Raw genomic sequence first — 56414 nt, 5'->3', positions numbered from 1 at the left:
GGGAGGAGACGTGGGGGCGTGTTCATCCTAGCGGCTCACGAAGCGGGCAGGATCGGGAAAAGCGATGCCGCCGTGCTGCTGCAGCACCGGCATAGGTGTGGATTGAAGGGCAGCCTCCAGCGCACCGGCATAGCGAGACAGCGTGGTGCCGTCGGACGTGCCGCCCAGGACGTTGCGACAGATCGCATCTCTGAGCGCGGGCTCATCCTGCTTTTGCAAGGCATCCTCATAGGCGGCCGTGCGGCCCTTGAACGCTTCGGCCAAGCGCTTCATGCGTTTTGGCACGCCGATATCGCTCACGCCAAGTTCGCGGAGGGCCACGTCGAATCTGGTGAACATCAGGTCGACCAGCGCTTGCGCCAGCGACTGTCCGTCCGGGCCCAGGTCGCGCAACCGTCGCAGCACCAGGGCGGCATGAAGAACCAGCAGGTCGAAACGGCCCTCGAACGTGTCGGGCACATGGAGGTCCGTGTAGAAGAATGGCGTGCGGATCTGGTGGACCAGCGCATCGTGCATACGATCTGCGGCGGCCTGCAGCGGTGTCGCGCTTGCACGCGCGAAAAGAAAACGCATTCGGTGTCCGTCAGGAGCCGCCGGTGGCATAGGCTCGGCGCAAGCTTGATTTTCCACACTCCGGGGGTTAGGCATCGCCTCGCTCGGATGCAAGAAAAATCGGCAGGCGCTCTGGACAGGCCGCACCGGCGTCCTGGCCCGGCAATCGGGGTGAAGCCCGCAGTCAACTTATCGGCCGGACCTCGCCGGTCCTTCGCCAGGAGACACGACGGTGAGTGCGATCTTTGGTGATGCGGGCCACGTGCGGCGCGCCAAGACGAAAATGCTGCAAGTCGGCCGCTGGGTCGGGATGGCCGGGCTTGTCGCTGGCCTGGGCGGATGTCTCGGCTACGACGGCGAGGTGCAGCGTGGCTATGTGGTCGACGCCTACGCGCTCGGACAGCTGAAGCCAGGAACGCCGGCCCAGACCGTGTTGACCGATCTTGGCACGCCGTCGACGACCTCGACCGTTGGCGGTGACGCCTGGTATTACATCAGTCAAAAGATCGACCGGCCTCTTGCATTTTCACCGCCCGAAGTGACGGACCAACACATCGTTGCGATCTACTTCGATAAGAAGAAAACCGTCACGCGCGTGGCCAACTACGGCATCGAGGACGGCCGCGTCATCGATATCGTCAGCCGCACGACGCCGACCGGTGGCGCCGAACAGGGCTTCCTCAAGAACCTCTTCCGCTCGCTGCTGCGCTTCAGTTCGTAAGTCTGTCCAAAGGAGCAACAAAAAAGGCCGGATCGAGTCCGGCCCTTTTTTGTTGCTCCGGGCCTCGTGTCAGTGCGCCAGGATCGCCAGCAGCAGGAGGGCCACGATGTTGGTGATCTTGATGGCAGGATTGACGGCGGGACCCGCCGTGTCCTTGTAGGGGTCGCCGACAGTATCACCAGTGACCGATGCCTTGTGGGCGTCTGAGCCTTTCAGATGACGAACCCCGTCCTTGTCGACAAAGCCGTCCTCGAAACTTTTTTTGGCATTGTCCCAGGCACCCCCGCCGGAGGTCATGGAAATGGCGACGAACAACCCGTTGACGATGACGCCGAGAAGTGAGGCCCCAAGGGCCGCGAACCCGCTCGCCTTCGATCCTGACAGAAGCAGAACGCCGTAATAGACCACGAACGGCGCCAGCACCGGCAGGAGCGACGGAAGGATCATCTCGCGGATTGCCGCCTTGGTCAGCATGTCGACGGCGCGCCCATAATCCGGCCGGTCGGTGCCGGCCATGATGCCGGGTTTCTCGCGAAACTGCCGCCGCACCTCTTCGACCACCGCGCCGGCCGCGCGCCCGACGGCCGTCATCGCGATGCCGCCGAACAGATAGGGGATCATTCCCCCGAAGATCAGGCCAGCGACGACGTAGGGGTTCGACAGGTCGAACGTGACAGTCCCGACATCGGCGAAATAGTGGAACGTGTCGCCGTGTTGGGTGAAGTAGGTGAGATCGTTCGAATAGGCGGCGAACAGCACGAGCGCGCCGAGGCCCGCCGAGCCGATCGCATAGCCTTTCGTGACGGCCTTCGTGGTGTTGCCGACCGCATCGAGGGCGTCGGTCGCGTGCCGCACCTCCTTGGGGAGGCCCGCCATTTCCGCGATGCCGCCGGCGTTGTCGGTCACGGGTCCGAAGGCATCGAGCGCCACAATCATGCCGGCGAGACCCAGCATGGTGGTGACTGCGATCGCGGTGCCGAACAGGCCCGCCAGCTGTGAGGTGCCGATAATCCCGCCGACGATCACGAGCGCCGGCAATGCGGTCGATTCGAGTGAGATCGCAAGACCCTGGATGACGTTGGTGCCGTGACCCGCGACTGAGGCCTGCGCGATCGAGACGACCGGTCGCTTTCCAGTGCCGGTGTAATATTCCGTGATCACCACGATGAGACCGGTGACCAAGAGCCCGATCAACCCGCAGTAGAAGAGGTTGAGGCCGGTGATGCTGCGACCTGCGACCTGCCCAATCTCGCCCCAGCCGATCATGAGGTGCGTGGAGACAGCCAGGCCGACGATCGACAGGGCTCCGGTCACGATGAGCCCTTTGTAGAGGGCGCCCATGATGGAACCGTTCCGCCCGAGCTTCACGAAATAGGTGCCGATGATCGACGTCACGATGCAGGTGCCGCAGATTGCGAGCGGATAAACCAGCGCCGAGCCCAACACGGCTTGGCCGGCGAAGAAAATCGAGGCCAAGACCATCGTGGCCACGACCGTCACCGCATAGGTCTCGAACAGGTCGGCCGCCATGCCGGCGCAGTCGCCGACATTGTCGCCCACATTGTCGGCGATCGTGGCCGGATTGCGCGGATCATCCTCCGGGATGTTCGCCTCGACCTTGCCGACGAGGTCGGCACCCACATCGGCGCCCTTGGTGAAGATCCCGCCGCCGAGGCGGGCAAAAATGGAGATGAGCGAGGCTCCGAAACCGAGCGCCACCAGCGAGTCGATCACTTCGCGACTACCGGGCGGCACGCCCATCGGGCCGGTCAGAACCGCGAAATAGCCGGCGACGCCGAGGAGCGCCAATCCTGCCACCAGCATCCCGGTGACAGCGCCGGCCTTGAAGGCGATTTCGAGCCCGCCCGCGAGCGAGCGTGTCGCAGCCTGAGCCGTACGTACATTCGCCCGGACCGAGACGTTCATGCCGATGAAGCCGGCGGCGCCCGACAGGACGGCGCCGATCAGAAAGCCGATGGCCACTGGCCAGGACAGAAGCAGACCGAGGATGACGAAGATGACGACGCCGACGATGCCGATCGTCGCGTATTGCCGCCGGAGGTAGGCTTGCGCACCCTCGGCGATGGCGCCTGCAATCTCTCGCATCCGGGCCGTGCCGGCATCGGCGGCGAGGACTTGTTGAACCGTTATGCCGCCGTAGACGACGGCAAGAAGCCCGGCAATGATGATGAGCCAAAGTGACACTATGATGCTCGCCTCGGTTGGGGTTTCCTCGCGCGAGACCTTATCTTTATGAACGTTTGTGGGTCCCGCCACGAAAGATGTGGCAGAAAGCCGGCGCATCCGCAACGCAGCATCTCGCGGGGCGACGTCCGCGCCGAACCCACCGGTTAAGCCGCCGCCTGCGACGTCTGGAATGCCCCATTGGGTGATCTCGGGGGGAGGGGCCGTATCGTGGAAACTCAGGATCCTTTTCTTGATCGGGCTGATCGGGACCCGCAAGGCCAGCCTGCGCCGCGAATCGAGTCCACGTTTCGCAACGGCTCGCTCACGGCCTTTAGCGTCGTCATCGGCTTTTCTCTGAGCTTTCTCACGCGCTGGGCCGAATTGCCCGGCGCTTGGCACCGTTTCGACATCGTCGCTCTGTCTGCGATCGTTCTCGGGAGCTCCTGTCAGATCGTGGCCTTGGCGCGGCTGCTGTCGATCCAGTCGCTGTTGCTCGCGCGCTATAACGGAGCGGTCCGGCTCTTCCTGACCGGACTTGGTCTCACGGCTCTGGGGGTTCTTGTCGTCGTCGGTGGGGACGTGTTCGACTATGGCGAGAAGCGCTTCGGCGGTTGACGCGCTTCACCCTTTGACGGCAACCCGGGTGGGCGTCATGCTGCCGCGATCCACGGCGCCACGGGCCTTCATGCAGGGCGGGAGACTGCCATGATCCAAACGACCATCACGCCCCTCGACAGTGTCGAGCCGCGCCGGGGCGCGGCCGTGATGCTGGAGGTGCTGCGCAGCGAGGGTGTGCGCTACATCTTCGGCAACCCTGGCACGACCGAGCTTGCGCTGATGGATGCCCTAACGGAGGCACCGGACATCGGTTATATCTGGGGACTGCAGGAGGCGAGTGTCGTCGCCATGGCGGATGGTTATGCCAATGCGTCCGGCCGCCCCGGTTTCGTCAATCTGCACACGGCAGGGGGCCTCGGCCACGCCATGGGGGCGTTGATCAACGCTCAGGTGTCGAACACGCCGCTGGTCGTCACGGCAGGTCAGCAGGACATGCGGCACAATCTGACCGATCCATTGCTCTTCGGCGATCTTGTGAGGATCGCCAGCCCGGCCATGAAATGGGCGACCGAAATCATCACGCCCGACCAGATCCCCGTTCTCATCCGCCGCGCTTTCCATGATTGCACGGCCGCGCCCTCCGGCCCGGTGTTCCTGTCGCTGCCCATGAACGTCATGGAGCAGATGAGCACGGTCGAGATCGCCGAGGTGTCGACCATCGACCGCGCGGCGGTCGCGGGCTCGCTCGATGTGCTTTCCGACAGGCTGTCGGCCATCAAACCCGGCCGCATCGCCATCATCGCGGGCGACGAGATCTCACCTTCGGGGGCCAGCGCCGAGGCGGTCGCGCTCGCCGAAGTCTTCGGGGCGCCGGTCTTCGGATCGTCCTGGCCCGCTCATATCCCGTTCCCGACTGCGCATCCGCTATGGTGCGGCAACCTGCCCACCAAGGCCTCCGAGATCCGCGCGATCCTTGAGCCCTATGACGCGGTCTTCGCTCTTGGGGGCAAATCGCTGATCACCATCCTGTATTCCGACGGGCCCGCGGTGCCGCAGTCCTGCCAGGTGTTCCAGCTCTCCTCCGACGTGCGCGATCTCGGTCGCACCTACGCGACGGCGCTCTCCTGCATGGGGGACATCAAGGCGTCCCTGAAAGTTCTCCTGCCGATGCTCGACCGCAAGCTGGCCCGCCACCGCGGTGCCATTGCGACGCTTAGGGATGAGGCGGGGCGGGCCCGTGAAGCGCGCCGGTCGGCGCTTCGCGACAGAGCCCGAGCCGAGTTCGACGCGCCTGTAACGACGCCTTTCGTGGCGGCTTCAGAAGTCGTGCGGGCGATCGGACCGCAGGTGGCGATCATCGATGAGGCGCCGGCCACGATGATCAATGTCCGCTCGCTGCTCGAATCCTCCTCGGCCCGGCAATATTCCGCCTGCCGTGGAGGAGGTCTCGGTTGGGGCATGCCGGCCGCGGTCGGCTGGTCGCTCGGGCTCGACCGCCAGCCCGTTGTCTCGCTCGTGGGCGACGGGGCCTCGCTCTACTCGCCCCAGGCTTTGTGGACGGCGGCCTATGAGAAACTGCCGGTGACCTTCGTGGTCATGAACAATCGTGAATACAACATCCTCAAGAATTTCTCGAAATCGCAGCCGCACTATCTCAGCCCGCGCAAGAACCGCTTCATCGCCATGGACATCACCGACCCTCCGATCGATTTCCTGGCGCTTGCGACCTCAATGGGTGTGGCGGGCCGCCGCGTCGTTCGCGCCTCCGATATCGCAGGGGCGGTCGAAGAAGGTATCGCGTCAGGGGTACCGAATGTGATCGAAGTCCCGATCAGCGTGAACTGATCCCGTTTGAAAAGCGCTCGATCAGCCTCGGCTAAGGCTCACGCCACGGAGGCCAGTGCCGTCGCGGTGGGGCGATGATCGGGTTCATCTTCAGCAATCGAGAAGTCATTGCGGCTACGCCGCTTGGTGCGATACAGCGCGCTATCGGCCTGAGCCAACAGAGCGTGGGGGATGGCGGCCGGCGTAGACGCGAGCGCGATGCCGATGCTGACCCCAAGCGAGATTTGTTGGCCTTGGATGTCAAACGGCTCTGTTATGAGCCCGATGATGCGTTGGGCCAACTGAGCCGCCTCCAGTTCCTGCCGAAGGCCGCATTGCACGATGACGAACTCATCCCCGCCCACGCGGGCAAGCATATCGCCAAGTCGCAAGCTCATTCGGACGCGTGTCGCAAAGGCCTCCAGAAGTCCATCGCCGACTGCGTGCCCGTAACGATCATTGGCTTCCTTGAACCAATCCAGATCCAGGCAATGCACGGCGACCGAACGTTCCGGCTCCAGGCGCGCGAGCGTCTGCTCCAGAAATCGGTTCAGGGACAGTCGGTTGGGGAGGCGGGTCAGAGGATCGGCGTTGGCCTGCAAGGCGAACGATCGAGCATCGCCCATCAACTGGGTCCGAACTCGGGCATTCGACACCACGATCCGCACAGCGATCGAGATGTTGGTCGCCAAAATGCCTGCAAAGGTCAGATGAACGAGGTCGTTCCGGATCAGGAGTACGAAGAGAGGCGGAGCGGCCGCACATGCTAACGGGTAGAGAGCTGGCCCCACGCGGCCCGAGACCCGAGCGACTGAGTCCACCAGGACGCTGAACAGGGCCAAGAACCACATGAGCTCGGAGGTCGGGTCTTGGCTCATGGCGATTCGCATGCCGGCGGCACCAAGCACGGCCGCTCCTGCCGCGCTGGCCACCACATACCGCGTCTCCCACGCGCTCAAGGTCTTGCGATCCGGGTCGGTGGGACAAGCGGATTTGTAGAACAGAATGACACCGACACGGGCTGCCAATGCGAGAAGCCCCAGAAACACAAGCTCGACCAGGATGACGTCCGCCAGACGTCCGGCCGCAATGGCGCAAGCCACCACCTGGAGAAGACCCAAGACCAATACGGACGCGAGATTGCTGTAGAGGGAAGCAATCATGTCTTCGTACACAGAAGTCGGAACCGGACCCTGATCGAACAACTTGACGAGCATCGTCGACATCCTTTTGGAGCAGCCGATGTTCCGATTGGCCCTTCGTCCACAGGACTTTCGGGGCCGACGGAAGCTCATTGGTGGCAGGTTCGCGCTGCAGCAACCTTAATGAGCCGGAGAAAATGATCCTTAGCCTTGCCGGACAATGAACGAACTATTGGGCTTTCGACCTTTGCCGAAGCCCTTGGCGCATCGGGCAGTCTATCGTTTGACTTGCCGAACCATTCTGAGGATCAGACATGCCTGGCGCTTGCAAAAGAACCGCAGCGCGTTCCGCTCAGGAGCATAACGCAGTTTCGATGTCAGAAATGTTGGAATGAGCCTCGGTCGAAGGTGAGTGAAGAGCCGCTCAGGTCATGAAACAGGACCTCATCCGAACCAGCAAGAACTTGGCCGATCCGTGTGACCCGTTCTCCTGCCTCTGCGGCCGCCCGCTCGAAAAGCAAAGCATGATCCGGTGCGACAGTGGCGAGGATCTCGTAGTCGTCACCGCCCGTGACCGCCGTCTCAAAGGCTCGCCGATCGATGGCAACAGCGTGCTGTGCCGCAGCAGACAGAGGAATGCGCGCGGTATCGATGCTGCCGCCCACGCGGGCCACCCGCAGCATCTTGCGAAGGTCGCCCACAAGACCGTCGGAGACGTCCATCCCCGCATGCGCATGATCTCGAAGCGCGCCCCGGAGCGCGAGGCGGGGCCGCGGTCGCAGGTAACGGTCGCCGAGGTGGGCGAGGTCTTCCGCCTGCATCCCCGCGCGGAGAATGCTTCCAAGGGCAGGCGGGTCGTCGTTCAAGCGCAGCGTGAGGCCGAGGGCGGCATCACCGATCGTCCCCGACACATAGATGAGATCGCCAGGCTGGGCCCCCGTTCGGGGCAGCATACGGCCACGAGGCACTGTCCCGAAGGCGGTGATGGAGAGAGTGAGCGGCCCGGGGGTCCGTACGGTGTCGCCGCCGAGAAGCGGACAGCCGTGCATTTCGGCCGCGGCCCGCAGCCCCTCTGCGAAACGTGCCAGCCACTCCGCAGGGTGGCGGTCATGCAGTGCCAGGGCGAGAAGAAAGCCGGTGGGCTCGGCCGCTTTGGCGGCCAGATCCGACAGGTTCACGCCGAGGGCCTTCACGGCGATTGCCTCGGGCGGATCGTCGGGAAAAAAATGCACGCCCTCCACCAACGCGTCGACCGTCACCACCAGATCCTCGTCCGGCCGGAGCGAGACCACGGCCGCATCATCGCGCAATCCAAATCCTCCCGGTCCCGCCATCGGGGCGAACAGGGTGGCGATGATATCGTCCTCGGAGAGGCTCACAGGCTGTCCACGGCCAGGATCCCGACGGTGGCCTTCAATTGGCTCGCCATATCGGGTGTAACCTGAAAACGGTCGCGAAGTTTCACCTCGACGCGACGGCGGCCCTCGAGGTCGACGACGATCGAGATTTCGCGATCGCCCTTGGTGGTGAGACAACGCGCGATGACCGGAAGAGCCTCCTCGTCGCTCACATGGATGCGAAGTCCCTTTTGCACACGCGCCGCGGCTTCATCGAGGCGTTCCACCGCCGTGATGCGAGCCCGAACCTCATCCCCGTCGGCGCTGGCCTGAATCGTCACGAGCACGGCGGCGCCCTTCTCAAGCAGGTCGCGATAGTCGTTCAGGGCTTCTGAGAACAGGATCGCCTCGAATTGCCCGGTCGGATCGGACAGCTCGACGATGCCGATCTTATTGCCGGATTTCGTCCGCCGCTCCTGCCGGTCGAGCACCGTGACCGCGATACGATCGCTCGCGGCGCCGCCCGCTCTAACGCTGCGGGCAAATTGCGCCCAGGGCTTGGCGCGCATCCGCACCAGCACGTCCTTGTATTCATCGAGCGGGTGACCCGACAGGAAAAACCCGACCGCCTCGAATTCCTTGCGCAGGCGCTGTGCGGCCGACCAGGGAGCGACCTTGGGAAGTTTCAGCGAATTGCCGCCGTCGTGGCCGAAGAGGGCGCTTTGCCCGGCCGACATATCGTCCGCCGTGCGGTTGGCGAGCGCCAGCATCGGTTCGACGGCCGCCGCCGCCTTGGCGCGGTCGGGTTCGAGATCGTCGAAGGCGCCGGCCGCCACCAGCGTTTCGAGCGCCTTCTTGTTGACCTCGCGGGGGTTCACCCGCCGCGCGAAATCGTCGAGCGAGGTGAAAGGCTTCGTGCCGCGCGCCGCGACGATCGCCCTCATCTGCCCTTCGCCGGCCCCCTTGATGGCCGAAAGCGCATAGCGCATCGCCGGAGGCCCGTCCCGCGGCACTTCGAAATCCACGCCGGACTTGTTGACCGACGGCGGCTCCACCTTGATGCCGAGACGCTGTGCCTCGTTGCGGAATTCCGCCAGCTTGTCGGTGTTGCTCTTGTCGAGGGTCATCGACGCGGCCAGGAACTCGACCGGGAAGTTCGCTTTGAGATAGGCGGTCTGGTACGAAATGAGCGCATAGGCGGCGGCATGGCTTTTATTGAAGCCATAGTCTGCGAATTTGGCCAACATATCAAAGATCTCGTCGGCCTTGTTCTTCGGAATGCCTCCCGCGACGCAACCGTCCACGAACCGGGCGCGCTGGGCGTCCATCTCGGCCTTGATCTTCTTGCCCATGGCGCGGCGCAGCATGTCGGCCTCTCCGAGCGAGTAGCCTGAGAGCACCTGGGCCGCCTGCATCACCTGTTCCTGGTAGATGATCACCCCGAAGGTCTCGCGCAGCACGGGCTCGAGTTTCTCGTGAATGTATTCGGGCTGCTCCTCTCCGAGCTTGCGGGCGCAATAGACCGGGATATTCGCCATCGGGCCCGGCCGGTAGAGCGCCACGAGCGCAATGATGTCCTCCAAGCGGTCTGCCCGCATCTCGACAAGGGCCTTGCGCATGCCCGCGCTTTCCACCTGGAACACGCCGACCGTCTCACCACGCCCGAGCATCTGATAGGTTTTCTTGTCGTCGAGCGGAATCGCCGAGAGGTCCAAGGCGACCCCGCGCTGCGCAATGAGTTTCACGCAAACCTTGAGCACCGTGAGGGTCTTGAGGCCCAGGAAGTCGAATTTGACCAGTCCCGCCGGTTCGACCCATTTCATGTTGAATTGGGTCGCCGGCATGTCGGATTTCGGATCGCGGTAGAGCGGCACCAGTTCGTGCAGCGGCCGGTCGCCGATCACGATGCCCGCTGCGTGGGTCGAGGCGTTGGAATAGAGGCCTTCCAGCGTGCCGGCGATCCTCAGGAGGTTCGCCACCTTCTGGTCCTCCTCGGCGGCCTCCCGCAGCTTCGGCTCGCCCTCGATGGCCTGAGCCAGAGTCACCGGATTGGCCGGGTTCTGCGGCACGAGCTTGGCAAGGCGGTCGACCTGCCCGAGCGACATCTCCAGCACGCGGCCGACATTGCGCAGGACGCCGCGCGCCAAGAACGACCCGAAGGTGATGATCTGCGCCACGCGGTCCCGCCCGTAACGATCGCGCACATAGGCGATCACCTCATCGCGTCGGTCCTGGCAAAAGTCGATGTCGAAATCCGGCATCGACACGCGTTCGGGATTGAGGAAGCGCTCGAACAGCAGATCGAAGCGGATCGGGTCAAGGTCGGTGATGGTGAGCGCATAGGCCACAAGAGAGCCGGCGCCCGAGCCACGGCCCGGCCCCACGGGGATCTCCTGGGCCTTGGCCCATTTGATGAAGTCCGACACGATCAGGAAGTAGCCGGGGAACTGCATCTTGACGATCGTGTCGAGCTCGAAGGCGAGCCGCTTCTGGTAATCGTCCGCCGTGAAGCCGGGGGCGAGGCCATGCGCGCCGAGGCGGGCCGTGAGCCCCGCTTCGGCCTGCTCGCGCAATGACAGCGCCGCATCGAGCGGCGTGCCGTCGAGCGTCGTGTAGAGGGGCAGGATCGGTTTGCGGGTGCGCGGCCGATGATGACAGCGCCGGGCGATCTCGACCGAATTGGCGGTCGCCTCAGGCAGATCCTTGAAGAGCGCCACCATCTCGGCGCGCGTCTTGAACCGATGTTCCGGCGACAGACGACGCCGGTCCGGCGTGCCCACCGCGGCTCCTTCGGCGATGCAGATCAGGGCGTCATGCGCTTCGTGATCGCTGAGGCTCGCAAAGAAGGGTTCGTTGGTGGCCACAAGCCGGATGTCGTTCCGGTAGGCGAGATCGATCAGTTGCGGCTCGACCTGTCGTTCGGCGTCGATCCCGTGCCGCTGCAATTCGATGTAGAGACGCTCAGGACCGAAAATGTCGACGAGGCGTTTGAGCCTCGCGCTCGCGGCCTCGGCGCGATCGAGTCTGAGAGCTGTGTCGACCGGGCCGCTCGGCCCTCCGGTGAGAGCGATCAGTCCCCCACATTCGTGAGCCAGCCGATCGATCGACAGGCCTGCGGGTTCACCCGGCTCCGGATCCAGGAAGGCCTGGGTCGCGAGGCGCATCAGATTCGTGTATCCGGCCTCGCTCTGCGAAAGCAGCACGACCGAAGCGCGCCCCGCTTTGCCCAAATCGAAGCGGCCGCCGAGCGCCGCCCCATCCCCGAAGTCGACGGACACCTGCAATCCGACGATCGGCTGGATGCCTTCTTTGGCCAGCTTCTCTGAAAACTCCAGCGCGCCGAAAAGGTTGTTGGTGTCCGTGATGGCCAGGGCCGGCATCCGGTCGGCTGCGGCGAGTTTCGTCAGCTTGGCGATCGTCAGGGCGCCTTCGCGCAGCGAGAACGACGTGTGTACGTGCAGGTGGACGAAACCGGGATCGTTAGCCGCAGTCATGATGGATAGGACACCTCAGAGGCCGTTGGATTGTACCTTGCGGCTCGGCAGGGCCCTGCGTCGAGTCCGCGCCGCCGGCAATCAACATCTATCACGCACCGGACCAGGCGCGGGCTATGCACGCGATGGCGCCGAGAAAGGACGCCAGAAGCGACAGCTCGACGATGTCCTCGATGATACCTCGGAAAACAACCATATCCGCCTCCTGTGTTCATGATATGTTCTAATGCGGTAAGGCCGGTTCCGCAATTCATGTTTTGTTCTTTCGCGCGTCGAGGACCCTTCCGCGATCGACAGCGTCAATGGTTCGTAAAGATCACGCAGGAAAGCCGAATTTTCCTGAGACCCTGCGGGACCGACCGGCCGAGTTGCATGTTGAAGCCAAGGCTGCGATGTGAGCGGGCCGCTAATCGCTGTTCCAGGCGGTTGGTATGACGAGAGTAGGAACCGAATGACCCTGGGCCTTTGCGCGGCGATCTTTGCCTTGGTTATGACGGGCGTCCAGCTTGTCAGTACGTTGATCGCTCGATTCCGCTGCCCGGCGCGACGAACCCATCTCGCGCCGCCCCCCGAAGCGCCGGCCATCAGCCTCGTTCGACCTGTGTGCGGCGTCGACAATTTCGCCGAGGAAACGCTTCGTTCGGCGTACCGTCTCGACTATCCCACTTATGAGATGATTTTTTGCGTGGCGGATCCCGACGATCCGGTCGTCCCGCTCATCAACCGCCTCATTGCCGCCTATCCCCATGTGCCGAGCCGCCTGCTGTTCGGCGACGACCGGATCAGCGCCAACCCGAAGCTCAACAACTGCGTCAAGGGCTGGAATGCGGCGCGCCATCCCTGGATCGTGATGGCGGATTCGAACGTACTGATGCCGCGGGACTATCTCCAACGCTGCCTCGCAGCATGGAAACCGAATACCGGGCTTGTGTGCTCCACGCCGATCGGCTCCCAGCCCGGCAATTTCTGGGCCGAGATGGAGTGCGGGTTCCTCAACACCCTGCAGGCGCGGTGGCAATATGTCGGTGAGGCCGTTGGGCTCGGCTTCGCGCAGGGCAAGACGATGTTGTGGCAGCGTGACTTTCTCAACAGCAATGGCGGGATCGAGGCGCTTGGGGCCGAAATCGCCGAGGACGCTGCTTCGACCAAGCTGGTGCGCCGCCAGGGGCGGCACGTTCATCTTGTCGATTCCCCGTTCGAACAACCGCTCGGCATCCGCACCGCCGCCGAGGTCTGGGCACGCCAAGTGCGTTGGGCGCGGTTGCGGCGCAAAACGTTTCCTCCCTTCTTCGCGTTGGAAATCCTCACCGGATGCGTGCTGCCGGTGCTCGCGACCGCCTATGCGGCGTGGTCCTATGATTACGACGGCCTTCTGGCCGGTCTGCTCGTTGCCGCGATCTGGATGGCCGCCGAGGTGCAACTGGCGCTTGCGGCTGGCTGGCGCGTGACGTGGGCCTCACCGTTCATCTGGCTGCTGCGCGATCTCTCGCTGCCGGTGCTGCATGCGGTGGGATGGGGCGCCGACGATTTCGTCTGGCGCGGCAACGCGATGGATGTGGGGGAAAGCAAGCCGAGCCTGGGGGTCGAATAGGCGCCCAGGCATGACGCGTGAAGGCACACGCATCTTCGGCCACGTGTTCACGCCGCGTCATGATCCACGTCCTGATTAGGACGGTCGAACATCGAACGCTGATTCAAGAATCCAATCGTGCCGGGGGTGCGGAAGACAAATGGTCGGAGTGGCGGGATTCGAACCCACGACCCCTAGTCCCCCAGACTAGTGCGCTAACCGGGCTGCGCTACACTCCGACGACCTTCCGGTTCGGGCCGTATAGGGTGTTTCCCGGCGGCCTGCAATGCTCGATTTGAGGGAGGGTCGCTGCCTTGGGGAAAACAAGCGAGGGTTGAGTCGCCGAGAGCCCGCTCTGCGGTCGGGAGGACGCGGTCGAAAGCCGTCATGGCGTGGTCTGGACAGGCCTCACCCATCCGCAGGCTGATCCCCCGCCGCCCGAGAGCACGAGGGTGCTGCCGGTCACGCCGCCAAGAATGGCGACGACCACGACGAGGCTTGCGACAAAAGTCTGTCGCCATGTCAGAATCGATCTCTGCTGCATCACCATGGGCCTGCCAGCCCAGTACAGCGTGCCATCGTGACCAATGCCGAGGTTTTCCAGGTCTTCGAGAGAGATCGGTCGGACGTTGATCGGCCATCCCGCTTCGGCATTCATCGGCGTTCCTCTCGAGCATGGGCGCGCTCAGATCGGCGCCTCTTGTCTGCTCATTTAAGACGAACATAAACGCCGGCAAATGGCCGCGCCGCCAGTGCTTTAGAGATTTGCCAAGGATTGTGCCCGCATCGGATCGCGAGCTTTACAGCGGCGGGTCGCAGTGAGCCACGAAGGCGGCGATCCGACCGATCGTCGGCGCGTCGAGGAGAAGAGGCGCGTGGCCCTGTCCCAGCACGGTGAAGAGCGTGGCCTGTGGATGACGTGCCAGCATGGCCTCGGCTGTCGGCGCCGTAAGCAGGTCCGAATTCTCGCCGCGAATGATCAGGAGAGGAATGTGGTTCAGTCCTTCGAACTGTGGCCAGAGTTCGGGAATGGCGTCGAGATCCATCGCGGCGAGGTTGTGGATCAATCCTGGATCGTAGCGGGACATGAGGACACCGTCCTGCTCGCGAAAGGTCAGGCGCGCATAGGCAAGCCAGTCCTCATCGGACAGGCTGGTAAAATGGAGACCCGCAATGCGTTTGATGGCGTCGACCGCCTCGGCCCAGTCCTTGGGCTGCGGCAGCTTGCCGATGTAGCCTTTGATCCGGCGGAGGCCGTCAGGAGCGATCACCGGACCGATGTCGTTGATGACGGCGGCGGCCAGGAAGGCCGGACGCAGGGCCCCAAGCAGCATGATGTGCAGGCCGCCCCGGGACGTGCCGACGAAGACCGCGCGTGGGACATCGCGCGCCGTCAGCACATCGGCGATATCGTTCGACTCGACCATCAGATCGTAGTTCTTCGGCTCGCGATCCCAATCCGATAGACCTCGGCCCCGATAGTCGAGCGCGAGAACCCGCCGACCCGGTTCGGCGAGGGATCGCGCGAGAGCGTCGAAATCTTCTGCCGTGCGCGACAAGCCGGGCAAGCAAACGACCGGGAGTTGCGTCGAGGCGTTCTCACCATACTCACGCACATGCAGGCGCAAACCGTCCCGCGATGTCACGAAGTGGCTCGTGCCCGCTTGCTCTTTCTGTAAGGTGCCTTGCATCAGGTTCCCTTGCGCTGACCGAGATCGGCATCGACAAGGAGCTTGTCGGTCTCGTTGAATCTGTGGCGGTAGACCTGCAGGTTCTCGAAAACGCGCTGCACATAGTTGCGCGTCTCCGTGAACGGGATGCGCTCGATCCAGTCGACCGGATCGACTCCCGGCTTGCGTGGATCGCCATAGGCATCGATCCATTCCTTCACGCGGCCGGAGCCCGCATTATAGGCCGCGAATGTGAGGATATAGGAGCCACGCTGCTCGGCGAGCAATTGCCCCAGATGCGCCGCGCCGATCTGTGCGTTGAAGGCGGCGTCGTTCACGAGGCGCGCGTCGTCGTAGCTGACGCCGAGCTTGTTCGCGGTGATGCGGGCCGTCGCGTTGATGAGCTGCATCAAACCCTTGGCGCCAGCGGCCGAAGTCGAGCGCGGATCGAACTCGCTCTCTTGCCTCGCGATGGCATAGACCACGGCCCGGTCGGCTGAATTTTGAAGCGGCTGATAGCCGGGAATGCCGAAGATCGGGAAGGCGGTTTCATCGAGAGCAAGGCCGCGTTGCGTCGCGTATTTGCCGACCAGCAGCGTGCCGCGAGCGTCGGCCGCTCTCGACAGGATCGCGGCCAGGGCCGCCACCTGCGCATCGGACGTGTTCGTGCGCGCGATCTCCAAGGCCAACGGCAGGGCGATGTCCCGTTCGCCGATCATATAGAGTTGCTCGACAACCCGGATGGCCTCGTTGCGCTCATCGCCGGTTGCGATCGAAACCGGTTGACGCAACGCGATTGTGTCGCGTCCGAGGCGACTGCCAGCCAACTGCCCGTAAAACGAAATCGGCTGTGCGGCGGCCTCGTTGTAAAAGCTTGCCGCACCCACAGTGTTGCCCGCCGACTCGGCGGCCCGGCCTTGCCAGTAGGCGACGCGTGCCCGTGAGATCGGCGTCTCGGCCAGGGCTGCCGCCTTTGCGAAATGGGTGGCCGCCGTGGCTGGTTCGTTGAGGAACCGGAGAGCGATCCAGCCGGCATGGAATTCGGCCTCGATAACCGTCGCGTCGGAGGCTGCCGTGTGTCCGGCACACAACCGGTAAGCGCCACGAGGATCGCCCATGTCGAGCAGCTTGCGAGCGAGGAGACGACGCTCCACCCACCAATCATCGCCGCTGATGAGGCGCTGAGGGTCGGTGTCCGCCCGATCCATGAGCTCGACCGCCTCCTGCGAGTTGCCGGCGCGTCGTGCCTTCTGGATGCGGGAAAAGATGAGGCCCGGATCATCCGCGAGGGGCTTTGGAACCGCCGCCAGCGCGGCGTTCATGGCCGCAACGGCGCCTTGGCCGATAACACTTGCGCGAGCCTGGGCGAGTAGCTTGATTTCCGGGCCCGCGAGCGCGGCTGCCCGCAGCGCCGGGCCGACCTGCTCCTTGTAGAGCAATCGGTCGGCACGGTATTTGTGATCGGCCGATCCGAGCAGGGGCCCGAATTCCTTGAGTATATCGGTTTCCTCGGTAGTGCTGAAATCCTCCTGGCGCCAGATGTGCCGCACCCGGGCGACGCCATCGATCATCTCGCCTTGGGCGATTTCGGCGCGTGCGAGGGCGAGCCGGCCAACCAGCGTCTGCGGTTCGGCCGAACCGAACCAGGCCTCGACGCCTACGGGATCGCGGAGGTTGGAGATCGAAATTTCCTCGATCCGGCGTTTCAGCCAGGGCAGGGTGGGCCAATCCGCATGGACCGCCGTGAAGGCTTTCAGCCGTATCAAACCGGCCTCGCGGGGGGCGAAGCGCAGCGCGACCCACTCGACCGCCGTGCGGAGCAGGGGATCGGCGATCGTCTTGGCGAATTCGTCACCCGGCGCGACGCTGCCTTTTCTGTAGAGCGCGATGGCTTGGTGGGCGGTCCCGAAATCCGCCGCGGTCACGGTTGGAGCGACGGTGTCGCCCCCCGCGGGCAATGTAAGGCTCGCGCGTTCCATCTCGTCGGAACGCAAGCCGGCGTCGCGGCTCTGTGGCTGTGCGGGCATAGCGATGAAACCGCTGCCGCTGGCGAGAACTTGGCCGAGCGGAGCAGCCGTCTGGGCCGCCGGCCACTGAGCGAAGCGTCCGTCATCCTGCATGACCAAGCCGGGCGCCAGGGGATGCGGGACAGCCGCGACGGCAATCGTGCCGTCCGGCGCGGGCGGCGGATGCAACCCGGCGACACGGGCGACCGAGGTCGCCAGTGTCACGATCTCGTGCCTGACGGTCGCCGAACGCACAGCCACGTAGGCGGCAACCGACGCGCCGGCCAGAAGTACGACGCCTGCAACGCTCAGGAAACCGCGAGAGGGATGTTTCAAACGAGAACCCCTGACCTCATCCAACCGAAGGTGGCGCATCTCTCTATACGAAGTCTTAACCAGCCCGGATGGTAGCGAAACCGTCGCGGCCCTTTTCAGCGCTTCGTACAGAGGTTAAGTCTCGGCGCATGGGTGACAAGCCAAAACAATGCGGCGTCGATACGGCGTCACTGGCTTCAGCCCGCCTGAACCAAGATGAGAGTTGAAGTGGCCATATCGACTGCGACCTTCCGGGGCTCGATCACCGCGCTCGTCACGCCGTTCAAGGATGGCGCCTTCGACGAGGAGGCTTTCCGTGCACACGTCGATTGGCAGATCACCAGCGGCACACATGGGCTCGTGCCGGTCGGCACCACCGGTGAGAGCCCCACGCTCACGCATGCCGAACACAGGTCCATCGTCGAAATCTGTGTCGATGAGGCGCGTGGCCGGGTTCCCGTGATCGCCGGTGCGGGTTCCAACAACACGCACGAAGCGATCGACCTTGCGGTCCATGCGGAACGCAGCGGCGCCGCGGCCGTGCTGGTCGTGACGCCCTACTACAACAGGCCCAGCCAGGAAGGGCTGTACCAGCACTTCAAGGCCGTCAACGATGCGATCGGTATTCCCATTTTCATCTACAACATCCCGCCGCGCTCGGTGGTCGATATGTCGATCGACACGATGCAGCGCCTGTTCGAGCTGAAGAACATCGTCGGCGTGAAGGATGCCACGAGTCATCTGGGCCGCGTGTCGACTCAGCGCCAGCTCCTCGGCCCGGACTTCATTCAATTGTCGGGCGAGGACATGACGGCACTTGCGGCGATGGCTGCGGGATCGCATGGCTGTATTTCAGTCAGTTCAAACGTGGCCCCGCGACTTTGCGCCGACATGCAGGAGGCCTGCTTGCGCGGCGACTATGCGACCGCGCTCGAGATCCAGGACCGGCTTGTGCCGCTGCACGTCGCCTTGTTCCTTGAACCTAACCCCGTAGGGCCCAAATACGCACTCTCGGTTCTTGGGCGAATGGCCGCGGAGGCACGATTGCCGATGGTGCCGGTCGGCGGAACGACACAAGACGCCATTCACTCGGCCTTGCGTCATGCCGGCCTCCTGAACCGTTGAACCTGAAGGGTTTGGGAACTCGTGGCGTCACCAGAACTGAAGCGCAAAGTTGTCGCTGACAATCGCAGCGCACGTTATCATTATGAAATCGGTGAGGTCTTCGAGGCCGGCATCATGTTGACCGGCACGGAGGTGAAATCTCTGCGAACCGGCAAGGCCACGATTGCGGAAAGCTATGCGTCGGCCGAGAAGGGTGAGATTTTCCTGATCAACGCCACGATCCCAGAATTCGCACAGGGCAATCGGTTCAACCACGAGCCAAGACGGCCGCGCAAACTGCTCCTCAAGGCGCGCGAAATTGCCAAGCTCGCGCAAGGTGTCGCGCGCGAAGGCATGTCCATCGTTCCGCTCCGGCTCTATTTCAACGAGCGCGGTTTCGCGAAGTTGGAAGTTGCGATGGCCCGCGGCAAGAAGCTCCATGACAAGCGTGAAACCGAGAAGGTCCGCGACTGGAACCGCGAAAAATCACGCCTGATGCGTGACAAGGGCTGAGTCGACGACCTCGCTATCGAGGAGCAGCCTGACGCGGGCAAAGACCGCTTGGAACATCTCTGTGGTCAAAACGCCGGTATTCGTGTTGTAGCGTGAGCAGTGGTAGCTGTCGATCAGCGTGAGCCGACGCGCGCCCCCGACCGGGATCCGATGCTCGTTGCCGTGACCAAAAGGAACGGTGACAAGCCGCATCCCGAGCGAGCGCGCGACGGATTCGTGCGCGATCCTTCCCAGTGCCACGATGATTTGAAGTTCCGGGCGCGCCGCAATGGCGGTCGCGAGGAAGCTTCGGCAGGTCGCGATCTCGCCGCCTGTTGGCTTGTTGGCAGGCGGAACACACCGCACTGCGTTCGTAATCGCGGTGTCGATCAACACAAGTCCGTCGTCCGGGCGCTCAGCATAAGTCCCCGATGAGAAGCCGAAACGGTCCAGCGTCTCATAGAGAAGATCGCCAGCCCAGTCCCCTGTGAAGGGTCGGCCCGTCCTATTCGCGCCCTGCAGGCCCGGCGCGAGACCTACCACCAAAAGGCGGGCCTCTCGTCCGAAGGTTGGTACGGGCGCGTTGTGCCAATCAGGGTGGAGAACTCGCTGCGCGGTTCGGAATTCCACCAGTCGCGGGCAAAGGGGGCAGTCTCGTCCAGGATCTTCCTGGGCGAGACAGTCGCCAGCTTTCAATTGGTATAATCGTCTGCGCTGGTCGGCGTATGGCTGGCATGCAACGTACGTCGCTCGATCGTCCGTGGGCGAGGCTCCGGGCGCTCTCCGTCGCGACCAATCTTTGCGGCCAGATGTGCGATGTCGACGAATTCATCGGCTTGCCGGCGCAGTTCATCCGCCACCATCGGGGGCTGGGTCGTGATGGTCGAGATGACCGAAACCCGAACACCCTTGCGCTGAATCGCCTCGACGAGCGAGCGAAAATCACCATCACCCGAGAAGAGAATCATGTGGTCGATCTTGTCGGCCATCTCCATGGCGTCGATCGCCAACTCGATGTCCATGTTGCCTTTGATCTTCCGCCGACCAAGCGCATCGACGAATTCCTTGGCCGGCTTCGTAACAACAGCAAATCCGTTGTAATCAAGCCAATCGATCAGAGGTCTAATCGAGGAATATTCTTGATCTTCCACAAGCGCGGTGTAATAGAACGCGCGGATCAAACGCCCCCGGCTTTGATACTCCTTGAGAAGTTTTCTGTAGTCGATGTCGAATCCCACCGACTTTGCGGTCGCGTAAAGATTAGCGCCATCTATAAAAAGAGCTATACGTTCTTTGTCGGACATTACTTCTGAGCCTAAACTTGTCATTACGTTGCCGGATTGCGTGCCTTGTCACACTTCCAGCCTAAAGAAACCGGTCATGCATATTCACCAGATGAACATCCATGACCATGATCGCCAGTGGGGATAATAAGTTCTTTTGTTCGCACGTGCGACCAGCGTATGCGACAGGACCCAAACTGAACTCACTGCGAACATGATGACCGGAAGCAAACCAGATAAGCCAGTCGCTAACCGAACCCTATATTTCGACCATAGGAGTTTTCATACGCCGAACAACATAAATTTCGTCACAGTTGACGCAGCCTTGAAGGCACGCGTCTCATTATGTGGGAATTTATCCCACAGATAGCGAATGTTGCAAGTTCTTATTGAGAGGTGCTATCGGGGAGCCAGTATCCACACCTATTGTCAATCAAGGAGCGCGTCGAATGGCCCGCGTCACCGTCGAAGACTGCGTCGACAAAGTCGAAAGTCGGTTTGAACTCATTCTCTTGGCCAGCCATCGCGCCAGGATGCTCTCGTCCGGCGCCCCTATGACGGTGGATCGAGACAATGACAAGAATCCGGTCGTTGCGCTGCGTGAGATCGCTGACAGCAAGCTCACTCCTGAAGATATGCGCGAAGATCTGATCCATTCCCTGCAGAAGCACGTGGAAGTGGACGAGCCGGAAGCCGAACCGGCACCACCCCTCCAGCCGACCGGTTTTGGCGGCAGCGACATGGCCGGCGACGTTCAGTTCGATCGCATGACCGAGGAAGAGCTTCTGCGCGGCCTTGAAGGCCTTGTGCCGCCGGCGGCAACCGACGACGAAGGCGAATAGGCTAGGCGTTCCCGAACAAAAATGGGCTGTGTCCGGTTGACCAGCTTGCCCCGCGAGCTGGAGGTTACGATAATCGCCGTATGACGTTGGTTGAGCCTTCTCAACGGTCTGCGGCGCACCCGAAGATCATGCGACAGTACGAACTGGTCGACCGCGTGCGGAGCTACAACCCGCACGCGGACGAAGATCTGCTGAATCGCGCGTATGTCTACGCCATGAAGGCGCATGGGCAGCAGAAGCGTGCATCCGGCGATCCCTTTTTCACCCATCCGCTCGCCGTCGCGGCGATTCTGACAGACCTGAAGCTCGACGACGCCACCATCGTGGCGGCTGTCCTGCACGATACGATCGAGGATACAGCCTCGACGCGGGAAGATATCGACCGTCTTTTCGGACCCGACATCGGCGCACTTGTCGAGGGCCTCACGAAGATCAAGAGACTCGATCTCGTCTCGAAACGTGCCAAGCAGGCGGAGAATTTTCGCAAGCTTCTGTTGGCGATCGCCGACGATGTTCGCGTGCTTCTCGTGAAACTCGCCGACCGTCTGCACAATATGCGCACGCTCAAGTTCATGCCCTTCGAGAAGGGTGAGCGCATCGCCGAGGAAACGCTCGACATCTACGCCCCGCTGGCCGGACGTATGGGCATGCATGGCATGCGCGAGGAACTCGAAGATCTCGCCTTCGCGTATTTGATGCCCAAAGCGCGCGACACCATTCTAAGCCGCCTCCATGCCTTGCGTGAAAAGCTCGGGCCGCTCATTACCAAGATTGAGGCGGAACTGTCCGAACGGCTTGTCGCCGTCAATCTTCAAGCCGAAGTGAAGGGTCGGGAGAAGCGTCCCTACTCGATCTGGCGTAAGATGGAGCAGAAATCACTCGCGTTCGAGCAATTATCCGACATCTTCGGGTTCCGTGTCATGGTCGACCAAACGGCCGATTGCTACCGGGTCCTGGGCATGATCCACACCCAGTGGCCAACGGTGCCGGGCCGCTTCAAAGACTATATCTCGACACCAAAGCCCAATGATTACAGGTCGATCCACACAACTGTCGTGGGGCCCGGCCAACAGCGTGTCGAATTGCAGATCCGGACGCGGGAGATGCATCGCGTCGCCGAAAACGGCATTGCGGCCCACGCGCTCTACAAGGATGGGCGCACGCTCGACATGGGCGAACTGGCCAGCGAAAGCCGCGCCTATCGGTGGTTGCGCCGCACGGTCGAGATGCTGGCGGAGGGCGACAGTCCGGAGGAGTTCCTCGAACATACCAAGCTCGAACTCTTCCATGATCAAGTGTTCTGCTTCACCCCGAAGGGGCGTCTCATCGCGCTTCCCCAGGGTGCGACTCCCGTTGATTTTGCCTATGCGGTGCATACCAACCTCGGCAACACGGCGGTAGGCGCCAAGGTCAACGGACTTGCTGTGCCGCTCATGTCGAAGCTGATGAACGGCGACGAGGTCGAGATCGCGCGCGCGGAAGGACAAGTGCCACCGGCGGCCTGGGAAAATCTCGTGATGACCGGGAAGGCCAAAGCGGCGATTCGGCGTGCCACCCGCAATGCCGTCCGGGCGCAATATGCGGGGCTCGGACGCCAGATCGTGGTTCGGGCCTTCGAGCGTGCCGGCAAAGTCTATCAAGACGAGAAGTTGCGCACGTCGCTTCCTCGCCTCGCGCGCAGCAATGTCGAGGACGTGATGGCGGCGGTCGGACGCGGCGAGATGTTCTCGGGCGACGTGGTCAAGGCCGTCTATCCGGACTTTACGGATGAGCGTCGGGCGGGTGCGGGGCCTGACAAGATGGAGCCCGGCTGGTTCGGTCTGCAGCAGGCTGAAGGCCTCCAATTCAAGGTTCCAGGCCAGGTCTCCATCCCGATCCGTGGTCTCGATGGAAGCCTGCCGGTGCAATTCGCGCCGAACGGTGGGGCGGTGCCGGGCGACAGGATCGTTGGCATTCTTCTGCCAGGCGAGGGAATCACCATCTATCCGATTCAATCGCCGGCCCTGACCGCCTTCGACGATCAGCCAGAGCGTTGGCTCGACGTCAGGTGGGACATCGATCCAGACCGCAAGGAACTGTTCCCGGCGCAGATCGAAGTCCAGGCGCTGAACGAGCCTGGGTCTCTCGCAGGCATCACGGCCGCGATCGGCGACAACGGCGGCAATATCGAGGATATCCGTCTCACCAACCGCTCGAAGGATTTCCGCGATATGGTGATCGACCTCAGCGTCTGGGACCTGAAGCAGCTGAACGCCATCCTGTCTCAGTTGCGGGCGCAGCAAACGGTTTCGCGCGTCGAGCGCGTCAACGGGTAGCACCTAACTCAAAGGGAACTGCATGACCGAAGACGAGGTGCTCGCCGAATTCCGCCAAGCGGGTGCGCTGCTGGAAGGTCATTTCATCCTGTCCTCCGGTCTCCGCAGTTCTGTGTTTCTGCAGAAGATGGCGGTGTTTCAGGACCCGGTGCGTACATCACGTCTTTGCGCCGCTCTGGCGGCTAAGATCCAGGCCCGCTTTGGTCCGATCGATGTCGTTGTCGCGCCAGCCGTGGGCGCCATTGTGCCGGGTTATGAGACGGCGCGACATCTTGGGGCGAAAAGCATGTTCGTGGAGCGCGAGAATGGGGTCTTCGCACTCCGCCGCAGCTTCCGGATCGCGCCTGAAGCCCGCGTCGTCATGGTGGAGGACGTCATCACCACCGGGCTGTCGTCACGGGAGTGTCTCGAAGCCATAGCGGGCGAGGGCGGCCGGCTTGTGGGCGCCGCGTGCCTGATCGACCGGTCTGGCGGGCGGGCGGAGATCGGGATCGCGCGCGTGGCCCTGGCGACGCTCGACATTCCCAATTACGCACCGGATGCGCTGCCGCCCGAGCTCGCGGCCATTCCGCCGGTCAAGCCCGGCAGCCGCAGTTTGTCGGGACCTGCGACGCCATGATCATCGGCCTCGGCCATGATCTCTGCGACATTCGTCGCATCGAGAAGACGCTCGATACCTATGGTCGGCGCTTCATCGACCGCTGTTTCACTGAAGTCGAACAGCGCAAGTCGGAGCGTCGGAAGGCTCGTGCGGCCTCCTACGCCAAGCGCTTCGCCGCCAAGGAGGCTTGCGCGAAGGCGCTTGGTACAGGTTTAAGGCTAGGCGTGTTCTGGCGGGACATGGGCGTCGTCAATCTGCCGACGGGTCAGCCTACCATGCGGCTGACCGGTGGTGCCGCGGCGCGGCTCGCCGCCCTTTTGCCGACCGGCCACGAGGCCCATATCCACGTGACGATCACCGACGAATATCCGCTCGCGTCGGCCTATGTGATGATCGAAGCGCGGCCGCATCCATGACTTGAAACGCCTGCCCCGCGTGTCGCAAATGAAGTACGACGCCGGCGCCTGTCTCGCTCTCCACGCCTTCCGGGGCACAATCGTCGTGGCGATCAATGTCGTGGGATCGCGGCGAAGGGCTACCAGCTGAGGTCTCGCCGCCGAGACTTCTGTCGTCCCGAGGTCGCGTGACAGAAATACGACCGAGCCGCAGATGCGAGCAAGCCGCGCCGGTGCCGTCGGCTTCGGGCGCCAGATCCTCCGTCGAGGAAGCTTGGCGCGGAACATGCGTGTCGTTATATGCGTGCAAGGCAACCCGGTCCGGCCGCGTCAGAAACGCGGCCGGGTGAAATTGTACCGGTCGCTATGAGAGATGACGGATGGCAGACCCTGTGAGGCTGAAAGGCGAGAACCCAAGTCGTTCTGCGAAGACGACGCAGGACGGCGGCCTTTGGGAAACCGTCAAAGTCGTGGTCCAGGCTCTGGTCATCGCCCTCGTGGTCAGGACCTTCCTGTTTCAGCCTTTCAATATTCCGTCTGGATCGCTCATCCCGACCCTGCTGATCGGCGACTACCTCTTCGTGTCGAAATATTCCTACGGCTATTCTCACTTTTCTTTCCCGTTCAGCCCCGACCTGTTCTCAGGTCGCATTCTGAGCTCGTCCCCGAAGCGTGGCGACGTCGCGGTGTTTAAACTGCCGCGGGACGGGCAGACGGATTATATCAAGCGCGTGATCGGGCTGCCCGGTGACAAGATCCAGTTGAAGGACGCCCGGCTTTTCATCAATGGCCAGGAGGTTGAGCGTCAATCGGCGACACCCATCGAGACCAAGGATCAGTTCGACCGCGACGTGAAGGTGCCGACCTATACGGAGACGTTGCCGGGCGGGGTCAGTCACCTCATCATCCAGCGCGATGGCGATACGGGATTTTACTCAAACACGCCCGTCTATGAAGTACCGCCCGGCGAGTATTTCATGATGGGGGACAACCGCGACAATTCCACCGATTCGCGTGTGGCGCCGGAGCAGGGTGGTGTCGGCTACGTGCCGCTCGAGAATTTCATAGGCCGCGCCGAACTGATCTTCTTCTCGATCAACGACGACGAGCCGGCCTGGGCTTTTTGGAAATGGCCGACCTCGATCCGCTGGAACCGGCTATTCAAGCCAGTGCGATGACGAACTCCGCGACCGCTTCGGATCTCGGCGAAATCGAAGCACGAGTCGGACATGTGTTTCGCGATGTCGCTCTTCTGCAGCAGGCTTTGACGCACATCAGTGCCCTACCGGCCGATCGTAGTCGCGTCGGCAGCTACCAGCGGCTTGAGTTCCTCGGGGATCGGGTGCTGGGGTTGGTGGTGTCGGCGATGTTGTTCGAGGCCTTTCCGGCGGCCGAAGAGGGTGAGATGTCGCGGCGCTTGGCCGCTCTCGTCCGACGTGAAACCTGTGCCGAGGTGGCGCGCGAGTGGGACGTCGGCGTCGCGATGATCCTCGGTGACAGTGAGGCAGGCGCAGGCGGGCGTGAGAAGCCGGCGATCCTGTCCGACATTTGCGAAGCCGTGATCGGAGCCGTGTTCCTGGACGCTGGGTTCGAAGCCGCGGCTTTGATCGTTCAGAAGGCCTGGGTCGAACGCATGCGGCAGCCGTCGAGGCCCTTGCAGGATCCGAAGACGGCACTGCAGGAATGGGCGCAGGGGCGCGGCCGGCCGACACCGTTGTATCGGGAAACGGCGCGCTCTGGTCCGGCCCATTCACCGCAATTCACCTTGTCTGTCACTGTCGAGGGTTTTGAACCGGCGAGCGGAACCGGAACGTCGAAGCGGAACGCCGAACAGGTGGCCGCAGAATCTTTCCTGAGACGTGAAGGTCTTCTCGCGCCTTCTCCCGACCCAAAGGTCTCCCACTGATGTCCGACCCGGAAAACCGCTGCGGCATCGTGGCCCTCATCGGCGCGCCGAATGCCGGCAAATCGACCCTGCTCAATGCTCTGGTGGGCGCCAAAGTCTCGATCGTGTCGCGCAAGGTTCAGACGACGCGTGCGCTCGTGCGTGGCATCACAATGCAGGGCACCTCACAGATCATCTTCGTCGATACGCCCGGCATCTTTGCGCCAAAGCGCAGGCTCGACCGTGCCATGGTCACGGCGGCCTGGGGCGGAGCGGGAGACGCGGATGCGATCGCGCTGCTGGTCGACGCGCGAAGGGGATTGAACGACGAGGTCGAGGCGATCCTGGGACGCTTGGCCGGATTCAAGGGCCCCAAGCTCCTGATCCTCAACAAGATCGACACGATCGAGGTGGAGAGCCTCCTCGGCCTGTCGAAGTCGCTCAACGAAGCCTTCCCATTCGATCAGACCTTTATGATCTCTGCCTTGCGCAAACATGGTCTCGACCGTTTGCTGGAAGCGTTGGGGGGGCTCATGCCGCTCGGCCCCTGGCTGTATCCGGAAGATCAGGTCACAGATGCCCCACTACGCCTGTTCGCGGCGGAAGTGACGCGGGAAAAAATGTTCGAGCGGCTGCACGACGAACTGCCCTACCAGACGACGGTCGAAACCGAACAGTGGAAGGACATGCCGGACGGCTCGGTTCGCATCGAACAGACGATTTATGTCACCCGCGACGGCCATAAGAAGATCGTCCTCGGCGAGGGAGGCCGGACCATCAAGTCGATTGGCCAAGCGTCTCGCAAGGACATCGCAGAGGCCGCCGAGGCGACCGTGCACCTGTTCCTGTTCGTCAAGGTGCGCGAGAACTGGATCGATGACCCGGAGCGTTATCGCGAGATCGGACTAGATTTCCCAAAGTCTTAGGCCGGGTCAGCGCATTCTCAGCTCAGGGAAAGAGCGTGAGATTGACGATGCGGCTGCCCTGACGTTCGCCATCAGACGTCGGGTATTTGATCCGGATCGTCACCTTGGCTTCGGTCTTGGCCTTGACCTCCTTCGGAGCCTTGAGGACCAGAACGCCACCATCGATCGGCTGGCTGCATCCCCCGGAACGCGGCGTGACTTTTTCATCCCGGATGCTGACGGTGACGTCAGAGGGACCTTCCAAAATGTCTGCAACCGGCTTCCCGCGCAGCAGCGACTTACATTTCGCCACCCAATAGACATTGTCGATGTCGACCGATTCCCCGGCCTTGAGGTTGACAGGCTTTGCTCCCGCCGCGATTGCCGGACCCGCCAACACATTGAGGACGGCGAAGCCTGCCACGCAGGATATGACTTTCAAACTCGGACGCATCGTGAGGCTCGACTTGTTACCTGGGGTGTTTCGGCAGGACATCGCTGATCAATGAGTTCTGTGGAGACGCGCTCCACGATGCCTCATTGCCCGGAGCATCTAACACCCAACGTCACGCAATCCTATCGAGCACCATCACCTTCGTGCCGATCGGTGTACGCTGGTAGAGATCGACGACGTCCTCGGGCAACAGCCGAACGCAGCCGCTCGACGCATCCGTGCCGATCGTCCAGGGCTCGACTGTCCCGTGCAACCGGTAGCCGAGATCCCGGCCATTTCGATAGAGATACATCGCGCGAGGCCCGAGCGGATTGTCCGGACCCCCGGCCATGTGACGGGGCAAGTCCGGGCGGCGCTGCAGCATTTCGGGCGGCGGTGTCCAGCCCGGCCAGATCTCCTTGCGGTCGACCTGGGCGCTCCCGTACCATTTGAATCCGTCGAGGCCGACCCCGACTCCATAACGCAGGGCCACGTTGTTCTCATAGGCCACGTAAAGGAAATGATTGCTCGTATCGACGATGATCGTGCCCGGCCGCTGCTCGTGCGTGTAGTCGACCAACTGGCGACGCCATTGCGGGTCGATGGCCAGCATGTTGGTTTCCCGGAACTCAAAGCCGTGATCGGCCACGCTGCCCGAAAAATAACGGTCCTCGCCCGACATATACGAGACAGCCTCGTATTGTGCGTCGCGCGCAAAGGCCGGCATTGCCGCAAAGGTCGCCGCGGAGGCAAGAGAACCGAGAAAACACCGCCGATCCATCTTCATGGGTGTGACCTCACTTGGCCTTGTGATTGCTCCGCAACAGTCAAGGTCACGGTGCGTTTCGGAACGACAATGCAAATGCTAAGGTTGAGGTTGCGATTGGAGCCCGACTTTCTTGGAATGGTGTGACGACGCGATCGTGCTCGGCCTCAAGCTCCACGGGGAGACGAGCGTCATCGCCGAGTTGCTGACCCAAGCGCATGGCCGCCACAGTGGCTTCATTCACGGCGGCCGGTCGCGGCGCCTGCGTCCGGTGCTGCAGCCGGGCAATACTGTGCGGGCGACCTGGAAGGCGCGGTCCGAAGAGCAACTCGGGACCCTGACCCTGGAGCCTCTCGTGCAGCGCGCGGCCCGCCTCATGGAAAGCGCACTGGCGCTGCATGGCGCGAATCTGGTCTGCGCGCTTCTCCGCCTGCTGCCCGAACGCGAACCGCAGCCCGAGCTTTATTCGACCGTCATCGCGATCCTCGACCGGATCGACGACGCCCGCACGACTCCTGCGGCGATCGTCCACCTTGAGATCATGCTGCTGCGGGAACTTGGGTTCGGTCTCGACCTCGGCTGCTGCGCCGTCACGGGTGCAACGGACGATCTCGCCTACGTGTCGCCGAAGACCGGACGCGCCGTCAGCAAAGGCGCGGGTGCGCCCTATGCGGGCCGGATCTTCCCGCTCCCCGCTTTTCTGCTAGCGCAGGACGGGATCGTGGCGGCACCGGCGGCCGACGTTGCAGCGGGTTTTCTGCTGGCCGAGCATTTCCTCAACCGTGATGTCTTTCAGCCGCGCGGCTTGACCATCCCCGATTGTCGCCGCGCCTATATCCGAGCCGTTGAGATCGCCGCAGCTTGATCGACCGGTGCATTCCCGGAATGTTCCAATGCGAACGGTCAGCCGGTCATCGTCCGGCCTTCGCGGTCGAATCGATACAACCTGCCTTCCTGGGGGGTTAGGCCGACGATGTCGCCCACGTCATGCGCGACGTCGCCGGGAATCCGTGCCGTGAACAGGCCGATCTCCGGCACCTCCACATAGAGCATCGTGTCGGCGCCGAGATGCTCGGCGTGCGAGATGGTGCCGCTCCAGGAACCATCCCGACCCACCACGAGATGCTCGGGTCGCACGCCGACCGCAGCCGCGTTGACGCGCGCCGCGGTCGCGCCGTCGATGAAATTCATGGCCGGCGAGCCGATGAATCCCGCGACAAATTTGGTGGCGGGCCTGTTGTAGAGTTCGAGCGGCCGGCCGACCTGCTCGACGACCCCGCCGTTCATCACGACGATCTTGTCGGCCAGCGTCATGGCCTCGATCTGGTCGTGCGTGACATAGACCATGGTGGCGCCGAGCTGGCGGTGCAGTTTGGCGATCTCGACCCGCGTGCCGCCCCGCAACGCCGCATCGAGGTTCGACAGGGGCTCGTCGAACAGGAACAGGCTCGGTTGCCGCACGATGGCGCGACCGATGGCGACGCGCTGGCGCTGGCCGCCGGACAGTTCCGATGGACGGCGGTCGAGCAAGGCTTCGAGCCGCAGCATGGCGGCGGCTGTAGCGACCCGCGTGTCGATCTCGGCCTTGGCGACGCCCTCCTGCGTGAGCGCGAGCGCCATGTTCTTGGCCACCGTCAAATGCGGATAGAGCGCATAGCTCTGAAACACCATGGCGATGCCACGCTTGGCCGGCGGCACCCCGTTCATCAGCTTGCCATCGATGCGGACGTCGCCCGAGGTCTGGTCGTCGAGCCCCGCGATGATGCGGAGCAGCGTTGACTTGCCGCAACCCGAGGGTCCGACGAAGACCACGAACTCGCCCCTTGTGACGTCGAGTTCGACGCCCTTCAGCACATCCATGGATCCGAAGCTTTTGCGGATGTTCTGGAGTTGGAGCGAGTCCATCAGCGGCCTCGGTTAGGTAAGGGATTTCGGCCGGGGTGCTTGGGCTTAACTGCTGGAGCCTTGGATCGCCACGGCGCACCCCGCCTCGCGACAACGGTCGAGGAAGACGTCGGCCTCCCTGCCGTCATCGCGAGGCGCAACGCGCCGCGACGATCCATGTCGCCCGAAAGGTATGCGGTCATCACAGATCCACCGCCCTGTTTTCGCGCATGGAGCGGTCGGCCGCGAGCACCACGGCGAGCGAGCGGATCGCGTCATCCATGTGCTTGTCGAGATCGAGATCGTTGCGAATGGCGTCGAGGACGAATTGCTGCTCGCGCTCGCAGAGCGCCTGATGGCCAGGCTCGTCCGCCATTGAAAGCATCTCGTCCGGCCGTGCGAACGAGCCGTCCGGCCCGCGCGTGGCGCTGTGGAGGCGGATGCGAGCCGTCTTCGTATGCGTGTCGACATCGGCCGATGCGGCACCGTCCTCCATGACGATGGAGACGGACCCTTTCGGTCCCATCACGTCTTTCACGAAGAACGCCGTTTCCGAGATCATCGGCCCCCAGCCCGCTTCGTACCAGCCCGCTGAGCCGTCGGCGAACAGCACTTGCAGGTGACCGTAGTTGACCTGCGCGTCGGCAATCTCATCCGACAGCCTCACACCCATACCACGCACCTGGACCGGTGCGGCGTCGGTGATCTGCAGCATCACGTCGATGTAATGGACCCCGCAATCGACCACGGGGCTCGTCGACTCCATCAGTCGCTTGTGTATCTCCCAAGCGGAGCCGGACGATTGCTGGTTCAGGTTCATCCGCATCACGAAGGGGGGACCGAGATCCCGCGCGCGCCGGATGAACTCGATCCAGCTCGGATGATGGCGTAGGATGTAGCCGATCACGAGTTTGCGGCCGGTTCGTCGGGCTGCCGCGACCACGCGCTCGGCCTCCGCGACGGTCGGCGCCAGTGGTTTCTCGACGAAGACATGCGCGCCGGCTTCCATGGCCGCGACGGCGCAATCGGCATGGCTGTCGGTGTAGCTGTTGATCGACACGAGGTCGGGCTTGAGGGCGAGCCCGGTTTCGAAGTCCTCGATCATTGGGCAGGAACGCAATGCCTCGGGCAATGTCACCGGCGACCGGTTGACGAGGCCGACGATCTCGAAACCGGGGTTGTGGTGATACGCCAAGGCATGGCTCCGCCCCATCTGGCCCAAGCCGATCACCAGGGTGCGCAACGGCTTCGTCATTTCACTGCTCCGGCCGTGATGCCGCGGATGAGTTGTCGCGAGAAGAGGAGATACAGCACCAGGACCGGCACGATCGCCAGCGTCAGGGCGGCCAGAACGGCGTTCCAATTGGTGACGAACTGACCGATGAAGACCTGCGCGCCGAGCGTCACGGTCTTGGTGGCCTCGCCGGGCGCGACGATCAGCGGAAACCAGAGATCGTTCCAGATCGGGATCATGGTGAAGACCGCGACGGTCGCGACGGCAGGGCGCATCAGCGGCAGCACGAGACGGAAGAAGATCGTATATTCGCTCAGGCCGTCGATGCGGCCGGCATCCTTCAGGTCCTTTGAAATACCCTGCATGAACTCGGACAGGATGAAGACCGCAACCGGCAATCCCTGCGCCGTGTAGATCAAGATGAGGGCGAGATGCGTGTCGACGAGCCGGCTCGCCACCATCATGTTGAGGATCGCCACCGTACCGAGCCGGATCGGCACCATGATGCCGAGCGACAGGTAGAGGCCGAGCAGCTTGTTGCCCTTGAAACGGTATTCACTAAGCGCGAAAGCCGCCATGGCGCCGAACAGCAGCACGCAGCCGAGCGAGCCGAGGGTGACGATCATGCTGTTGAGGAAATAACGGGCGAACACGCCTTGCCCGAGCACGGTTCGGTATCCGATGAGATCGAAGGTCGTCGCATCCGGCAAGCTGAGCGGTGAACGGAAGATGGCCGCGCGGGACTTGAACGAGTTGATGGCGACGAGCAGCACCGGCCCGATACAGAGCAACGTGTAGGCCACCAGAACGAGATGCACCACGCCGCGAGTCAGGGGTGATGTTCGGGTCGTGTACATCATCGCCGCCGCCTCAGAGCTGGTAGCGCCGCATGCGCTGCTGCACGCCGAACAGGTAGATCGAGACGCCGATCAGGATGATCAGGAACATCATGGTGGCGATCGTGGCGCCCATGTTCGGGTCTCCGAGCTGCAGCTGGTTGCCGAAAAAGGTGCGGAACAGGAAGGTGCCGAGGATGTCGGTCGAATAATTCGGCCCCGCGAGCGCACCCTGGGCCGTGTAGATCAGGTCGAAGGCATTGAAGTTGCCCACGAAGGTGAGGATCGAACACATCCCGATCGTGGGCAGGATCAGCGGCAGCTTGATCTTCCAGAACTGGGCGAAGCCGGTCACATTGTCGAGCTCTGCTGCCTCGATCACCTCCTCGGGGATGCTCAGCATCGCGGCATAGATCAGCATCATGGGGATGCCGACGAACTGCCACACGGAGATTAGGGCCAGTGTGGTGAGGGCCGAGGATTCCAGGCCAAGCCAGGGGTGGAACAAGCTTTTCAGGCCCACGAAGCCGAGCAGCGTCGGGGCCACGCCCCAGATCGGGCTGAGAATGAGCTTCCAGGTGAAGCCGACGATGACGAAGCTCAGCATCGTCGGCAGGAAGAAGGCCGTGCGGTAGAAGGAGCGGCCGCGCAGTTTCGGCAATGACAGGAGCGCCGCGAGCGCGATGCCGATCGGGTTCTGCAGCAGAAGGTGGAAGATGAAGAAGTAGATGTTGTTGACGAGGGCCTGCCAGAAATGGACCGACCAGTTCGGATCTCCGAAGAGCCGCCCGAAATTGGCGAAGCCGACGAAGACGGAGGTCTGGTCCACCTTGCGGTAGAGCGAAAGCCGCAGCGTGTCGGCCAACGGGATGACCATCAGGGCCGAATAGACCAGGAGCGCGGGAGCGAGAAATACCAGGATGTACCAGCGGCGCGCAGGCGCCTGCCGCACCGTGCCGGCAGTGGCGGCCGGGATCGAAGGCACGTCGAGGGAGAGCTTCTCGATTTGGCTCATGGGAGCGCTCATTGAAGGGCTGAAATCCCTTCTCCCGCGAGAGCGGGAGAAGGTGGCGCGGCGAAGCCGTGACGGATGAGGGCGGGCTCAGGGCTGAGGTGACCCTCATCCGCCCTCTTGTCTCGCTTTCGCGAGCGGGGCACCTTCTCCCGCTCTCGCGGGAGAAGGATCATTCACTTCCCGGGCTTGTACCAGCTGTCGAGGCCCTTCTGGAGCTTCGCGGCAGCCTGTTCGGGCGTGTCGGTGCCGTTGATCACGTTGGCGGATTCGACCCAGGTCTCGTTCTCGAGATTGGGCGTTCCGCGCGACAGCATCTGATAGGTCGACCGCATGGTCGATTTGCAGCTGTCGCGGAAACCCACGAACTCCTTGGCGAGCGCGTTGTCGGTCGGCACAGGCTGGCTCTGCAGCGAGAAGAAGCCCGGCAGTGCGTTGGCGTAAAGCTTCGCGAACTCAGGCGACGCCACCCAGGTCAGGAAGGTCTTGGCGGCCTCGGGGCTCTTCGTCTTCGCGTTCATGCCGAAGGCGATATCGGGATGATCGGAGACGTAGCACGGGTCACCCGCCTTCGGAACTGGCGGCGGGAAAGCACCCATGGGGAACTGCGCCTGGCTCTGGAACTGGGCGATTTCCCACGAACCCGCGGGATAGATGGCGGCGCGGCCGAGCGTGAACATGTTCTGGCTGTCCGGATAGGACTGTGCCTTGAAGCCGTCGCCCATATAGGCGCCCCACTTGGCCAGTTCCTTGAAGGGCGCGACCCACGCTTCGTCGGTCAGCTTCTCCTTGCCGGCGATCAGGGCCGCGCGGCCATCCTCGCCCTTCCAATAATTCGGTCCGATGTTCTGATAGCCCATGGTGGCGGCTTCCCATTGGTCGGGCGTGCCCATGGCGAGGGGAACGTAGGTGCCGTCCTTCTTGATCTTGTCCAGATCGGCGAAGAACTCCTCGTCGGTCTTCGGTACGTCCTTGATGCCGACTTTGGCGAAGGCGTCCTTGTTGTAGATAAAGCCGTGCAGAACGGCCGCGACCGGCACGCAGAAGCTCGTCTTGCCATCGTCGGTCGACCAACCGGCCTTGGCCACGTCCGAGAAATTGGACATGCCGGCAATGTCGTTGACGCTCGTCAGTTGCCCCTTCTTAAACAGCTCCAGCGAAGCGTCGAAGGGCCGGCAAGCGATGATGTCGCCCGCGGTTCCCGCGTCGAGCTTCGAATTCAGCGCAGCATTGTATTCCTTGGGGGCCGTCGGCTGGAACGTCACCTTGATGCCGGGATGCGACTTCTCGAAATCCGGGATGATCTTCTCCTGCCAGATCTGCAGATCATCGTTGCGCCAACTCTCGATCTTGAGCGTGGCGTCGGCTGCGAGCGCCGGGGCTGCGGCAGCGACCAGAGCGGAACCCGCCATGGCCCATGCGGTTATCATCGTCATCGTTCTCATACCCGTCTCCCTTGTTTTCGGCCTACGAGCCGATGCCTTGCCTCGGCCCATGAGCCGCCGGTCCCTGCGACAGCGCCGCATGAATATGTCCGCCGCTCGCTGCCAGCCGCTCGCGCGCTGCGCCGGCATCGACGGCCGCCGCGCACATCACGATGGCGGTCTTGACAGACCAGTTCGTCTCGACGAGAGCCCGCTCGGCAGTGCCCTGGCCCACGTCGGCGGCCTGGGAGACGATCTGGATCGCCCGGTGCTTCAGCTTCGCGTTTTCGGGGCGCATATTGACCATCAGGCCGGCATAGACGTGCCCCAGACGCGTGGCCACGCCGGTCGACAGGATGTTCAAGGCGCATTTCTGTGCCGTACCGGCGCCCATGCGGGTCGAGCCGGCGATCAATTCTGGGGGCGTCTCGATCAGAATCGGGTGGTGGCATTCGGACAGTAATGGCGAATTGGCCACGCACGCGATGCCGATTGTGGCCGCGCCACGTGCACGAGCCCGTCGGAGTGCCGCCAGCGTAAACGGCGTACTGCCGCTCGCCGCCACCGCCACCAAACCGTCATCCGCGTTGACGTCAAGACGATCCACAGCCGCCTCGGCGGCGCCGATGTCGTCCTCGACCCCGGAGGGCAGCGTGCGCAACGCTTCGGCGCCGCCAGCCAGGATGACCGGAACACGGTCGAGATCGATTCCGAACGTGCCCGGCATTTCGAGCGCGTCCATCTGCGCGATCAACCCGGACGATCCGGCGCCCGCATAGACCATCCGGCCGCCGCGTTGCAGACGTGCGGCCAGGACCACGATGGCCTCGGCCAAGGCCTCGGTGGCGGCAGCGACCGCCCGTAGGGCCTCCTGCTGGATCGCCAAGGCGCCAGAGACGAGCTCATGCGCCGGCCACCGGTCGACGGCTTCGTAGCGCTGATCGAATCGCTCGGTGTTGCTCGACGCCATCCACTGAATGCCGGTTAGACTTTCTTCACAATTCAAATACCAATAAGATACCTCTCGTCAATCCACTTCGTTGTGCAAAGGCGCCGCAAACGGAGGCATATCTGCCGTTTACGGCGTCACTGCGCCATGAAGTCGGCGTCGACGCACGTTCAGCTCTTCGAATCTACAAATCAGGGCTTTCGCTTGCTGCCCTCTTTGGTATCATACCTCTTAGAACGAGGGTGGAGTGTGATGTTTCTTGGGATCGACGGGGGAGGCACGACCTGTCGCGCGCGCCTGGTCGACGACAACGATCGCCTGCTCGGTGAAGGTCGCGCAGGTTCGGCCAATATCCTGCTAGGCATCGAGGTGTCGGCCGCCGCAATCCTCTCAGCGAGCGAGAGCGCCTTCAAGGCGGCCGGTCTCGACACGGGGCACTTTGCGACGACGAAGGTGGGCCTGGGTCTCGCGGGCGCCAATGTGCCGAGCCTCGCGGCGGCCCTCGCGGCCCACCGCTTTCCCTTTGCCAGCGTTGCGGTTGCGTCCGATGCCGTCGCGGCGTGCCTCGGTGCCCATGCCGGCCACGACGGTGGCATCCTGATCCTCGGCACGGGCTCGCAAGGTCTGGTCATCGCCAATGGGCGTGCGACCGCCCTCGGCGGATGGGGTTTTGCCATCGGCGATGGCGGGTCGGGCGCGCTCCTCGGCCGCAGCCTCGTGCGTGCCGCCGTCGCGGCCTGCGACGGCCTCGCCCTTCGCACGGCTTTGACGGATCGGATCATGGCGCGCCTGGGTGGCGATCCCGCTGCGGCGGTGCTCTGGGCGCGATCGGCAACGCCGCGTGACTACGCAACGCATGCGCCGGATCTATTCGCTGGCGCGACCGCGGGTGATCCGGTCGCCTTCCCGATCGTGCAATCGGCCGCGGCCGAGGTCGATCTCATGATCGAGCGACTCATGGCACTCGGTGGCACCCGCATCGTGCTCATGGGCGGCCTCGCGGATCTCTATCGGCCTTGGCTGGCGCCGCGATCCGCCGCTTGCCTCGTCGCTGCCGCTGGCGACGCGTTGGATGGCGCGCTCCGCATCGCACGCGATGGAGCGCCTTCATGAGCCTCGACGAGACCGTGTTCTCGCCGGACGGCCTGGCGGAAGGCAGTTCGACGCCCCTCTACCTGCGCCTGCAGGAGCGGATCCGCAACGCGATCGAGGCTGGAGACCTGCGCCCCTCCGATGCTCTTCCGGGCGAGCGGGACATCGCCCAGGCCATGAGCGTGTCGCGCGTGACGGTCCGCAAAGCCTTGTCGGGCCTCGTCAGCGCCGGCTTGCTGGAACAGCGGCAGGGATCGGGCACCTTCGTGGCCCGCAAGCCGCCGATGGTTGAGCAGCCCTTGTCCCGGCTGACTTCCTTCAGCGAGGACATGCGCCTGCGCGGCCTTGAGACGACGTCGCGTTGGCTGCAAAGGGAAGTGTCGTTGTGCTCAACCAAGGAATCGATCCACCTCGCCTTGTCGCCGCAGGATAAGGTCTGCCGCCTGCGCCGGCTACGCTTCGCGGGGGGTGTGCCGATGGCGATCGAGTTGGCCACCATTCCGCACAAATATCTCGGTGATCCCGAGGCGGTGCGCACGTCTCTCTACGCCGTTTTGGAAGCGGCAGGCTTCAAGCCCGTCCGCGCGCTGCAGCGCCTGTCCGCCGCCAATCTCACGGGCAGCGATGCGGCTCTTCTCGACGTGCCTGCGGGCAGTGCCGTCTTGTCGATTGAGCGCGTTTCCTACCTCGCCACGAACCAACCGGTGGAATTCACCCGCAGTTTCTACCGTGGCGACACCTACGATTTCGTCGCCGAACTCAACCTGGGACAGGACTGATGGCGGAGCAAACCGCAACCCACATGGCGGACGAGATCCGTGAAACCCCGAGTGCGGTGGCGCGGCTGCTCGACCGCGAAGGCGCCGCCATCGCACGACTTGGCGCGACGATCCGGGCGCGTGAGCCCAGCGTCATCGTCACCTGCGCCCGAGGCTCCTCGGACAATGCGGCCGCCTATTTCAAATATTTGAGCGAAATCCTGCTCGGGGTGCCGGTCGCCTCCATCGGTCCCTCGGTCGCCTCGCTCTACCGCGCACCCCTGAAATTGAAGAACGCCGTCGTGGTCTCCGTCTCCCAATCGGGGCAGAGCCCGGATATCGTGGCGCTTCAGGCCGCGGCTCAAGAGGCCGGCGCCTTTTCGATCGCGGTCGTCAATCAGGAGGACTCGCCTCTCGCCAAGACGGCCGATGCGGTGATCCCCCTGCACGCCGGCCCCGAACGAAGCGTCGCAGCAACCAAAAGCTGCCTCGCCTCGGCGATCGCGCTGGCGGCGCTGGTGGCCGGATGGGGCGACGATGCCGCCTTACGCGACGCCATCGCGGCCTTGCCGCAGACGCTCGCCGAGACCTTGCGGAACGATTGGGATGCGGCCCTTCCGGTGCTCGTGTCGGCGACTTCGGCCTATGTGGTCGGCCGCGGCCCTGCTCTGCCGGTCGCGGCCGAAGCAGCCCTGAAGCTCAAGGAGACTGCCGTGCTCCACGCCGAGGCCTTCTCGAGCGCCGAGGTCATGCATGGCCCTTTGCAATTGCTGAATGCCGGCTTCCCGGTCCTTGCCTTCAGCCAGGCCGACGCCTCGCGCGAGGCCATGCGCGGCAGCATCGAACGCCTGCGCGCCGCCAAGGCCCGCGTGTTTGAAATTTCGACCGGTGCCGCCACGACAGGTGAGCACCTCCGCGCCGCCGCGACCGGCCATACGGCGCTCGACCCGCTGGCGATGTTGCTGTCGTTCTACGCGCTGGCCGAAAAGACCTCCCTGGCCCGTGGCTTCGAGCCCGATCGCCCGAGCCTCCTCCGCAAGGTGACGGAAACGATCTGATGTCACTCCACGCCCTGTGCGGCGCACGGGTCTTCACTGGCGAACGCTTCCTTGATGGGCACGCGGTCCTGCTCGACGGCACGCGCATTGCCGATGTGATCCCGGCCACGACCCTGCCGTCCGACATGCCGCTGGAGCAGCTCGATGGCGGCCTTCTCGCGCCCGGTTTTCTCGACGCCCAGGTGAATGGCGGCGGCGGCTTGCTGTTCAACGAGACCCGGACCGTTGCGGGGGCGTCGGCGATTGCAGAGGCGCATCGGCCCTATGGCTCGACCGGCTTGCTGCCGACGTTCATCACGGACCTGCCGGAGCCGCGTGCAGAGGCCGTGGCGGCGATCCGTGCATCGCTCGCGGCCGACATTCCGGGGATTCTCGGCATCCACCTCGAAGGTCCCTTTCTGTCCAAGGCTCGGAAAGGCGCTCATGACCCAGCACTGATCGTGCCGATGACGGAGGACGATGTCGATACGATCCTGGAGTGCGGGATTGAGACCGTCCTATTGACCGTCGCGGCCGAAAACGCGACGCCGCGTCAGATCCGGCGGCTCGCCGACGGCGGCGTGATCGTCAGCCTCGGCCACAGCGATGCGAGCTACGAGACCGCGGCCGCGGCCGCCGATGCCGGGGCGCGGGGCATCACGCATCTCTTCAATGCCATGTCGCAGCTTGGCCATCGTGGCCCGGGCGTGGTTGGCGCTGCCCTCGACCACGGTGGGCTTTGGGCCGGTATCATCGCGGACGGTCACCACGTCGATCCGGCGGCTCTGCGCATCGCGCTCAGAGGAAAGCAGGGGCCGGGCCGGTTGTTTCTGATCAGCGACGCCATGCCGCCGGCCGGGGTGCCGGGCGACGTTTTCTATTTGAACGGGCGCCGCGTCATCCGTCGGGACGGCAAGCTGCTGCTCGATGACGGAACCCTTGCGGGGGCGGATCTGACGATGGATCAAGCCTTGCGCTTTGCCGTCAGCGACCTCGCAGTGCCGCTGGCCGAGGCGCTCCGCATGGCCTCGCTCTACCCGGCGGAATTCCTGCGGCTCGATCGCACGCGTGGCCGCGTCGCGCCGGGGTTCCAGGCCGATCTGGTTCTGCTTGACGACGCCTTGACGGTGCGGCGCACTTGGATCGGCGGGCGGCCCTGAGGGTCGGTCAGGCGTCGTCCACCGGCACCGCCCGCGGTCGCCTCTCGGCGTCGATGGCCACGAAGCTGAAAATCGCCTCGGTCACCTTGTTGGTGTCATCCGATTCGCGGCTGCGACGCCAGGCTTCGACCCTGATCTTCATCGAGGTGCGGCCCACCTTGACGATCTCTGCATAGAAACTGACCTCGTCGCCGACCAGAACCGGGCAATGGAACACCATGCTGTCCACCGCCACGGTGGCGCAACGCCCGCGCGCCCGGCGGGCCGCCGCATTTCCGGCCGCGAGGTCCATCTGGGCCATGAGCCAGCCACCGAAGATATCACCGGCCGGATTGGTGTCAGCCGGCATCGCAATGACGCGGATATGCGGCATGGCGAGATCGAACATAGTCATCCTCAAAGTCACGGGGCCGACGCCGGTGCAGGCCTATGGTAGACGATCTCACGTCTGCGACCGGAAGAGAACCAGTGCTTTGCCCGAGGGGGGAGGCCGGCGTGTTACGAACCTGCCGCCGTCTCGCCGAACGCCGTATGCCGGCCATTGAGGGGATTGTCGGGGTCCCAGCCATAGCGCAGCGTCTCGAACCGCATCGCACGCGCATCGATCAGCAGCAGCCGGCCGACGAGACCCTCGCCGAAGCCGACGATCTCCCGAATCACTTCGAGCGCCATCAGCGAGCCGATCGTTCCGGTCAACGCACCGAGGACACCGGCCTCGGCGCAGGTCGGAACCGTGCCGGGCGGCGGGGCCTCGGGAAACAGACACCGATAGGTCGGGTTGGGATTGCCATCGGCCGCCGCCTCGAAAGGCCGCAGCGTCGTGATCGTGCCGTCGAATGTGCCGACCGCACCCGTCACGAGCGGCTTTCGCGCATGAAAGCAGGCGTCCGCCACCGCATACCGGGTCACGAAATTATCGGACCCATCCGCCACGACATCGTAGTCGGCCAGCACGCCGGGCGCGTTCTCGCCGGTGAGCCGCATATCGTGCACGCGTACGACCAGGTGCGGGTTCAGGCGTTTCAGCCGCGCCGCCGCCACCTCGGCCTTGCCGGCCCCGAGATCGGGCGTCTCGAAAATCACCTGACGCTGCAGGTTGGAAAGTGAAACGCGATCGTCGTCGATCACGCCGATGGAGCCGACACCCGCCGCCGCGAGATAGAGCAGCAGGGGAGCGCCGAGACCTCCGGCGCCGATCACCAGCACCCGGGCGCCCTTCAACTTCTGCTGTCCCGGTCCGCCCACCTCACGCAGCACCAGATGGCGCGCATAGCGTTCGATTTCGTCGTCGGAAAGCATCATCGCACCTGTCTCTGTGTAGGATCGCCCATTCTAGACCATCCTTGATGTGACGTGACGCGTGCGGCTTGGTAAGCCCTCGCTCGAACCGCGCGGGAGAATTTCATGGCACGCCACGTGCCCAACGCATCGAATCAGCAGCCCCAAGAAGCCGCCGCCCACATCGCGTCCCGCCTTGACCGGCTGCCGGCAACGCGCAGCGTCTGGCTCCTTGTGGCGATCCTCTCGCTCGGCGGAACGTTCGAATATTACGATCTGTTCTTCACCGGCTACGTGGTGCCCGGCATGAACCGGGCGGGCCTTTTCGCACCCGAAAGCCTCGGCTGGCTCACGGCTCTCGGAAGCGCGGGTGCCAACGGGGCGGGAACCTTCGTGTTCATGACCTTCGCGGGGCTGTTCGTCGGCGCCTTGCTGTTCGGCTCCGCCGCCGACCGGTTCGGACGCCGGGCCATCTTCACCTGGTCGATGCTCTGGTACTCGGGATGCACCTTCATCATGGCGTTTCAGTCGACCGGTCTGGCGGTCGATCTCTGGCGCTTCGCGGCGGGCATTGGGCTCGGCGTCGAGCTCGTCACCATCGACACCTATGTGGCTGAACTGATGCCGCGCGGGGAGCGGGGCCGCGCCTTCGCGTTCAATCAGGTCGTGTCATTCCTAGCCGTGCCGCTCGTGGCTTTTCTGGCCTGGGCTCTCGTGCCGGCGGCGCCGCTGGGCTTTGATGGTTGGCGTTGGGTGGTGCTGATCGGCGCGGCCGGTGCGCTCGCGGTCTGGATCATCCGCCGCCGTGTCCCCGAGTCACCGCGCTGGCTCGCTCGCCAAGGACGGATCGCTGAGGCCGAACAGGTGACACGCCGTCTCGAGGCGGCCGTCGCGCATGATCTCGGAGGTCCCCTCCCGCTCCCCGCCGCAAGTGTGGTCGAACCTGAGGGGGACGAACGTTTCCGGGCGATCTGGCAGCCGCCCTATCGCGGGCGAACCATCCTCCTGTCGGTCTTTCAGGTGTGCCAGACGATCGGCTTCTATGGTTTTGCGGCCTGGGTGCCGAGCCTGCTCATTGCGAAAGGCATCAAGGTCACGACCAGCCTGGAATATTCCTTCATCATCGCCGTCTCGAACCCGATCGGACCCCTGATCGGGGTCGCGGTCGCTGATAGAATCGAGCGCAAATGGCAGATCGTCGGTTCGGCGCTGGCGGTCGCAGCCTTCGGCCTTCTATTCGCCCAGCAGACCGAGGTGGTGCCGCTCATCGGGTTGGGCATTCTCGTGACGCTCGGCATCAACTGGATGTCGTTCGCGTTCCACGGCTACCAGGCGGAGCTGTTTCCGACCCGCATCCGCGCACGCGCGGTTGGCTTCGTCTACGCCTGGAGCCGCCTGTCGGCGGCCTTCGCGGGCCTCGTGATCGCCACCCTGTTGCAGCGCGGTGGCGTCACGGGCGTATTCCTGTTCATCGCGGCCGCAATGGCTATAATCGTTCTGGTCATCGGCCTGTTCGGGCCGAGAACCCGTGGACTTGCGCTGGAGCAGATTTCACCTTGATGGCGCCAAAGCGTCCAGTCGCGCGCGGGTCGGGCTTTCGGTAAGAAGGCGAATGACATTCCGGTTTCTCCACACGGCCGACTGGCAGGTCGGCAAACCGTTCGGCTCGGTGCCGGGCGACGCGGGCAGCGAATTGCGCGGTCAGCGCATCCGCACGGTGCGCCGCATCGCCGAACTCGCTCGGGAGCGGGCCGTCGACGCCGTTCTGGTTGCGGGCGATGCCTTCGACAGCAACGACGTCAAGGACAAGACCATCGTGCAGACGCTGGAGGCGCTGCGAGGCTTCGAGGGCCCTTGGGTGTTCCTTCCGGGCAACCATGACGCCGCTCTCGCCCATAGCGTCTGGACCCGCATGCGCACATTGGGGTTGCCGCCGAATGTCGTCATCGCCGACACCCCCACACCGATCGATTGTTGGGGTGGCCGAGCCCAGGTGCTGCCTGCCCCACTGAAACGCCGCCGCGAGGTGCTGGATCAGACCGCCTGGTTCGAGGAGGCCGCGACGCCCGAGGGTGCCTGCCGGATCGGCTTGGCCCACGGCTCGGTCGCCGGCCGCCTGCCGGGCGGCAGCGAGGCCGCGAACGAGATCCCGGAGGACCGGGCGGCGCGCGCCGGCTTGAGCTATCTGGCGCTCGGCGACTGGCACGGGGCGCTCGAGATCGCGCCGCGCACCTATTATTCCGGAACGCCCGAGACCGACCGCCACCGTGCGAACAGATCCGCCCATGTCCATCTCGTCGAGACGAACGGCACAAGGGCACCGGAACAGGTGGAGACCCTCGCGGTCGGCCACTACCGCTGGGTCGCGTTGGACCTGTCCCTGATCGACGGCACCTGCACGGCCGCCCTCACCGAACTCGAACGGCTCGGGGATGATCCCCGACGCTGTGTCGTGTCGCTTCGCCTGTCGGGGAGCGTCAGCCTGACCGAGCGGCGCAAGCTCGAAGCGGCCCTGCGGCTTTGGGAAGCGCGTCTACACCATCTCGACGTCGACGACTCGGCCCTGCTCGATGAACCGACCGCCGACGATCTCGATGCCATCGACACCGCCGGCTTCGTCCGGCTCGCGGTGGATCGCCTGCGGGCTCGCGCCGAAGATCCTGCCGATCCGGAGCGCGACGCGGCGCGCCTGGCGCTCCGTCTCATCTACCTCGATCATCGTGGGCGCGCCTGACGCATGCACATCCGTCGCATCGAGATCAGCGATTTCCGTAAGATCCAGCATCGCAAGATCGAAGGCCTCCAAGACGGCCTGAATATCGTGGTCGGCGACAATGAGGCCGGCAAATCGACGATGCTGGCGGCGCTTCGCGCCGTGTTCTTCGAACGGCATCGCGTCGGCGGCGCCGTGGCCGAATCCATGCTGCCTTATGGCGGCACCTTGCGGCCGACCGTCGCGGTCGATTTCGAGATCGATGGCAAAGCCTGGAGTCTCACCAAGGCCTTCTGCCAGCGGCCGGAGGCGAGCCTCACGGGACCGGGCGAGCGCATCGCGGGCGACGCGGTCGAAGACCGGCTCGCCGAACTTTTCGGCTTTACGCCGCCTGGGCGTGGCGGCTCCAAACCCGAGGAGCACCAGGGCACGCACGGCCTGCTCTGGGTGGAGCAGGGGACCCGCATCAATCTCGGCGTCGGGGCCGGCCGCGACACGCTGGCCGCAGCCCTCGAACGCGAAGTCGGGCAGGTGACGGGCGGGGAGCGCGGCCGGGCCCTGCTGGCCGCCGCGGGCGAGCGGCGGGACCGTTTCTGGGACAAGCGCGACAAACCGCGCGGCGAAATCGTCGCCCAGCGTAAGCTCGTGGAGGAACTGCTGCGCGAGCAGGACGACCTTCTGGCGCGCCGCCGGCGCTATGACGAGCAAATCGCCAGGCTCGCCGCCATCGAGGAGAGCCTTGATCGGCATCGACGCGACGATCGTCTGAACAAGGCCGTGGTGGCTGTGGGGACTGCAAGCCGAGCCATGGCCGAGGCCGAGCAGCGTGGTTCCGCTCTCAAGGAAGCGGACGCCCGCTTCAGCGAGGCCGAGCGGCTCACGGCCGAGGCCAAGGAGCGACGCGATCATCGTGCGGCCCTTGTGGCCAAGTGCGCTGTCGCGAGGGTGGCGGCCGAGAAGAGCGCCATCGACGCCGAGGAAACCAGCACACTCGCGCGCCGCCGGGAGCTGGCCTTGCGGGAGGCGGAGGCCCGGCTCAAGGCAGCGCGACAAACACGCGAGACCGCAGAGGCGCGGGGGCAGGCAATCGAGGAGGCTCTGCTCCGGCGGCGCGCCCAGGCTGGGCTGACGGCGCAAGAAAGTACGCTCGCGGCCGCGGAAGCGCAGATGCTGCAGCGGCGCGAGGCTCTGGCCCGGGCCGAGGCCACGACGATCGACGCCGAGACCGTCACGGCCCTCGTCGCGGCCGAGCGTGCCGCCGACAGGGCACGAGCCGAACTGGAGGCGGCCAGCGTTCAGATCGCCTTTGAGCCGGATGGTGTGCGTCAGGTGACGGTCGACGGAGTTGCCTATCCGCCCGGGGAGTTGCTGAGCCTTGCGCGCGATGCGGTGCTGTTGCTGGAAGGCTTCGGTCGCTTGGTTCTTCGCCCCGGTGGGGGCACAGCCGCCCTGGCCCGCAAGGCCGAGGCGGCCGAACGCGTGCTGCGGGACGCCCTGCAGCGCCATGGCGTCCCCTCCGTGGCAGAGGCGCAGCGCGCCTTGCAGGCTCGGGCCGCGGCGCAGGCCGAGGTTGCGTCGCTCACCAAGGCCGTGGCGGCGCTCGCTCCCCAAGGTATCGAGACCTTACGCCAGGGTGTGGAAACCGAGCGGGCCCGTCTCGCACGCCCCCTCGGCGCAGCGGCAGCCGCGTTTAAAGATACCGCCGACGGGCTTCTCCTAGAGGACGCCAAGCGGTCGCGGAATGCGAGCCGCATGGTCGAACAGGAGGCCGAGCAGGACATGCGGGCCGCCGCCGCACTGCATCAGACCGCCGCCACCGAAGCCGCTACCCTGAACGAGCGCAGTGCTGCGGCGCAGCGGCAGGAACGGGCACTTGCGGAGGAGCTTGGAGGCGCTCGGACGGTGGCCGACGACGATCTGCTCGAGAGTCGGGTGACAGCGGCCGAGGCCAGTCTCGCGGTCGCCCGTCTGGGCCAGGAAAGCGCGCACCGGGCCTTGGCGGCAGCAGATCCGGAAACTGCGCGCTTGGTGCTGGAGCGGACAGAGCGTGCCGAGCGGGAGATCCGCCGGGACCTCGCGGCGCTCGAAACGGAGCGGCGTGACCTGCAGGTCGAGTTGCGCGCGGTCGGACAGGACGGCATCGGTGAACGGCTCACCGAGATCGAAGGTCAACTGGAAGCCAGCCGGGCCGGTCTCGCGTCCGCGGAGCGGGAGGCGACGGCCAGCCGACTCCTGCACGAGACGCTGCTGATCGCGCAACGCGAATCGAAGGACCGCTGGCTCGGCCCGGTGCGTCGCCGGGTGGAGCCCTACTTGCGTCTGATCCACCCCGACAGCGAGATCCGCATGGATGATCGGACCTTGGAGATCGAAGGGCTGGTGCGCGACGGCGTTCTCGAAAGCTTCGGCTCCTTGAGCATGGGCGCCCGCGAGCAGGTGGCCGTGATCACGCGGCTGGCGCTCGCCGATGTGCTGCGTGCCGCAGGGTATCCGGCGGCCATCATTCTCGACGATGCGCTGGTCAACACGGACGAGACCCGGCTCGACCGCATGCACAATGTCCTGACCCGGGCGGCCCGGACACTCCAGATCCTGATCTTCACCTGTCGCGAGCGAGATTTTCTCGGGCTTGGAGCAACTCACCGGCTCTGAGTTGCGCTTTCAACCTTGCATCCGGTCGGCCCGCTCTTTATAGAGCACCCATCACGAGGTTCGGCCTCGTGTTCCGCATGGTTCGGGCGCGTAGCTCAGCGGGAGAGCACTTCCTTGACATGGAAGGGGTCACAGGTTCGATCCCTGTCGCGCCCACCACGAGCCCAAGCGATGAATCTTGGGAACGACCTCAGAAGAGGTTTGGCGGGGCTGCAACGGCGACACTGTCCCGTCAGACTCTACTTGTGCATCTCTCAAGAAAATCCCTAAGATTGCTCCCAGGGGCGGCCGGGCAAACACGGTTGTCGTGCGCGGGGAGGGCGCCATGTTTTTTGAGGATCCTATCGAAGGCCGCGCGGGTCAAGATCTTGCTGTAAAGTTCGAGCATGACCTGAATATCATCCGACGTGATATCGTCTCTGTTCTTCAAGAGACGGCTCATGTTCGGGCGTCAATGACGAAATTTTCATCATCTAAGCCTGCAGTTTCAAAGCGTTTCATTGTACTGTCAGGTGTGGTTTGTTTTATGCTGATGGTTGCGCTGATTTTGTTCCAGGTACAACTGCAGGCTTGGTTCAGCTTCACGTAACGTTTTCGCCGCGTCTGGTAGGTTGGTTCGAGCAAGCTGGGCTGGGTTTATCTTAATAAAAGTAACGGCTGTTCGTCTTGTGTCAAAGCCCGTAGGCTAAGGTGCCGGAGACGACAGGTCGGTCCATTTACTTGTTTGAGGGAATGGCATGAGCGAGCTCAAACTGGTCATCGAGAACGACACGGAGAACGCGAGCATGACCAAGCCGGACGTGGCCACGTTGAACCCTTTCGATGCGCTCAACAGGCGAGACATCGAGCTGATCAAAAAGTCGTTGGCCAACATGCACAAGGATAGTGCCGACCTGCGAACCACGTTGGTAGCCCTTTATCAGCGCAACAACCGGGTGCCTTCCAAGGGGTTCTTTATCAGCCTGGGCTTTCTCCTTTTCATCGGCGTCGGTCTTCTAACGGCCGCGCGGCCGCAACTCGATGCGGCCCTGCATCGGGTACCGGTTTTTGCCAAGCTGTCGAACGGCGAAACCCCTTAAATCACCCGCCAACCTCCGGCAGTGACGTGGTCGCGTCGGGCACCTCGTCACCATCGACACGGGTGGACTCGGGATCGCGGTCTTCGTCGAGATCGAAGGTAGCCGACCATCCCGCCTTCCATTCGAGATGTTGGTCGGTTTGAAGAGCGTAGGGATTGTCTCTCAATTTCAATCCCTCGACGCGTGCCACTGTCCCTTCCTGGAAAGCATCCGTCGCTGCTGTGGTTTTCTCTGGCATGGAACCTCCGCGCTGTTCGACGGTTTGAGCCGCACGTTTCCGGAGACAAGCCCTGGGTGTCAATGCAACCCGCAAGCCAGACCGGCGACGTGGGCAACTATGGAGAAACTTATGTCTCGATCGGCATCGATCATCATCGCCAGCCTCCTTGTGGCCACAACGTCGTTTACATCAGCCGAAGCTCTTCCGATGCCGAACTTATCGGACGCGGCAGCCTCGACGGTCTTCGTATCAGGCGGGTGTGGTCCCTATGGGCACCGCGGCCCCTACGGAGGGTGCCGACCGGGCGGCGGCTGGAGAGGTCCGGGCTGGCATCGGGGCTGGGGACCCGGCTGGCGACGCGGGCCAGGCTGGCACCGCCGCTTCTGGAACCATCGTCGATACTGAGCCTGAAATCCGCCGGCAAAGCCGGCGGATTTTTCATATTGGATCAGCGCTTCGGACGTCCGAGAGGTCGCCGCGGAGCGAGGATCGGATCGTGCTCCAGCATTGCGTAAAGCAGGTGATCCTGCCAGATGCCGTTGATCCGGAGGTAGGAGCGCGCATAGCCTTCCCGTGTGAAGCCAACGCTTTCCAAAAGGCAGGACGAGGCATCGTTGTGCGGCAGGCATGCGGCCTCCAGCCGATGCAGGCGGAGGGTGATAAAGGAATAATGCGCCGCCGCGCGCACGGCACGGCTCATGTAGCCACGGCCCGCGTAGGGCTGGCCCATCCAGTAGCCAAGCGTTGCCGTCTGGGCGACACCGCGCGAAACCTGGCCGATGGTGATGCCCCCGACCAGCGCCTCATTGTCGTCGAAGATAAAGAACGGATAGGCCTCGTCGCGCTCAATTTCCTCCGTATGGGCACGGACGCGACGGCGGAATGCGGCGCGCGTGAGGTCGTCAGCAGGCCAAATCGGCTCCCAAGGTACGAGGAAGGTGCGACTGCGTTCCCGTAAGGCAACCCATTCCTCATAGTCGCGCATCTCGGCCGGGCGCAGCGTGACCCCATCGCCGCGTACGACAGGCACGTTCTCTCCGGGCATGCCGAGACGGAACAAGGCCATGTCAGGCGGGCTCCCGCAGTTTGTGATCGGTGCGATGGCCGAGACGGCTGGCGATCCGGTCCGGCGACGGCACTTTTGACACAGGACCGATGGCGGCCACGCTTGGCGACGTCCTCAACATTTCGGCTCCGGCCGCCTTGGCGTCTGCCACCGTGATGGCATCGACTTTGGCTATGATTTCTTCGCGCGGGATGATCCGCCCGAAGGCCATATGCTGGCGAGCGATCTGTTCGGCGCGCGCGCTCGACGATTCGAGAGCCGTCAAAAGCGACACTTTCAGTTGAGCCTTGGCGCGCGCGACCTCGGCTTCGGTCAGGCTCTCGGTGGCCTCGGCGAGACAATCGAGTGCGACCGGCATCAGCTCCGGCACGTGGGCGGCTGCGGTCGCCGCATAGAAGCCGAACAGCCCCGTGTCCTCGTAGGTCCAGTCGAAGCTATGGATCGCATAGGCGAGCCCGCGCTCTTCTCGCACCGTCTGGAACAACCGGGATGACATACCGCCGCCAACCGCGTGAGAGAAGATGTGCGCCGCGTAGTGGCGCGGATCCCGGAACGAATAGGCTTCGAACGCGACTGTAATATGAGCCTGCTCCAGTCGCCGTTTCTCGCGCGTGTCGCCACCTTTGTATCGAGCCTGAGCGGCTTGAAGATGGGGTGCGGCCGCGATGGCGCCGAAGTGGGACGACACATCTGCCAGAAAGCGCTCATGATCGACCGCGCCCGCCGCCGCGACGATCATATTGCCGGCGCCATATTGCGTCCCGAGATAGCCCTCGATCGCTTGCCGGGTGAAGCCGGAGACGGTTTCCGGAGTTCCGAGGATCGGCCTCCCGATGGCCTGATCCGGGTAAGCGGTCCGGGTGAGCATTTCGAAGACGAGGTCGTCGGGCGTATCCTCGACCGCGGCAATCTCCTGGATCACCACTTGCTTCTCACGGTCGAGCTCGGCGGCTTCGAAACTGCTGTCCGTGAGGATGTCGGCCAGGATGTCGAGCGCGAGCGGCGTATCGGCGGCGAGTACCCGGGCGTAATAGGCCGTCTGCTCCGTCGAGGTGGCGGCGTTGAGATCGCCGCCAGCCGATTCGATCTCCTCCGCGATCGCTCGGGCGGACCGGCGTCGCGTTCCCTTGAACGCCATGTGCTCCAGGAAGTGCGACAGGCCATGTTGATCGGCTGTCTCGTGCCGGGAGCCACTGTCGACCCAGATACCCAAGGCCGTCGTCTCAAGATGCGGCATGGCGTCCGTGAGGACGCGCAGTCCGTTCGGCAACGTAGAGATGGAGATGGTCATAGGGGCGTGAGGGCTCCGGTCGTGGCCCGCTCGCGAATAAAGAACTCGATCGCGGCGAGGTCGTTCGGCAGCACCGTGAAGCGCTCAGGCCGGCTCAGAAGATCCGCCATATGGGGCGGCAACGGCGGACGCTGGCCCGTGGCACGCTCCACAGCTTCCGGGAACTTGGCGGGATGGGCTGTGCCAAGTACGATCATGGGGGTATGTCCGTCGGTCGCCATGGCGCGCCGTGCGGCGTGGACGCCTACCGCCGTGTGCGGGTCGAGGATGTGACCTGTCTCCGCATAGGTGCGCTTCATCTCGGCCTGCGTCTCGGCTTCATCCGTGCGCAGCGCAGAGAATTCAGTACGCAGGTGGCCGAGGGGGTGAGGCGGCACGGTGAAACGTCCGGACTGCCGTAGTCCTTCCATGAGAGCTCGCACGGCCGCCGGATCCCGGTCGAGCGCGTCGAACAGGACACGCTCGAAGTTGGAGGAAATCTGAATATCCATCGAGGGAGATTGCGTCTGCCGCACGTCGCGCAGCGCATATTCACCCTCAGCCAAACAGCGGGCCAGAATGTCGTTTTCGTTCGTGGCAATCACCAGCTTGTCGACCGGGAGCCCCATGCGCTTGGCCACGTAGCCCGCGAAGATGTCGCCGAAATTGCCGGTCGGCACCGTGAACGAGACTGATCGCCGGGGACTTCCGAGAGCGACACCGGCGACAAAGTAGTAGGTGATCTGGGCGACGATACGAGCCCAGTTGATCGAATTCACACCTGTCAACCGCATGGCATCGCGAAAGGCATGATGGTTGAACATGCCCTTCACAATCGCCTGGCAATCGTCGAACGACCCTTCAAGAGCGATCGCATGCACATTCGGGGCGTCGACCGACGTCATCTGGCGTCGCTGCACATCCGAAACCCGGCCATGCGGATAGAGAATGAAGACATCCACATTCGGCAAGCCCCGAAAGGCCTCGATGGCGGCCGCGCCCGTGTCACCCGAAGTCGCGCCCACCACCACGGCGCGCTCTGCCCTTGCCTGCAAGGCATGATCCATCATGCGGCCGAGCAACTGCATCGCCACATCCTTGAAGGCGAGCGTCGGACCGTGAAACAGTTCGAGCACGAACAGGTTGGGGCCAAGCTGTGTCAACGGCGTCACGGCGGGATGCCGGAATGTCGCGTAGGCCGCATCGATCATGCGGCTCAGCTCCGCAGCCGGGAACGCGCCGGCCGCGAATGGTGCGATAACGGCTTCCGCGACGCTCGCGTAGGAACGACCCGCGAAGGAGGCGATCGAATCGCCATCCAGCACAGGAACTATGGCCGGGACATACAGCCCACCGTCCCGCGCGAGCCCCGCCGTCATGGCTTCCAAAAAGCTCGCAGCTGGCGCTTCGCCGCGCGTCGAGATGTAATGCACCAAGGATCCCCGATTGCTCACGTCTTAATGCAGCCTCCGGGGCGCCCTGGCTACAGTCTTTTTAGGCCGGCCGGCAGGGATGCATTCGCGTGTTCGAACAGCCGTTTCCATATAAAAGCGACGAAAACCAAACAAAGCCCAACCGCCAGGCCGAACCATGTCATCGCATAGGAGAGATGGTTGTTGGGAATATCGAGGAGGGTCTCGCCGCCTTGCGGTAGATCGCCCGGTACCCCGGACGCATCGGCATCGACCGTGAAGGGAGCAACTCTGTCGAGCCGGAAGTAGCTTCCTATCGCAGCGGGATCGCGGGTGAACCATGTGCCGCCCTTGGGATCATCGGCCGGGGTAAAGAGATTTCGTGATTCGGGTTCGCGCATCAGTCCCGTAACCGTGACCAGACCCTTCGCCTGGCCGGCCGGCCGACTTGCCGGGTCAACGTTTTCCTGCGGCACAAATCCCCTGTTCACGATGACGATGACGCCATCGGGCAGGCGAAGGGGTGTCAGTACGAGATCGCCAAGCCCGCTGGTGCGCCCCTTTGCGGTTTCCGGCGACAGCGGCCGGAACACATGGACTTCGTCCTCATGCAGGAACGTGCCCGTGAGCGTCACATGCCGATAGGCATAATCATCGTGACGAAGCGATGCCCATTGTGACTCGGGGGGTAGGGGCTGCGGCGTTGCGGTGGTGCGTTCGGCGATCTCGGCGAGAAGACGCGTTTTCCAGTCAAGGCGTCTGACCTGCCACACCCCCAAGCCGACCAGAATGGCAAGTGCCACCGAAAAGGCTATTGTGGGCCAGATTAGTCCGCCAGCCGAGACGCTTGGAGTCCTGGCCCTATCCAAGGCGGCCCTGCTCGGCCTTGTTTCGATACTGGAGGGCCACGAGAACCCCCTTCAGCGGACGCAGAACCGCAAGACAGAGTAAAACGGCCAGGGGCAGAGAAATCACCATATGAACCCAGATGGGTGGCTCGTAGGCAATATCGAGGATGAGAGCGAGCCCAACCACGATAGTGCCGACAATGAGGGTGACGAATACGGCTGGGCCGTCACCAGCATCCGCGAAGCCATAATCCAGCCCGCAATGGTCGCAACGCGGTCCCAGGGTCAAGAATCCACGAAACAAGCGACCTGAGCCACAGCGTGGGCAGCGTCCCAGCAGCCCCGTGGAAATCGCGGGAATGGGCGGATACTCGTCGTTGAGGGAGTCGACCATCTTGTGTTCCAACCAAACCAGGGCGGCTGGAAACGCCGTGCGGCATATGAGGCCGTCCCGTCAATCCCTCAGCTGTCAGGTGCCAAGTGCTAAGCACCTTAAGGGTGCTGCACCAGAATGAGATCGATTTGAGACCCCGGGTCTCACCTGGAGCTGTCGCCGCAGCCGTAGCATCTTGGTAGAAGATCAGCCCGGCGCAACTTCCATCGCGGCGCCCCAGGTTCCCCACACGTAGATGCTCGCGAAGAGGAACAGCCACACCACATCGACGAAGTGCCAATACCAGGCGGCGAATTCAAAGCCGAGATGCTGCTTGGGTGTGAACGATCCGGCGTAGACCCGGAGAAGGCAGACGATCAGGAAGATCGTCCCAACGATGACGTGGAAGCCATGAAAGCCGGTCGCCATGAAGAAGGTCGCGCCGAAGATGTTTTCTTTGAACCCGAAGGGTGCATGCGCATATTCGTAAGCCTGCACCGAGGTGAACAGCATTCCGAGCAGCACAGTGCAGATCAAACCCGTCTTCAGCGATTTCCGGTCTCCCCCGAGCAAGGCATGATGCGCCCAGGTGATGGTGGTGCCCGATGTGAGCAGAATGAGGGTGTTAAAGAGGGGGAAATGCCACGGATCGATCGCTTCGATCCCCTTCGGCGGCCATTGCCCGCCCGTGAACGTGTCGCGCAGATACTCGATCTTGGAGCCGGGAAACAGGCTGACATTGAAATAGGCCCAGAACCACGCCACGAAGAACATCACCTCGGAGGCGATGAACATGATCATGCCATAGCGGTGGCTCAGCTGGACGACGCGGGTGTGCGCCCCTTCCTTCTCGGCTTCATGGATGACGTCGATCCACCAGACCAGCATGGTGTAGAGAACACCGCCAAGGCCGGCGATGTTGAGGAACGGTCCGAGCTTCAGCCCAAACATCGTGAGCCCCTTCATCCACATGACGAGACCGACGGCCATGAAGAAGGCGCTGACCGAGGCGACCAGCGGCCAGGGGCTTGGCGCAACCAGGTGGTAGTCGTGGTTCGGCTTGGCGTGCGCGTCGGCCATCGTGCTGTCCTATCCCTCTCCAGAGCGACTGTTCCGACTTGCCTTGTGACGGGGAGCCCGTCAAGCAGAGCCGCCGAATGTCAGAGTTTTTTGTCAGGTGCGGCTTTGCCGTTCTCGGTGTTGGTGGCGACCGGGCGGTCGGTGTCGCGCACGGGGTAGAATGTATACGACAAGGTTACGGAATCGACCGCAACCATCGACTTGTCCTTTTCCAGAGCGGGGTCGAGGAAAAATACGACCGGCATTTCGATCGTCTCGCCAGGCCCGATCGTCTGGTCGCTAAAGCAGAAGCAGGCGATCTTGTCGAAATAGGCCCCGGTCACCTCCGGCGTCACGTTATATTCGGCACGCCCCGTCGTGATACGGCCCGAATCATTGCGAACCTTGTAATAGACGGTCGCGGTCTGACCGGTGCGGAGGTCGATCGACGCCGTTTCCGGCTCGAAGGTCCAAGGCAGACCTCCGCCGACATTGCCGTCGAAGCGGACTGTCAGGACACGGGCACCGGTCTTGGCAGGTGCGGACTTCGCGACCTGCGTGGTCCCGCCGAAGCCGGTCGCGTTGCAGAAGGCCCGGTAGAGTGGCACCGATGCGTAGGTGAGGCCAATCATGCCGAAGAACACAGACGCGACGATGAACGCCGTCGCGCGGTGATGCCGAGGCGATGCGGGTCTCATGAGCCGTCGAACATTGAGAACACGTGTGAGCCCAGCTTGGCGATCGTGATCACGTAGAACAAGATGACGAGACCGCCGACGCCGAGCCCGATGGCGACGTTGCGGGCGCGCCGGCTGCGCGCTTGCGCCGGGCTGAGGACGAGGCTTTGATCCGGGTCGGGGCGCGTCGGCATCGCGGCAGGCACCTCAGAACCTCAGCCCGAACGAATGTTCGGCGAGCAGGATGGCAAAGGGCAGCAGCAGGTACAGGATCGAAAAGCCGAAAAGATGGCGCGCCGCCTTGTCGGCAGCCTCGCCCTCGCGGACACGATAGACTTGCACGGCGAACCAGAGCATCGCGGTGCCGGCCACCGCAGCCACCAACCCATAGGCGGTGCCGCCGAGCCCCATCACCCAGGGCACACAACCGAGCGGCGCAAGGATGAGCGTGTAGATGAGGATCTCAGTTCGGGTCCGGTCGGGACCCTTCACATTGGGCATCATCGGAATGCCGGCGCGGGCGTATTCGTCCGACTTGATGAGCGCGAGAGCCCAGAAATGCGGCGGCGTCCAGATGAAGATGATGGCGAACAACACCACGCTCGCCCAGGTCACCGAACCCGTCGCGACCGCATAGCCGATCATGGGCGGAAACGCGCCCGCCGCTCCGCCGATGACGATGTTCTGCGGCGTCGTGCGCTTCAACCACATTGTGTAGATGACGGCATAGAAAAAGATTGTGCCGGCCAGGAGAGCTCCCGCGACCCAATTGGATGCGAGCCCGAGGACCATGACCGAGAAGATCGAAAGGACCACGCCGAACGCCAGTGCCTCCGCGGAAGCAACGCGGCCATCCGGAATAGGACGCTTCCGCGTGCGGGTCATGATGGCATCGATATCCGCGTCATAGACCATGTTGAGAGCACCGGACGCGCCGGCTCCCACCGCGATAGCGAACAGCGAGATCAGGCCCGTGATGGCATTCAGGTGGCCTGGAGCGGCCATCATGCCGCAGAGTGCGGTAAACACCACGAGCGACATCACGCGGGGTTTCAGCAGTTCGATATAGTCGGAGGGGGTGGCCAAGGAGGCGCCGACGAGGCCGGGCTGATCAAAGGCGGGTTGTTGGGTGGCCAAACTCATCGAAAAGGATTCGTCCTTTGCACCGATCTCTCGCGGCGTCTTAGATCAATTCCACACTGCTGGCCATGCCCGCAGTGCCACACCGAAGTGCGATGCACCTTCGAAGCCGATACTCGTCCGGAAAGATGTCGAATCGGCCTTTGACGGACGACACCTGATGTTTCTCGAAGCGCGGCACGAGGGCTGTGGGGCAGCCCTCGCAACATTCCGCTAATGGTCCGAACCTGTGATCCGTGGCAGCGTTTCGAACTGATGGAAGGGCGGAGGTGACGGCAGCGTCCACTCAAGTGTCGTGGCGCCCACGCCCCAAGGATTGTCGCCGGCGACTCGCTTCAGCTTAAAGGCCTCGTAGATCACGTAGAGAAAGATCACCACGCCGGCTCCAGAGATCAGCGCACCGATCGAGGAGACCTGGTTCCAGAAGCTATAGGCGTCCGGGTAATCCACGTAGCGGCGCGGCATGCCGGCCAGTCCAAGGAAATGCTGCGGGAAGAACGTGAGGTTCACACCCACGAACATGACCCAGAACTGAAGGTTTCCGAGTTTCTCATTGTAAAGGTAGCCCGACATTTTCGGGAACCAATAGTAGAAGCCGGCGAACAGGGCGAAGACAGCGCCGAGCGACAGAACGTAGTGGAAATGCGCCACCACATAATAGGTCTCATGCAAGGCGCGATCGACGCCGGCATTCGCCAGAACCACACCCGTCACGCCGCCGACGGTGAACAGGAACACGAAACCGACGGCCCATAGCATCGGGGTCCGGAACGCGATCGAGCCGCCCCACATGGTGGCGATCCAGGAGAACACCTTCACGCCCGTCGGGACCGCGATCACCATG

The 56414-nt window shown here is 63.6% G+C and carries 56 protein-coding genes and 2 tRNA genes (2 of these 58 cut by a window edge); 25 read left to right on the top strand and 33 right to left on the bottom strand.

From position 1 onward, the window contains the following. Together M8523_RS22250 and M8523_RS22245 are read right to left on the bottom strand one after the other, a co-directional pair. On the bottom strand, positions 1-26 hold the 5' end (the start) of the coding sequence (locus tag M8523_RS22250; protein ID WP_282587100.1) for a YceD family protein. Its footprint begins 520 nt before the window's first position; 26 of the gene's 546 nt are visible here — the first part of the coding sequence; the start codon lies at positions 24-26; the stop codon falls past the left edge of the window. 1 nt (position 27) lies between these two features. Beyond that, positions 28-573, bottom strand: coding sequence for a ubiquinol-cytochrome C chaperone family protein (locus tag M8523_RS22245; protein WP_282587099.1), 546 nt, complete (start codon positions 571-573; stop codon positions 28-30). A gap of 211 nt (positions 574-784) precedes the next feature. Here M8523_RS22245 and M8523_RS22240 point away from each other — a divergent pair, with 211 nt between their 5' ends. Next, positions 785-1273 (top strand): outer membrane protein assembly factor BamE, encoded by a 489-nt coding sequence (locus M8523_RS22240; protein WP_282587098.1) that lies wholly within the window; start codon positions 785-787, stop codon positions 1271-1273. Positions 1274-1342: 69 nt separating this feature from the next. On the opposite strand, the gene M8523_RS22235 is transcribed toward M8523_RS22240, so the two are convergent. Then, positions 1343-3577 carry a sodium-translocating pyrophosphatase gene (locus M8523_RS22235; protein ID WP_428351038.1) on the bottom strand — a complete coding sequence of 745 codons (2235 nt, stop codon included), beginning with the start codon at positions 3575-3577 and terminating at the stop codon, positions 1343-1345. A gap of 111 nt (positions 3578-3688) precedes the next feature. On the opposite strand from M8523_RS22235, the gene M8523_RS22230 reads away from it, so the two are divergent. Together M8523_RS22230 and M8523_RS22225 are read left to right on the top strand one after the other, a co-directional pair. Further along, positions 3689-4075 carry a hypothetical protein gene (locus tag M8523_RS22230; RefSeq protein ID WP_282587096.1) on the top strand — a complete coding sequence of 129 codons (387 nt, stop codon included), beginning with the start codon at positions 3689-3691 and terminating at the stop codon, positions 4073-4075. 90 nt (positions 4076-4165) lie between these two features. After that, on the top strand, positions 4166-5863 hold the full coding sequence (locus M8523_RS22225; RefSeq protein ID WP_282587095.1) for a thiamine pyrophosphate-binding protein: 1698 nt from the start codon (positions 4166-4168) through the stop codon (positions 5861-5863). A 38-nt stretch (positions 5864-5901) separates the two neighbouring features. Here M8523_RS22225 and M8523_RS22220 read toward each other — a convergent pair whose 3' ends face one another. The 3 genes from M8523_RS22220 to dnaE all read right to left on the bottom strand — a co-directional run bounded on the left by M8523_RS22220 (position 5902) and on the right by dnaE (position 11815). Next, a complete protein-coding gene (locus tag M8523_RS22220; protein ID WP_282587094.1) occupies positions 5902-7059 on the bottom strand; it encodes a diguanylate cyclase domain-containing protein in 1158 nt (385 codons plus the stop codon). Between the two features lie 302 nt (positions 7060-7361). Continuing rightward, positions 7362-8318, bottom strand: coding sequence for a thiamine-phosphate kinase (thiL, locus tag M8523_RS22215; RefSeq protein ID WP_282587128.1), 957 nt, complete (start codon positions 8316-8318; stop codon positions 7362-7364). Positions 8319-8359: 41 nt separating this feature from the next. Then, positions 8360-11815, bottom strand: a complete 3456-nt coding sequence (gene dnaE, locus M8523_RS22210; protein WP_282587093.1) for a DNA polymerase III subunit alpha — start codon at positions 11813-11815, stop codon at positions 8360-8362. Positions 11816-12266: 451 nt separating this feature from the next. Here dnaE and M8523_RS22205 point away from each other — a divergent pair, with 451 nt between their 5' ends. Continuing rightward, on the top strand, positions 12267-13406 hold the full coding sequence (locus M8523_RS22205) for a ceramide glucosyltransferase (RefSeq protein ID WP_282587092.1): 1140 nt from the start codon (positions 12267-12269) through the stop codon (positions 13404-13406). A 140-nt stretch (positions 13407-13546) separates the two neighbouring features. Here M8523_RS22205 and M8523_RS22200 read toward each other — a convergent pair. The 4 genes from M8523_RS22200 to M8523_RS22185 all read right to left on the bottom strand — a co-directional run bounded on the left by M8523_RS22200 (position 13547) and on the right by M8523_RS22185 (position 17397). Then, a tRNA-Pro gene (locus M8523_RS22200) sits at positions 13547-13624 on the bottom strand. Positions 13625-13770: 146 nt separating this feature from the next. Next, positions 13771-14043, bottom strand: coding sequence for a hypothetical protein (locus M8523_RS22195; RefSeq protein ID WP_282587091.1), 273 nt, complete (start codon positions 14041-14043; stop codon positions 13771-13773). 142 nt (positions 14044-14185) lie between these two features. Further along, a complete protein-coding gene (locus M8523_RS22190; protein WP_282587090.1) occupies positions 14186-15031 on the bottom strand; it encodes an alpha/beta fold hydrolase in 846 nt (281 codons plus the stop codon). 44 nt (positions 15032-15075) lie between these two features. After that, positions 15076-17397, bottom strand: a complete 2322-nt coding sequence (locus M8523_RS22185) for a transglycosylase SLT domain-containing protein (protein ID WP_282587089.1) — start codon at positions 17395-17397, stop codon at positions 15076-15078. A 207-nt stretch (positions 17398-17604) separates the two neighbouring features. Here M8523_RS22185 and dapA point away from each other — a divergent pair, with 207 nt between their 5' ends. Beyond that, positions 17605-18501: a 4-hydroxy-tetrahydrodipicolinate synthase gene (dapA, locus tag M8523_RS22180; RefSeq protein ID WP_282587088.1), complete on the top strand. Its 897-nt coding sequence runs from the start codon at positions 17605-17607 to the stop codon at positions 18499-18501. A 21-nt stretch (positions 18502-18522) separates the two neighbouring features. Then, entirely contained in the window at positions 18523-18993 is a 471-nt protein-coding gene (gene smpB / locus M8523_RS22175) for an SsrA-binding protein SmpB (RefSeq protein ID WP_282587087.1), read from the top strand. Here the strand turns inward: smpB and M8523_RS22170 are convergent. Together M8523_RS22170 and M8523_RS22165 are read right to left on the bottom strand one after the other, a co-directional pair. Then, positions 18967-19668: a uracil-DNA glycosylase gene (locus M8523_RS22170; RefSeq protein WP_282587086.1), complete on the bottom strand. Its 702-nt coding sequence runs from the start codon at positions 19666-19668 to the stop codon at positions 18967-18969. The two genes, smpB and M8523_RS22170, sit on opposite strands and share 27 nt — an antisense overlap. Next, positions 19665-20276: a LabA-like NYN domain-containing protein gene (locus M8523_RS22165; protein WP_282587085.1), complete on the bottom strand. Its 612-nt coding sequence runs from the start codon at positions 20274-20276 to the stop codon at positions 19665-19667. The genes M8523_RS22170 and M8523_RS22165 overlap by 4 nt, the downstream gene beginning before the upstream one ends. A gap of 428 nt (positions 20277-20704) precedes the next feature. Here M8523_RS22165 and rpoZ point away from each other — a divergent pair, with 428 nt between their 5' ends. The 7 genes from rpoZ (at position 20705) to era (ending at position 27219) form a co-directional block, all read left to right on the top strand. After that, on the top strand, positions 20705-21097 hold the full coding sequence (gene rpoZ, locus M8523_RS22160) for a DNA-directed RNA polymerase subunit omega (protein ID WP_282587084.1): 393 nt from the start codon (positions 20705-20707) through the stop codon (positions 21095-21097). Between the two features lie 125 nt (positions 21098-21222). Continuing rightward, positions 21223-23412, top strand: coding sequence for a RelA/SpoT family protein (locus tag M8523_RS22155; RefSeq protein WP_282587127.1), 2190 nt, complete (start codon positions 21223-21225; stop codon positions 23410-23412). 22 nt (positions 23413-23434) lie between these two features. Then, positions 23435-24031: an orotate phosphoribosyltransferase gene (gene pyrE / locus M8523_RS22150; RefSeq protein ID WP_282587083.1), complete on the top strand. Its 597-nt coding sequence runs from the start codon at positions 23435-23437 to the stop codon at positions 24029-24031. Continuing rightward, positions 24028-24429: a holo-ACP synthase gene (acpS, locus tag M8523_RS22145; protein WP_282587082.1), complete on the top strand. Its 402-nt coding sequence runs from the start codon at positions 24028-24030 to the stop codon at positions 24427-24429. Before pyrE ends, acpS begins: the two co-directional genes overlap by 4 nt. A gap of 359 nt (positions 24430-24788) precedes the next feature. Then, on the top strand, positions 24789-25586 hold the full coding sequence (gene lepB, locus M8523_RS22140) for a signal peptidase I (protein ID WP_282587081.1): 798 nt from the start codon (positions 24789-24791) through the stop codon (positions 25584-25586). Continuing rightward, positions 25583-26314, top strand: coding sequence for a ribonuclease III (rnc, locus tag M8523_RS22135; RefSeq protein WP_282587080.1), 732 nt, complete (start codon positions 25583-25585; stop codon positions 26312-26314). The genes lepB and rnc overlap by 4 nt, the downstream gene beginning before the upstream one ends. Next, positions 26314-27219 (top strand): GTPase Era, encoded by a 906-nt coding sequence (gene era / locus M8523_RS22130; protein WP_282587079.1) that lies wholly within the window; start codon positions 26314-26316, stop codon positions 27217-27219. Before rnc ends, era begins: the two co-directional genes overlap by 1 nt. Positions 27220-27241: 22 nt before the next feature. On the opposite strand, the gene M8523_RS22125 is transcribed toward era, so the two are convergent. Next, entirely contained in the window at positions 27242-27652 is a 411-nt protein-coding gene (locus tag M8523_RS22125; RefSeq protein WP_282587078.1) for a hypothetical protein, read from the bottom strand. Positions 27653-27764: 112 nt separating this feature from the next. After that, the gene (locus M8523_RS22120) at positions 27765-28313 is read right to left on the bottom strand and encodes a L,D-transpeptidase (protein ID WP_282587126.1); all 549 of its coding nucleotides are present in this window, start codon (positions 28311-28313) and stop codon (positions 27765-27767) included. Positions 28314-28530: 217 nt separating this feature from the next. On the opposite strand from M8523_RS22120, the gene recO reads away from it, so the two are divergent. Then, on the top strand, positions 28531-29262 hold the full coding sequence (gene recO, locus M8523_RS22115; protein ID WP_282587077.1) for a DNA repair protein RecO: 732 nt from the start codon (positions 28531-28533) through the stop codon (positions 29260-29262). Positions 29263-29300: 38 nt separating this feature from the next. Here the strand turns inward: recO and M8523_RS22110 are convergent, their stop codons facing one another. The 6 genes from M8523_RS22110 to M8523_RS22085 form a co-directional block, all read right to left on the bottom strand. After that, positions 29301-30302 carry an ABC transporter ATP-binding protein gene (locus M8523_RS22110; RefSeq protein ID WP_282587076.1) on the bottom strand — a complete coding sequence of 334 codons (1002 nt, stop codon included), beginning with the start codon at positions 30300-30302 and terminating at the stop codon, positions 29301-29303. Between the two features lie 181 nt (positions 30303-30483). Continuing rightward, positions 30484-31536: a Gfo/Idh/MocA family protein gene (locus M8523_RS22105; protein WP_282587075.1), complete on the bottom strand. Its 1053-nt coding sequence runs from the start codon at positions 31534-31536 to the stop codon at positions 30484-30486. Then, positions 31533-32375, bottom strand: coding sequence for a carbohydrate ABC transporter permease (locus tag M8523_RS22100; protein ID WP_282587074.1), 843 nt, complete (start codon positions 32373-32375; stop codon positions 31533-31535). Before M8523_RS22100 ends, M8523_RS22105 begins: the two co-directional genes overlap by 4 nt. 10 nt (positions 32376-32385) lie before the next feature. After that, positions 32386-33366, bottom strand: coding sequence for a carbohydrate ABC transporter permease (locus M8523_RS22095; RefSeq protein WP_282587073.1), 981 nt, complete (start codon positions 33364-33366; stop codon positions 32386-32388). Between the two features lie 173 nt (positions 33367-33539). Further along, positions 33540-34799: an ABC transporter substrate-binding protein gene (locus tag M8523_RS22090; RefSeq protein WP_282587072.1), complete on the bottom strand. Its 1260-nt coding sequence runs from the start codon at positions 34797-34799 to the stop codon at positions 33540-33542. A gap of 31 nt (positions 34800-34830) precedes the next feature. Further along, positions 34831-35757 carry an N-acetylmuramic acid 6-phosphate etherase gene (locus tag M8523_RS22085; protein ID WP_282587071.1) on the bottom strand — a complete coding sequence of 309 codons (927 nt, stop codon included), beginning with the start codon at positions 35755-35757 and terminating at the stop codon, positions 34831-34833. Positions 35758-35988: 231 nt separating this feature from the next. Between M8523_RS22085 and M8523_RS22080 the strand changes: the two genes are divergently transcribed. The 4 genes from M8523_RS22080 to nagA are packed head-to-tail and all read left to right on the top strand — an operon-like array spanning position 35989 to position 39783. Further along, positions 35989-36849 carry a glucosamine kinase nucleotide-binding domain-containing protein gene (locus tag M8523_RS22080; RefSeq protein WP_282587125.1) on the top strand — a complete coding sequence of 287 codons (861 nt, stop codon included), beginning with the start codon at positions 35989-35991 and terminating at the stop codon, positions 36847-36849. Continuing rightward, positions 36846-37607 carry a GntR family transcriptional regulator gene (locus tag M8523_RS22075; RefSeq protein ID WP_282587070.1) on the top strand — a complete coding sequence of 254 codons (762 nt, stop codon included), beginning with the start codon at positions 36846-36848 and terminating at the stop codon, positions 37605-37607. The genes M8523_RS22080 and M8523_RS22075 overlap by 4 nt, the downstream gene beginning before the upstream one ends. After that, positions 37607-38644, top strand: a complete 1038-nt coding sequence (locus M8523_RS22070; protein ID WP_282587069.1) for an SIS domain-containing protein — start codon at positions 37607-37609, stop codon at positions 38642-38644. Before M8523_RS22075 ends, M8523_RS22070 begins: the two co-directional genes overlap by 1 nt. After that, positions 38641-39783, top strand: coding sequence for an N-acetylglucosamine-6-phosphate deacetylase (nagA, locus tag M8523_RS22065; RefSeq protein ID WP_428351055.1), 1143 nt, complete (start codon positions 38641-38643; stop codon positions 39781-39783). Before M8523_RS22070 ends, nagA begins: the two co-directional genes overlap by 4 nt. Positions 39784-39790: 7 nt before the next feature. On the opposite strand, the gene M8523_RS22060 is transcribed toward nagA, so the two are convergent. Beyond that, the gene (locus M8523_RS22060) at positions 39791-40171 is read right to left on the bottom strand and encodes an acyl-CoA thioesterase (RefSeq protein ID WP_282587067.1); all 381 of its coding nucleotides are present in this window, start codon (positions 40169-40171) and stop codon (positions 39791-39793) included. A gap of 110 nt (positions 40172-40281) precedes the next feature. Continuing rightward, a complete protein-coding gene (locus tag M8523_RS22055; protein ID WP_282587066.1) occupies positions 40282-41085 on the bottom strand; it encodes a HesA/MoeB/ThiF family protein in 804 nt (267 codons plus the stop codon). 102 nt (positions 41086-41187) lie between these two features. Here M8523_RS22055 and M8523_RS22050 point away from each other — a divergent pair, with 102 nt between their 5' ends. The 6 genes from M8523_RS22050 to M8523_RS22025 all read left to right on the top strand — a co-directional run bounded on the left by M8523_RS22050 (position 41188) and on the right by M8523_RS22025 (position 47505). Continuing rightward, on the top strand, positions 41188-42621 hold the full coding sequence (locus M8523_RS22050; protein ID WP_282587065.1) for an MFS transporter: 1434 nt from the start codon (positions 41188-41190) through the stop codon (positions 42619-42621). Positions 42622-42673: 52 nt separating this feature from the next. Then, on the top strand, positions 42674-43795 hold the full coding sequence (locus M8523_RS22045; protein ID WP_282587064.1) for a metallophosphoesterase family protein: 1122 nt from the start codon (positions 42674-42676) through the stop codon (positions 43793-43795). Between the two features lie 3 nt (positions 43796-43798). Beyond that, positions 43799-46426, top strand: a complete 2628-nt coding sequence (locus M8523_RS22040) for an AAA family ATPase (RefSeq protein WP_282587063.1) — start codon at positions 43799-43801, stop codon at positions 46424-46426. Positions 46427-46510: 84 nt separating this feature from the next. Continuing rightward, positions 46511-46585, top strand: a tRNA-Val gene (locus tag M8523_RS22035). A gap of 166 nt (positions 46586-46751) precedes the next feature. After that, positions 46752-47015 (top strand): hypothetical protein, encoded by a 264-nt coding sequence (locus tag M8523_RS22030; RefSeq protein ID WP_282587062.1) that lies wholly within the window; start codon positions 46752-46754, stop codon positions 47013-47015. A 196-nt stretch (positions 47016-47211) separates the two neighbouring features. Continuing rightward, a complete protein-coding gene (locus M8523_RS22025; protein ID WP_282587061.1) occupies positions 47212-47505 on the top strand; it encodes a hypothetical protein in 294 nt (97 codons plus the stop codon). A 1-nt stretch (position 47506) separates the two neighbouring features. Here the strand turns inward: M8523_RS22025 and M8523_RS22020 are convergent, their stop codons facing one another. Then, positions 47507-47743, bottom strand: coding sequence for a hypothetical protein (locus M8523_RS22020; RefSeq protein ID WP_282587060.1), 237 nt, complete (start codon positions 47741-47743; stop codon positions 47507-47509). Between M8523_RS22020 and M8523_RS36810 the strand changes: the two genes are divergently transcribed. After that, the gene (locus M8523_RS36810; protein WP_428351021.1) at positions 47633-48130 is read left to right on the top strand and encodes a GCG_CRPN prefix-to-repeats domain-containing protein; all 498 of its coding nucleotides are present in this window, start codon (positions 47633-47635) and stop codon (positions 48128-48130) included. The genes M8523_RS22020 and M8523_RS36810 overlap by 111 nt on opposite strands. 43 nt (positions 48131-48173) lie before the next feature. On the opposite strand, the gene M8523_RS22015 is transcribed toward M8523_RS36810, so the two are convergent. The 10 genes from M8523_RS22015 to ctaD all read right to left on the bottom strand — a co-directional run. Continuing rightward, positions 48174-48791 (bottom strand): GNAT family N-acetyltransferase, encoded by a 618-nt coding sequence (locus tag M8523_RS22015; protein ID WP_282587059.1) that lies wholly within the window; start codon positions 48789-48791, stop codon positions 48174-48176. Position 48792: 1 nt separating this feature from the next. Next, on the bottom strand, positions 48793-50082 hold the full coding sequence (locus tag M8523_RS22010) for a M16 family metallopeptidase (RefSeq protein ID WP_282587058.1): 1290 nt from the start codon (positions 50080-50082) through the stop codon (positions 48793-48795). Then, on the bottom strand, positions 50079-51494 hold the full coding sequence (gene thrC / locus M8523_RS22005; RefSeq protein ID WP_282587057.1) for a threonine synthase: 1416 nt from the start codon (positions 51492-51494) through the stop codon (positions 50079-50081). Before thrC ends, M8523_RS22010 begins: the two co-directional genes overlap by 4 nt. A gap of 50 nt (positions 51495-51544) precedes the next feature. Next, positions 51545-52276 (bottom strand): SURF1 family protein, encoded by a 732-nt coding sequence (locus tag M8523_RS22000; RefSeq protein ID WP_282587056.1) that lies wholly within the window; start codon positions 52274-52276, stop codon positions 51545-51547. A 58-nt stretch (positions 52277-52334) separates the two neighbouring features. Continuing rightward, positions 52335-52715, bottom strand: a complete 381-nt coding sequence (locus M8523_RS21995) for a DUF983 domain-containing protein (RefSeq protein ID WP_282587055.1) — start codon at positions 52713-52715, stop codon at positions 52335-52337. A gap of 186 nt (positions 52716-52901) precedes the next feature. Continuing rightward, positions 52902-53774, bottom strand: a complete 873-nt coding sequence (locus M8523_RS21990; RefSeq protein WP_282587054.1) for a cytochrome c oxidase subunit 3 — start codon at positions 53772-53774, stop codon at positions 52902-52904. Between the two features lie 80 nt (positions 53775-53854). Then, positions 53855-54451 (bottom strand): cytochrome c oxidase assembly protein, encoded by a 597-nt coding sequence (locus tag M8523_RS21985; RefSeq protein ID WP_282587053.1) that lies wholly within the window; start codon positions 54449-54451, stop codon positions 53855-53857. Next, entirely contained in the window at positions 54448-54624 is a 177-nt protein-coding gene (locus M8523_RS21980) for a cytochrome c oxidase system small membrane protein (RefSeq protein ID WP_282587052.1), read from the bottom strand. Before M8523_RS21980 ends, M8523_RS21985 begins: the two co-directional genes overlap by 4 nt. Positions 54625-54637: 13 nt before the next feature. Next, on the bottom strand, positions 54638-55573 hold the full coding sequence (locus tag M8523_RS21975) for a heme o synthase (protein ID WP_282587051.1): 936 nt from the start codon (positions 55571-55573) through the stop codon (positions 54638-54640). A 210-nt stretch (positions 55574-55783) separates the two neighbouring features. After that, positions 55784-56414: the final stretch of a cytochrome c oxidase subunit I gene (gene ctaD / locus M8523_RS21970; protein WP_282587050.1), read on the bottom strand. 1037 nt of this gene lie beyond the right edge of the window; 631 of the gene's 1668 nt are visible here — the last part of the coding sequence; the start codon falls outside the window, past its right edge — the gene reads right to left on this strand; it ends in the stop codon at positions 55784-55786.

Source organism: Lichenifustis flavocetrariae, assembly GCF_026130545.1.
Taxonomy (GTDB): Bacteria; Pseudomonadota; Alphaproteobacteria; order Rhizobiales; family Beijerinckiaceae; genus Lichenihabitans; species Lichenihabitans flavocetrariae.
This window is presented reverse-complemented; position numbering and strand designations above follow the sequence as displayed.

What these genes read in the sequence shown, in the direction of transcription:
- M8523_RS22245 (WP_282587099.1), bottom strand. Translation starts at nt 573, where the DNA reads ATGCGTTTTCTTTTCGCGCGTGCAAGCGCGACACCGCTGCAGGCCGCC.
- M8523_RS22235 (WP_428351038.1), bottom strand. Translation starts at nt 3,577, where the DNA reads ATGCGCCGGCTTTCTGCCACATCTTTCGTGGCGGGACCCACAAACGTT.
- M8523_RS22225 (WP_282587095.1), top strand. Translation starts at nt 4,166, where the DNA reads ATGATCCAAACGACCATCACGCCCCTCGACAGTGTCGAGCCGCGCCGG.
- M8523_RS22220 (WP_282587094.1), bottom strand. Translation starts at nt 7,059, where the DNA reads ATGCTCGTCAAGTTGTTCGATCAGGGTCCGGTTCCGACTTCTGTGTAC.
- thiL (WP_282587128.1), bottom strand. Translation starts at nt 8,318, where the DNA reads ATGGCGGGACCGGGAGGATTTGGATTGCGCGATGATGCGGCCGTGGTC.
- dnaE (WP_282587093.1), bottom strand. Translation starts at nt 11,815, where the DNA reads ATGACTGCGGCTAACGATCCCGGTTTCGTCCACCTGCACGTACACACG.
- M8523_RS22205 (WP_282587092.1), top strand. Translation starts at nt 12,267, where the DNA reads ATGACCCTGGGCCTTTGCGCGGCGATCTTTGCCTTGGTTATGACGGGC.
- M8523_RS22195 (WP_282587091.1), bottom strand. Translation starts at nt 14,043, where the DNA reads ATGAATGCCGAAGCGGGATGGCCGATCAACGTCCGACCGATCTCTCTC.
- M8523_RS22165 (WP_282587085.1), bottom strand. Translation starts at nt 20,276, where the DNA reads ATGTCCGACAAAGAACGTATAGCTCTTTTTATAGATGGCGCTAATCTT.
- rpoZ (WP_282587084.1), top strand. Translation starts at nt 20,705, where the DNA reads ATGGCCCGCGTCACCGTCGAAGACTGCGTCGACAAAGTCGAAAGTCGG.
- pyrE (WP_282587083.1), top strand. Translation starts at nt 23,435, where the DNA reads ATGACCGAAGACGAGGTGCTCGCCGAATTCCGCCAAGCGGGTGCGCTG.
- acpS (WP_282587082.1), top strand. Translation starts at nt 24,028, where the DNA reads ATGATCATCGGCCTCGGCCATGATCTCTGCGACATTCGTCGCATCGAG.
- lepB (WP_282587081.1), top strand. Translation starts at nt 24,789, where the DNA reads ATGGCAGACCCTGTGAGGCTGAAAGGCGAGAACCCAAGTCGTTCTGCG.
- rnc (WP_282587080.1), top strand. Translation starts at nt 25,583, where the DNA reads ATGACGAACTCCGCGACCGCTTCGGATCTCGGCGAAATCGAAGCACGA.
- era (WP_282587079.1), top strand. Translation starts at nt 26,314, where the DNA reads ATGTCCGACCCGGAAAACCGCTGCGGCATCGTGGCCCTCATCGGCGCG.
- M8523_RS22125 (WP_282587078.1), bottom strand. Translation starts at nt 27,652, where the DNA reads ATGCGTCCGAGTTTGAAAGTCATATCCTGCGTGGCAGGCTTCGCCGTC.
- M8523_RS22120 (WP_282587126.1), bottom strand. Translation starts at nt 28,313, where the DNA reads ATGTCGGGCGAGGACCGTTATTTTTCGGGCAGCGTGGCCGATCACGGC.
- M8523_RS22110 (WP_282587076.1), bottom strand. Translation starts at nt 30,302, where the DNA reads ATGGACTCGCTCCAACTCCAGAACATCCGCAAAAGCTTCGGATCCATG.
- M8523_RS22105 (WP_282587075.1), bottom strand. Translation starts at nt 31,536, where the DNA reads ATGACGAAGCCGTTGCGCACCCTGGTGATCGGCTTGGGCCAGATGGGG.
- M8523_RS22100 (WP_282587074.1), bottom strand. Translation starts at nt 32,375, where the DNA reads ATGATGTACACGACCCGAACATCACCCCTGACTCGCGGCGTGGTGCAT.
- M8523_RS22095 (WP_282587073.1), bottom strand. Translation starts at nt 33,366, where the DNA reads ATGAGCCAAATCGAGAAGCTCTCCCTCGACGTGCCTTCGATCCCGGCC.
- M8523_RS22090 (WP_282587072.1), bottom strand. Translation starts at nt 34,799, where the DNA reads ATGACGATGATAACCGCATGGGCCATGGCGGGTTCCGCTCTGGTCGCT.
- M8523_RS22085 (WP_282587071.1), bottom strand. Translation starts at nt 35,757, where the DNA reads ATGGCGTCGAGCAACACCGAGCGATTCGATCAGCGCTACGAAGCCGTC.
- M8523_RS22080 (WP_282587125.1), top strand. Translation starts at nt 35,989, where the DNA reads ATGTTTCTTGGGATCGACGGGGGAGGCACGACCTGTCGCGCGCGCCTG.
- M8523_RS22075 (WP_282587070.1), top strand. Translation starts at nt 36,846, where the DNA reads ATGAGCCTCGACGAGACCGTGTTCTCGCCGGACGGCCTGGCGGAAGGC.
- M8523_RS22070 (WP_282587069.1), top strand. Translation starts at nt 37,607, where the DNA reads ATGGCGGAGCAAACCGCAACCCACATGGCGGACGAGATCCGTGAAACC.
- M8523_RS22060 (WP_282587067.1), bottom strand. Translation starts at nt 40,171, where the DNA reads ATGTTCGATCTCGCCATGCCGCATATCCGCGTCATTGCGATGCCGGCT.
- M8523_RS22055 (WP_282587066.1), bottom strand. Translation starts at nt 41,085, where the DNA reads ATGATGCTTTCCGACGACGAAATCGAACGCTATGCGCGCCATCTGGTG.
- M8523_RS22050 (WP_282587065.1), top strand. Translation starts at nt 41,188, where the DNA reads ATGGCACGCCACGTGCCCAACGCATCGAATCAGCAGCCCCAAGAAGCC.
- M8523_RS22045 (WP_282587064.1), top strand. Translation starts at nt 42,674, where the DNA reads ATGACATTCCGGTTTCTCCACACGGCCGACTGGCAGGTCGGCAAACCG.
- M8523_RS22040 (WP_282587063.1), top strand. Translation starts at nt 43,799, where the DNA reads ATGCACATCCGTCGCATCGAGATCAGCGATTTCCGTAAGATCCAGCAT.
- M8523_RS22030 (WP_282587062.1), top strand. Translation starts at nt 46,752, where the DNA reads ATGTTTTTTGAGGATCCTATCGAAGGCCGCGCGGGTCAAGATCTTGCT.
- M8523_RS22025 (WP_282587061.1), top strand. Translation starts at nt 47,212, where the DNA reads ATGACCAAGCCGGACGTGGCCACGTTGAACCCTTTCGATGCGCTCAAC.
- M8523_RS36810 (WP_428351021.1), top strand. Translation starts at nt 47,633, where the DNA reads ATGTTGGTCGGTTTGAAGAGCGTAGGGATTGTCTCTCAATTTCAATCC.
- M8523_RS22020 (WP_282587060.1), bottom strand. Translation starts at nt 47,743, where the DNA reads ATGCCAGAGAAAACCACAGCAGCGACGGATGCTTTCCAGGAAGGGACA.
- M8523_RS22015 (WP_282587059.1), bottom strand. Translation starts at nt 48,791, where the DNA reads ATGGCCTTGTTCCGTCTCGGCATGCCCGGAGAGAACGTGCCTGTCGTA.
- M8523_RS22010 (WP_282587058.1), bottom strand. Translation starts at nt 50,082, where the DNA reads ATGACCATCTCCATCTCTACGTTGCCGAACGGACTGCGCGTCCTCACG.
- M8523_RS21995 (WP_282587055.1), bottom strand. Translation starts at nt 52,715, where the DNA reads ATGGTCGACTCCCTCAACGACGAGTATCCGCCCATTCCCGCGATTTCC.
- M8523_RS21990 (WP_282587054.1), bottom strand. Translation starts at nt 53,774, where the DNA reads ATGGCCGACGCGCACGCCAAGCCGAACCACGACTACCACCTGGTTGCG.
- M8523_RS21985 (WP_282587053.1), bottom strand. Translation starts at nt 54,451, where the DNA reads ATGAGACCCGCATCGCCTCGGCATCACCGCGCGACGGCGTTCATCGTC.
- M8523_RS21980 (WP_282587052.1), bottom strand. Translation starts at nt 54,624, where the DNA reads ATGCCGACGCGCCCCGACCCGGATCAAAGCCTCGTCCTCAGCCCGGCG.
- M8523_RS21975 (WP_282587051.1), bottom strand. Translation starts at nt 55,573, where the DNA reads ATGAGTTTGGCCACCCAACAACCCGCCTTTGATCAGCCCGGCCTCGTC.